The sequence below is a fragment of the Acinetobacter sp. V89_4 genome (assembly GCF_029967875.1).
Lineage (GTDB): Bacteria > Pseudomonadota > Gammaproteobacteria > Pseudomonadales > Moraxellaceae > Acinetobacter > Acinetobacter oleivorans.
Genome location: NZ_JASCAI010000003.1, coordinates 1 through 40,508, shown reverse-complemented (window position 1 = coordinate 40,508; position 40,508 = coordinate 1). Strand labels below are relative to the sequence as shown.

Annotated in this window: 32 protein-coding genes and 4 pseudogenes; 15 read left to right on the top strand and 21 right to left on the bottom strand. The window is 35.1% G+C overall.

From position 1 onward, the window contains the following. The 3 genes and pseudogenes from QLG01_RS02300 to QLG01_RS02290 all read right to left on the bottom strand — a co-directional run. A pseudogene (locus QLG01_RS02300) lies at nucleotides 1–2,632 on the bottom strand (hypothetical protein); the annotation flags it as partial. After that, complete coding sequence (locus QLG01_RS02295) at nucleotides 2,632–3,606, bottom strand: hypothetical protein (RefSeq protein WP_282495743.1); 975 nt, start codon at nucleotides 3,604–3,606, stop codon at nucleotides 2,632–2,634. The gene QLG01_RS02295 and the pseudogene QLG01_RS02300, both read right to left, overlap by 1 nt. Nucleotides 3,607–4,097: 491 nt before the next feature. Next, nucleotides 4,098–5,029 (bottom strand): annotated as a pseudogene (locus QLG01_RS02290) (IS5 family transposase). Between the two features lie 164 nt (nucleotides 5,030–5,193). Here QLG01_RS02290 and QLG01_RS02285 point away from each other — a divergent pair. From QLG01_RS02285 to QLG01_RS02275, 4 genes are read left to right on the top strand one after another with little or no spacing between them, the layout of a single operon-like run. After that, complete coding sequence (locus tag QLG01_RS02285; RefSeq protein WP_282495742.1) at nucleotides 5,194–5,436, top strand: hypothetical protein; 243 nt, start codon at nucleotides 5,194–5,196, stop codon at nucleotides 5,434–5,436. Continuing rightward, on the top strand, nucleotides 5,423–6,010 hold the full coding sequence (locus tag QLG01_RS02280; protein ID WP_282495741.1) for a hypothetical protein: 588 nt from the start codon (nucleotides 5,423–5,425) through the stop codon (nucleotides 6,008–6,010). Before QLG01_RS02285 ends, QLG01_RS02280 begins: the two co-directional genes overlap by 14 nt. Next, a complete protein-coding gene (locus QLG01_RS19040; RefSeq protein ID WP_348994499.1) occupies nucleotides 6,007–6,243 on the top strand; it encodes an ABC-three component system middle component 6 in 237 nt (78 codons plus the stop codon). The genes QLG01_RS02280 and QLG01_RS19040 overlap by 4 nt, the downstream gene beginning before the upstream one ends. Further along, nucleotides 6,234–7,931 (top strand): DUF2326 domain-containing protein, encoded by a 1,698-nt coding sequence (locus QLG01_RS02275; protein ID WP_282495740.1) that lies wholly within the window; start codon nucleotides 6,234–6,236, stop codon nucleotides 7,929–7,931. The genes QLG01_RS19040 and QLG01_RS02275 overlap by 10 nt, the downstream gene beginning before the upstream one ends. 116 nt (nucleotides 7,932–8,047) lie before the next feature. On the opposite strand, the gene QLG01_RS02270 is transcribed toward QLG01_RS02275, so the two are convergent. Genes QLG01_RS02270 through QLG01_RS02260 form a run of 3 tightly spaced genes read right to left on the bottom strand, consistent with a single transcriptional unit; the run spans nucleotide 8,048 to nucleotide 12,797 of the window. Further along, a complete protein-coding gene (locus QLG01_RS02270; protein ID WP_282495739.1) occupies nucleotides 8,048–8,506 on the bottom strand; it encodes a hypothetical protein in 459 nt (152 codons plus the stop codon). Continuing rightward, the gene (locus tag QLG01_RS02265; RefSeq protein ID WP_282495738.1) at nucleotides 8,503–11,424 is read right to left on the bottom strand and encodes a site-specific integrase; all 2,922 of its coding nucleotides are present in this window, start codon (nucleotides 11,422–11,424) and stop codon (nucleotides 8,503–8,505) included. Before QLG01_RS02265 ends, QLG01_RS02270 begins: the two co-directional genes overlap by 4 nt. Before the next feature lie 2 nt (nucleotides 11,425–11,426). Continuing rightward, complete coding sequence (locus QLG01_RS02260; RefSeq protein ID WP_282495737.1) at nucleotides 11,427–12,797, bottom strand: site-specific integrase; 1,371 nt, start codon at nucleotides 12,795–12,797, stop codon at nucleotides 11,427–11,429. A gap of 86 nt (nucleotides 12,798–12,883) precedes the next feature. Between QLG01_RS02260 and QLG01_RS02255 the strand changes: the two are divergent. The 4 genes and pseudogenes from QLG01_RS02255 to accC all read left to right on the top strand — a co-directional run. After that, a pseudogene (locus QLG01_RS02255) lies at nucleotides 12,884–13,747 on the top strand (DUF4113 domain-containing protein); the annotation flags it as partial. A gap of 235 nt (nucleotides 13,748–13,982) precedes the next feature. Beyond that, nucleotides 13,983–14,438, top strand: coding sequence for a type II 3-dehydroquinate dehydratase (aroQ, locus tag QLG01_RS02250; protein ID WP_004791768.1), 456 nt, complete (start codon nucleotides 13,983–13,985; stop codon nucleotides 14,436–14,438). Between the two features lie 17 nt (nucleotides 14,439–14,455). Next, a complete protein-coding gene (locus QLG01_RS02245) occupies nucleotides 14,456–14,875 on the top strand; it encodes a biotin/lipoyl-containing protein (RefSeq protein ID WP_004791766.1) in 420 nt (139 codons plus the stop codon). Nucleotides 14,876–14,892: 17 nt separating this feature from the next. Further along, nucleotides 14,893–16,263 carry an acetyl-CoA carboxylase biotin carboxylase subunit gene (accC, locus tag QLG01_RS02240; RefSeq protein WP_004791764.1) on the top strand — a complete coding sequence of 457 codons (1,371 nt, stop codon included), beginning with the start codon at nucleotides 14,893–14,895 and terminating at the stop codon, nucleotides 16,261–16,263. Between the two features lie 47 nt (nucleotides 16,264–16,310). Here the strand turns inward: accC and QLG01_RS02235 are convergent, their stop codons facing one another. The 7 genes from QLG01_RS02235 to QLG01_RS02205 all read right to left on the bottom strand — a co-directional run bounded on the left by QLG01_RS02235 (nucleotide 16,311) and on the right by QLG01_RS02205 (nucleotide 24,341). Then, a complete protein-coding gene (locus QLG01_RS02235; protein WP_282495736.1) occupies nucleotides 16,311–16,814 on the bottom strand; it encodes a hypothetical protein in 504 nt (167 codons plus the stop codon). Between the two features lie 155 nt (nucleotides 16,815–16,969). Then, nucleotides 16,970–18,136: an MFS transporter gene (locus QLG01_RS02230; RefSeq protein ID WP_282495735.1), complete on the bottom strand. Its 1,167-nt coding sequence runs from the start codon at nucleotides 18,134–18,136 to the stop codon at nucleotides 16,970–16,972. Between the two features lie 465 nt (nucleotides 18,137–18,601). Continuing rightward, nucleotides 18,602–19,597 carry a spore coat U domain-containing protein gene (locus QLG01_RS02225; protein WP_282495745.1) on the bottom strand — a complete coding sequence of 332 codons (996 nt, stop codon included), beginning with the start codon at nucleotides 19,595–19,597 and terminating at the stop codon, nucleotides 18,602–18,604. 23 nt (nucleotides 19,598–19,620) lie between these two features. After that, nucleotides 19,621–22,029, bottom strand: coding sequence for a fimbria/pilus outer membrane usher protein (locus tag QLG01_RS02220; RefSeq protein ID WP_282495744.1), 2,409 nt, complete (start codon nucleotides 22,027–22,029; stop codon nucleotides 19,621–19,623). 40 nt (nucleotides 22,030–22,069) lie between these two features. After that, nucleotides 22,070–22,777 carry a fimbria/pilus periplasmic chaperone gene (locus QLG01_RS02215; protein WP_282495734.1) on the bottom strand — a complete coding sequence of 236 codons (708 nt, stop codon included), beginning with the start codon at nucleotides 22,775–22,777 and terminating at the stop codon, nucleotides 22,070–22,072. An 83-nt stretch (nucleotides 22,778–22,860) separates the two neighbouring features. Further along, the gene (locus tag QLG01_RS02210) at nucleotides 22,861–23,388 is read right to left on the bottom strand and encodes a spore coat U domain-containing protein (protein ID WP_282495733.1); all 528 of its coding nucleotides are present in this window, start codon (nucleotides 23,386–23,388) and stop codon (nucleotides 22,861–22,863) included. Between the two features lie 521 nt (nucleotides 23,389–23,909). Further along, nucleotides 23,910–24,341 carry a hypothetical protein gene (locus tag QLG01_RS02205; RefSeq protein ID WP_282495732.1) on the bottom strand — a complete coding sequence of 144 codons (432 nt, stop codon included), beginning with the start codon at nucleotides 24,339–24,341 and terminating at the stop codon, nucleotides 23,910–23,912. Between the two features lie 466 nt (nucleotides 24,342–24,807). Between QLG01_RS02205 and QLG01_RS02200 the strand changes: the two genes are divergently transcribed. The 3 genes from QLG01_RS02200 to QLG01_RS02190 all read left to right on the top strand — a co-directional run bounded on the left by QLG01_RS02200 (nucleotide 24,808) and on the right by QLG01_RS02190 (nucleotide 28,304). Continuing rightward, nucleotides 24,808–26,481: an FMN-binding glutamate synthase family protein gene (locus tag QLG01_RS02200; RefSeq protein WP_004791750.1), complete on the top strand. Its 1,674-nt coding sequence runs from the start codon at nucleotides 24,808–24,810 to the stop codon at nucleotides 26,479–26,481. A 210-nt stretch (nucleotides 26,482–26,691) separates the two neighbouring features. Beyond that, a complete protein-coding gene (locus QLG01_RS02195; RefSeq protein WP_005306411.1) occupies nucleotides 26,692–27,747 on the top strand; it encodes a linear amide C-N hydrolase in 1,056 nt (351 codons plus the stop codon). A 62-nt stretch (nucleotides 27,748–27,809) separates the two neighbouring features. Continuing rightward, nucleotides 27,810–28,304 (top strand): hypothetical protein, encoded by a 495-nt coding sequence (locus tag QLG01_RS02190; RefSeq protein WP_151989195.1) that lies wholly within the window; start codon nucleotides 27,810–27,812, stop codon nucleotides 28,302–28,304. Between the two features lie 57 nt (nucleotides 28,305–28,361). On the opposite strand, the gene QLG01_RS02185 is transcribed toward QLG01_RS02190, so the two are convergent. From QLG01_RS02185 to QLG01_RS02165, 5 genes are all read right to left on the bottom strand, one after another. Then, the gene (locus QLG01_RS02185; RefSeq protein ID WP_282495731.1) at nucleotides 28,362–29,390 is read right to left on the bottom strand and encodes an alpha/beta hydrolase; all 1,029 of its coding nucleotides are present in this window, start codon (nucleotides 29,388–29,390) and stop codon (nucleotides 28,362–28,364) included. Beyond that, nucleotides 29,390–30,511 (bottom strand): YdcF family protein, encoded by a 1,122-nt coding sequence (locus QLG01_RS02180; RefSeq protein ID WP_282495730.1) that lies wholly within the window; start codon nucleotides 30,509–30,511, stop codon nucleotides 29,390–29,392. The genes QLG01_RS02185 and QLG01_RS02180 overlap by 1 nt, the downstream gene beginning before the upstream one ends. Before the next feature lie 4 nt (nucleotides 30,512–30,515). After that, complete coding sequence (murB, locus tag QLG01_RS02175) at nucleotides 30,516–31,550, bottom strand: UDP-N-acetylmuramate dehydrogenase (protein WP_252059285.1); 1,035 nt, start codon at nucleotides 31,548–31,550, stop codon at nucleotides 30,516–30,518. A 19-nt stretch (nucleotides 31,551–31,569) separates the two neighbouring features. Then, complete coding sequence (locus tag QLG01_RS02170) at nucleotides 31,570–32,073, bottom strand: low molecular weight protein-tyrosine-phosphatase (RefSeq protein ID WP_282495729.1); 504 nt, start codon at nucleotides 32,071–32,073, stop codon at nucleotides 31,570–31,572. Nucleotides 32,074–32,443: 370 nt separating this feature from the next. Continuing rightward, nucleotides 32,444–32,671 carry a tautomerase family protein gene (locus QLG01_RS02165; protein WP_111854160.1) on the bottom strand — a complete coding sequence of 76 codons (228 nt, stop codon included), beginning with the start codon at nucleotides 32,669–32,671 and terminating at the stop codon, nucleotides 32,444–32,446. A 62-nt stretch (nucleotides 32,672–32,733) separates the two neighbouring features. Here QLG01_RS02165 and QLG01_RS02160 point away from each other — a divergent pair, with 62 nt between their 5' ends. Then, nucleotides 32,734–33,204: a helix-turn-helix domain-containing protein gene (locus QLG01_RS02160; RefSeq protein ID WP_282495728.1), complete on the top strand. Its 471-nt coding sequence runs from the start codon at nucleotides 32,734–32,736 to the stop codon at nucleotides 33,202–33,204. 444 nt (nucleotides 33,205–33,648) lie between these two features. Continuing rightward, complete coding sequence (locus QLG01_RS02155) at nucleotides 33,649–34,707, top strand: acyltransferase (RefSeq protein ID WP_282495727.1); 1,059 nt, start codon at nucleotides 33,649–33,651, stop codon at nucleotides 34,705–34,707. 99 nt (nucleotides 34,708–34,806) lie between these two features. Here the strand turns inward: QLG01_RS02155 and QLG01_RS02150 are convergent, their stop codons facing one another. Beyond that, nucleotides 34,807–35,112, bottom strand: a complete 306-nt coding sequence (locus tag QLG01_RS02150) for a YcgJ family protein (protein WP_282495726.1) — start codon at nucleotides 35,110–35,112, stop codon at nucleotides 34,807–34,809. 349 nt (nucleotides 35,113–35,461) lie between these two features. Between QLG01_RS02150 and QLG01_RS02145 the strand changes: the two genes are divergently transcribed. Together QLG01_RS02145 and QLG01_RS02140 are read left to right on the top strand one after the other, a co-directional pair. After that, nucleotides 35,462–36,619 (top strand): iron-containing alcohol dehydrogenase, encoded by a 1,158-nt coding sequence (locus QLG01_RS02145; RefSeq protein WP_282495725.1) that lies wholly within the window; start codon nucleotides 35,462–35,464, stop codon nucleotides 36,617–36,619. Then, nucleotides 36,619–37,053, top strand: a complete 435-nt coding sequence (locus QLG01_RS02140; protein WP_031983137.1) for a thioesterase family protein — start codon at nucleotides 36,619–36,621, stop codon at nucleotides 37,051–37,053. The genes QLG01_RS02145 and QLG01_RS02140 overlap by 1 nt, the downstream gene beginning before the upstream one ends. A gap of 46 nt (nucleotides 37,054–37,099) precedes the next feature. Here the strand turns inward: QLG01_RS02140 and QLG01_RS02135 are convergent, their stop codons facing one another. Together QLG01_RS02135 and QLG01_RS02130 are read right to left on the bottom strand one after the other, a co-directional pair. After that, nucleotides 37,100–39,328, bottom strand: coding sequence for a phospholipase C, phosphocholine-specific (locus tag QLG01_RS02135; RefSeq protein WP_282495724.1), 2,229 nt, complete (start codon nucleotides 39,326–39,328; stop codon nucleotides 37,100–37,102). A 324-nt stretch (nucleotides 39,329–39,652) separates the two neighbouring features. After that, nucleotides 39,653–40,508, bottom strand: a pseudogene (locus tag QLG01_RS02130) (DNA polymerase III subunit gamma/tau); the annotation flags it as partial.

Genomic DNA, 40,508 nt, shown 5'->3' with positions numbered 1-40,508 from the left:
TATCATTGCCAGAATCACCAAAAATCAAATCATTGCCAAGCTGGCCTAAAATAGTATCATTTCCAGCTCCTCCATAGGCAAAGTCAACTCCTGTTCCTAAAGAGATCTGATCGTCACCGCCTTCAGCCATGACAAAGTCATCGCCTTCATGAGTAATAATAATATTGTTTTTGATATTACCTATAGCCACATCTACAGACTTGGTTCCTAAAATATCATCAACATTGAAACGTTCAGTATAAGAAAGTGCATTGCTAGGTGCTGTACCACCAGAGTTACCACCTGAAACAGAATGATCTACCAGATGCATGGTTTTCTTATAGTAATCTTTACCATCACTTGTTTTAGTCATATCACCAGTAATCAGGAAGCGTGTAGCCCATGCTTCCTCAACTGTTCCATATTCATTTTCATAATAAACTTTACCTTGGTAAATTGAACCAACTACTTTAGACAATACAAAGTTCACTGCAGCTGTAACTATTGCTCCTCCTACAGGAGTAATGAATGGACTTACTGCCGCTCCGATATAACTCGAAATAGCAGCAATTGCAGCCTGTACTCCCAACATCGCATACTCAGAACTGTTTAACTTATAGTCTTGTATTAAACTAGTTGCTGTAGAAACAATTGCGGTAATCGCACTAGTACCCGCTGGAGTAAGAATAATTGTTCCATTCGCAGAAATTGTTGTTAAGCCAGGAACTGAATTGGCAACAATTGTATAATTAGCAGCTGTAGAAACCAAAGTACTAGCTGCCAAAGTTGCATATTGTGAAGAGTTATACCCTTTACCATCAACAATTGCTGAAGCAATAAACTGTGACAAGGTCTTAACTAAAACCTGCCCAATACCGCTTGTTATATGAGAACTATTGGTTCCAAATGCTGCATCACTTGTTTTTTGGAGAGCATCACCTGCTTGAGTTTGTGTAAATCTACCAGTGCTGTTTCCAATGAAAGTTTCAAAAGCAAGCCCACCAATTTTATCTTTTGCATAAGTTTCAAAATACTTTTTGACAAAAGAGTAAAGTAGTTCAGATTCAGACTTAGTTCCATTAACTAAATTATTGAAATTTTCAGCAAACCAAGCTTGTACTGCTGAATTAAGTGTATTGACATTAAAAATATTATTAAATAGCTCTTTAGCTCCGTTAAAAATATAATCAGCCCTCAGCTCCCATGACTCTTGTTGATCAATAGCTGTCTGAATAATTTTAGTAGTATTTGTTGCTGAACCAAGAGCTGTATATAAAGCGCTTAAATCCCCATTGGTACTATTTATTAAAGACCCTGTAATACCCATTTTAGTTAATAACTCATTTAACTGTAGGTCGGTTAATAGTACACTTTCATTATCTAAACTATTTGAAGCTGCTGTTAGTTCATATTTACCTGTTATAGAATTTTTTCTTGGAGCAAACTCAATTGAGCCTGAGTTAGTATGAACTACAATAGAGCTATTATGCCAAACAACATTATTATTAGCATCACGTACTCTATTAATATCAGTTGCTATAGTTTCATTTGTAGTAGTAATGGTTTTATATGTACGTGTAATTTCAGTAGTTAAGTTAGTGGTTTTTTCTAAAGTTCTGACACTCGAAATATTATAATTAGAATCAAGTTTTATTTCAATTTGATTACCATTAGCATCTGTATATTGTCTTTCTAATCTTCCATCATTATACATTCTAACAATAGCATCATTTCCATTTACTACTCCTTTAAACTCATATCCTATTCCTACCCCTAATGATGAATAACTTTCTACAACAAAACCACTCCAATCACCTCCAGCTTCGGGTAGAAAATTAGATTGAATAGGATTTCTAGAAATTACATTATTTCCAAACTTTTGTATTCTAAAATTTCTCTCGGTATTTAAAGCTTGCTGTATAGCATTAGGAGCTACCTCTATGGTACTTTTACCCAATGGTGCCACACCATTAATATATGTTCGATACCATTTTTTTGTTACATTATCGTAAGTATAATTATATCCATTATATTTAATTACATTTATATCTCTGTTTGAAAGAACAGATATTGATTCAAAAGCAGCTGCACCTTGCGTTAAAATCCAGTTTAGCCCTTCAGTATTTCCTATGTTTTCCTTATATTCCCAGAGAGTTAATGCTGCAGCCAAAGCAGTTGGTGCGCTTAACACCCTATCCCAGAATGCCTCTGCTCTAGCAGGTCCATTAACTCCTCCATCATTTAAAATATCCTGATAAACCTGCTCAAAAGTCCAAGCTTTAGCTTCTAAATGCATTTGTTCTACGAATACATTTGCATGATAGTCACGAATATCTTTAATTGATAAATCTAATGCATTTAATGCAGGATTTTTAAGATAATCTTGACGTTTAGCCAAATCTGCTTTCATTATAAGTATACCAGTATCCCACTGCTGTTGAGATGTTTGGCTAACTCCCATTTTACTTTTATAATAACTATCAAAATGGTAATTTGCAGATTGTCCTAAGAGGCCTTCATTAGTTACTACAGATAGAGCTAAGGTTGCATATCTATCACCTTTATTAGATAGAAATTTCCAGTAACTATATCTATCACCAGCTATAGCATATTTTTCAAGTTGAGTAATATCAGTAGAAGTTAAAGTTGCCATTAATTATTTTCCTGAAATGTTTTGAACAAATGTGTTATATTTTTTTCAATAGTTTCCCATTGTTGTAAATATAGGTCACTATAGTGAGCTTCTATATCAAGTGATAATTCTGGAATTTCAAAATAATGATCACAATGATATCTTTTAGGGTGAGAATAAGCTTTTAACTTTTCTTCAGTAACCACACTGGTTTCTGAACTACAATGAATATATGTCGTAATATGTCCACTATTATCTTTATTAAAAAAAACTTTATGTCTTTGGCTATCTTCGATGACATCGTCTGGATATTTTTTATCCCATTGTTTATGAACTAAAACCTTATAAAATCCACCAGGAACATTTGGCTTTAGACCCACAACTTCTATAAGCTTTAGATCTGGTCGTGGTTTTATTATCATGTAATTTAATAGCTCTTCATTCCAGAAAATAGTTTTAGTATGAAAAACCTGTTGCAATCCTAGACCTAAGCTACTGATAGGTAGACTATAGCCTTTTCTATCAAGATTCGTAGGTGTAACTCGCCAACTATTTACATTTAATCTTAAATAATGATTTTTATATACTTCTAAGTCTTCAGTACTTTTTGTTTCAAAAATATGTAGGTTTTTTAAATTCCTAGGTTCAAATTTTGGGAGTAAAACTTCAAAAAGCTCTTGGCAAGTATACACATCGCAAATTTTTTCTTTTCCCGCTTTAATCCTCTCTTTTCTTTTCTTTTCTTCTTCTTGTTTTAAAATTGGTTCAAAAATAAAAGTGCTGCCATCTATATAAGTAGCAGGAATATTTAATATCATTCCATTTGGATTAGTAGAAGACGGCCAAACTTGGCGTACATTTGGCGGATGTTCCAAGAACTTTTTTTGCCGTGCTTCTTTTGTTACTTCACCATATACACAATAACTAAGTAAACATACTGGTAAAAGCAGTAATAAGTATCTCTTCTTAAAAGATAATTTATTTTTTTTTTGCATTGAGGATATACTCAATAAAACGTGAATTCCATCACAAATAATACCAAATGTTTTTTTAATATTAAACTATTTTTTATACAGTTAAATTTTTTTAGATAAGTATTTCAAAAGGTTAATATTTATATTCTTTTTGAATAAAGATTTCCAAAGTATGCTATTGATTTATGGTTATCACAAATTACAATACGTGTATCGCTTGATGCCAAAGATATAGTCAAAAATTGGATCTATTCAGTCTCAACCAAAATAGAAGCATCATTTCTAATTAACTATAAAAATCTCTGATTTTATTAATGCAATGGTAGCTTCATAAATATCATGATAAGCGTAATGTTTTGAATATACGTTAGAAAGTTTTTGATAAAGCGCATAATCTTCTTTATGAATAAAGTTCAGTTCATTTTTAAGTTCTAATGATCTAGAAAAATAGATCATAAATGGCTTTGTTGCACAAAGATTTAAAAGTAAAGATTTCTCATATTTACTCAAATTTAAGTGATAACTCGGGTATGTGGTCTACCTAAGTCCGTAAATTTATTTAATACTGCCACACGTGCATGAATCTCATTGACTTGGCTTTGAAAATTTCTCGCACTGAGTTTATCCTCCAACAATTTGATGCAATGCATCTTGGTTTCAACCAAACTTCGCTGATGATAGCCTGACCATTTCTTCCAAATAGTTCTTCCTAAACGCTTAATTGTTCGAAGCAACTCATTGCGTTCTAGCGAGCCCATCTTTTTATCTTTCGATGGCTTCGCATTTTTTCTTGGTGAAATCACTGCTTGTGCTTGCCGATCCACAATGACCTGTCGGCACTGTTTGGTATCATAAGCTCCATCGGTATAGACGAAGTCAACTCTCTCATCTTCTGGAATCTGAGCAAGTAAATGACCAAGCACCTGTGAATCACTCACATTGTTGGTTGTGAGCTGAACTGCCCTTATTTGAAGTGTTTCGGCATCTATACCAATATGAAGTTTACGCCATTGTCGACGATATTCAGGCTGATGTTTCTTTCGTTTCCATTCACCTTCACCTATAAACTTTAAGCCAGTAGAGTCGACAAGTAGATGTAGTCCATCACTACTTTTTTAATAGCTGATCGTAATATCAATACGCTGTTGTCGTTTACAAATTGTAGTGTAGTCTGGCGCTACCCAATTTATCCTACAAAGACGGATGAGACTTTGAACAAAGCCAGTGACCATACGTAAAGACAATCGAAAGAGAGATTTAATCATTAGGCAGCATTGGATAGCTGCGTCGGAGTAAGTTTGATTATGTCCTTGTTTGCCTTTTGATGGGCATACCATTGCGTAGCAGGATCAAACCAAATGGCAATATTTCCACGATTAATGAGTGCTCGGTTATATGAAGCCCAATTGGTTGTACGATAAATTTTAGGTATAGGCTTATTCATTTGAAAATTATATTGTGGAATAAGCCTTTAGAGATAGGTTTGTGCAACAAAGCCCTTTCTATTTAATAACTTTAAAAATCAACATATACTTAATACAAATTAAAATTTATGTTAAGTTATGTATCTATAAAATAGATATATAATGAAACCAAAAGGGGGAACTAATGAGCACTCTTATAAGCTTTTTAAGCAATCCAGCAGTTGGAGGGGTAGCTTCAATATGTACAATCCTTACTACAATATGGGGGATAATACAAACAATACGTGTTAAAGAACTTTCGCAAGAAATTAATGATTTGAAAACAAGCAAACAGACTGATAACGACCAACGCCAAGTTACAACACATGATCGCTCTACATATGTTGAACAGGCAAATGATATAACTATCACTCATGGGCCAGACTGATATGTGTTCTGATCGTTCCACAAATATTGGTACGGCTCAAAGTGTTACCATTAATCAAGTAGCCCCAAATTTTCAAAGACGACCAGCTTTGATCTCTCAAGTTGTTAAGAGACTTTCGTCATTAACGCTTATAGATGAGACACCAAGTAATCAATTAGAAAACACTTACAATATTGAAGCTAAACTCGAATACAACCACGTATTTAAGTATCGTCCTTTAATTGAAGAGTATGGTGATTACGGACATAACGTCATAAAAATATTAAGTACGATTGATCAAGAAAAAATTGGATCAGAAAGAAAAATCTTAAAGTTAATTAATGACTTCTATAAAGAATGTATTGGCAACTTAAGAAGAATTGAGTCCTATTCAGAACAAAAAAGAGAAATTATAGAGGTAATTCGTTCAAACTCAGACCAAATAATAGAAGATGTAATTAATAAAACAATAACAGTTATTAACAACTCATCAAATGGTCAAGATATGGACGAAGAGGACCTGATCTTTGGAGTAAAATATATTGTGGGTCACGCTTTTATAGAGTGTAAAGTTCTGGAACGTCCTCAATTATGATCATTAATGAAGACCATCCAAATTTAAGCATCTATCGGCTTGGAGGAGACTTAATTAGTATATTAACTAACTCTCCATTAGAGAAATTTGATGTTTTATATTTATATGACTCATTTAAAGAAATTACTTCCAATGATATTAGTTTTAGCTACTTCATGTTAACCCTCGATTGGTTATATCTCCTAAACTTAATTGAATTAACAGAGAATGGAGATATCAAAAAATGTTATTAAAAAATCTTAAAATATTTTCTAATGGAATTGAAATTCGTAACATTCCATTTAAATCTGGCCTTAACTTAATTGTAGACAATGAAACTATTATAGGAACTGAATCTGGTAATAGTATTGGAAAAACAACTCTACTTCGCATTGTAGATTACTGTCTCGGATCAGATGGAAAAGATATTTATACTGATCCAGAGTTCAAAACTGAATATAATATTGACGTCTATAATTTCGTTCAAAATAATCAAGTATCAGCGAAACTTGAGCTAACACTTAAAAATGGCAACAGTATCACACTTGAAAGAAACCTTATTATAGAAGGTGATAAATATTATAAGATAAACGATGAAGAAATCAGTTCAATAACAAAGTATCGAGAAAAATTATCTGAATTAATTTTTAAAAATCAAGCATCAAAACCATCTTTAAGACAATTAGTTCCTAAATTTATACGTAGTGATTCTTCAAAAATGTCAAATACAATTATGTATTTGCATAAATCCACTTCTCCTCGTGAATATGAATCAATTTTTTTATTCTTATTTGGATTTCCAGAGCCTACTCTTTTTTCTAATAAAAGCAGCTTATCACGAGAACAAAAAGACTATGAAAAAAGACTATCTGCTTATGAGAAACCTCATTCAAAGAATGTGATTGAGCAAATGCTAAATGTTGTTAATGGAAATATTTTATCCGAAGAAATAAAAATAAATGAATTTCGCCTAAGTGATGCTTATCACCACGAGCTTGAAAATATTAAACAAATCAAATCTAAGATATCTAAACTTTCAACAACTATATCAGAAGTAGATCTACGCATAGACCTAAATCAACAAACGATCGAAGAACTCACTGATTCATCTAATGAAATCGATTCTGATTATATTAAAAATTTCTATGATGATGCAGCTATCTATTTACCAAATTTACAAAAGAAATTTGATGATGTCTTAAATTTTCATTCAAAAATGATTGAAAACAAAGTAAATTTTGTCCAAAAGTATCTCTCAAAATTGAACCTAGAAAGAAATATACTACAAAAAGATCTGGATAAAGCATTATTTGAAGAAAGTAGTTTATTACAAGCTCTAACTAATAGTGGGACATTAAATGATTTAGAAGTTATGCGCCTAGAATTAAACAGACTTCTTGAACAAAAAGGTGGATTAGAAGCCTCTTTACAAAAAATTGATGAAACGACCGAGCAATTACAGAGAATTTCTACAAATCTAGAAGAAATTAATGGAAAAATTGAAAGATATATCACTGATTTTACCGAGAAAGTTACTGTATTCAACACTTTTTTTTCTAAATACTCTAAAAAGCTCTATGAGGAAGAATACATATTTTCATATGAAAAGAAAGATAATGATGAGTTTTATAAGTTTAAAATAGCCAATATCAGTGGAAATGTTGGCGGTGGTAAGAAAAAAGGACAAGTAGCAGCATTTGATTTAGCATATATCTCATTTATAAATGAGGTCGGACTTTCATTTCCTCAATTTGTTCTACATGACAGTATCGAAGATATTCATGCTAACCAAATAGAAACTTTATTCAATCTAGCAAATGAAATTAATGGTCAATATATAGTTGCTGTACTTAAAGATAAAATTAAATTTCTTGGTGATGATTACATTAAAGAAAATACTATTTTGTGTCTAGATCAACATAATAAATTTTTCCTCATCTAACACCCTATAATAAAGTTTTTTATATGAGGCTTAATCTGGCTTTTTAGGTAAATATTTATAACTGTCAGATTAGGCCATAAATATAATAAGATTTTTTCTAACTCAAATATGATTAGTTAAATTTTTATTTGAAAATCCATAAGCTTTTCTCTAAGTTTTTTATTAATAGATAATTCATTTTTATTTTTTCGCTCACTTTCAATTAGTAAAAGTAGTAAATCATTTTTTGTTAATCTAGAAAGCTCTTTAATTTTATTAACTTCATATTTAGTTAAAGGTGGTTCAATTTTTTTAAAGCTATTTTTTCTCTTTTTATTTTTATTCTCTCTAGCACTTTCATATAGTTTTCGGCACTCTTCATTTCTCAGTATTGTCATGTGAGAAATTTTTAAATTAATATCATTAAACTTTTTTGATAACTCTACTGCTATATTTACAATAGCCTGTAAAGTTACTTTTGCATTCCTTTGCTGTAAAGTCTCAATTGATAACTTCACTATTTCTACACTTCGCTGTCTCTTTTTAGTATACAAGGCATCAAGGACAGATTTTTCTTCTACTGAATCTCTTTTCATATTTCACTCCCATCTAGATGCATTAACTTAATTTTTATTGGAGATATCTCTATATTTTCTGTATGTTCTATGCAATCCATCTCATGAAGCATGTCATCACAATTTGAAATCAACTTTGTTGCTTTTCTTTCTTCATGAGGTAAATTGTTAGCCTTTGCACCCTCTAACATTTTAATATAATGATCTTTATATTCTAATATTTGTTCTCTTTTTTGAGGATCAGGTACATTACCAAAACAACCAATACATGCAAAAGCAGCAGGACATGCATTTGCTACAGTACATCTTCCGCCAATAACAGGTGTTACAGCACCAATCGTATCCATAGCATCTTTAAGTTGCTTATTTAAATCCTCACTAGATCGTCGAAATGTTCGTCCAAGATCAATACGATTTTCAAAAATTTTTCTCTGAATATCAAACAACATAGTAGGTGTTGGAGCTGAATAATACTCAGTAACGCTAGTATCATGTTGTTTCATAAGTAACGCTAATACATCTATTGGAGTATTTAAAGACCTCATCTCTGTAGCAAAACTATGACGTAACAAATGCGTTGTTAAATTTACTTTTCCTCCTCGTTTATTTTTAAAATAAACATCAAAAAGTATAAAACTAAGGGATGCATTTATATGCTTAGATTGTAAATGAGAGTTATTAATTTGGAAAAGATAATTTGCTTTACCTACTTTTTGTCGTAGTGGAACTATCGGATTAATTTCCTCAAATTTACTATTGTTTTCAGAACTGTATTTCCACCAAGCATGCAGAGACTTCATACATTTATCATCAATATAATATGGTTCAACAGATATTCTGCCCTTAGGCACAGCATAGAAAACTATTGTCTCTGTATTATTGGGCAGTTTAACTTTTAAAAGATGTTTAGAGTCTAAACGTATCTGAAGTAATTCATTTACTCTTGCCCCTGTCTTAGTTATTATTTGAATAGAAGAATTTCCTATTAGGCAACATGTCATACATAAATCAATAGGAATGAATTCTAAATCTGTTTTATCTCTTAATACTTTAATCCAATTAGATATACTATGGCCTAAGAACTTACGGGGTAAATTATTAAATATCGTTCTACTTACCTCTATACTTTTTAAACCTATATCATTGCTCAAGTATCCAGCTGAAAGAAGTCTAGAAAACCAGTAAAAACTTTTATCTTCTGTATAGCTATTATCATAAGTTAAATAGTATTTATCCATATCATTGGATGGATGATTATCTGTTATATTCTTATAAAAATCAGTTTTTTCAACTTGCTGATGGTATTTTTTTAATGCAACTCCATTCCATAAGAGTAAATTAAAATTAACTACCTTTATCGCAAAGTCCTCCGTCATAATTTCTTCAGTCAACTGAATTTTTATTGGTAACTCTTTACCGTCTTTAGCTGCTTTCACAGCCTCCAAATATGCTAAATATAATCTATTGACCTGATGGTATCTTCTCTCTGTTAACTCTCTTAAATGATAAAATTTTTCATGAATACCACTTACATTACTCTTTCTTTCTGATTTTCTATTATCTTCATTAACTTTTCTTACATTTGATTCTCTCCAGAATAAATCATCAACCTCAATTATTTTAAATTCATCAAAAATTTCTTTCTGTTCAGAAGTTAACTTTTTAAAAAAAATTTTCTGTTTTTTTATTAGTCTAAAGTAAGCTTCGAAAAAATATATTTTATAATTCTCACTGAAATTTGGGAAAATTTCACCTAAAAACATATTCTTATAAAAGTTATGCGGATCAAACTCTTTAAACTCACTAATCCCCATTTCATAAAGATACTTATCTAACCTACTAAAATATGATTTATCATTCACTCTATTACTATCAGAGATAGCTAAGGAAAAAAACGCAATATTTCTCAGAGTATCATTTCTTATATTAACTAATAATCGTAGCTCACTATTATTAAATGATTTTCCAAATGACTCACTTTCAAGAAATGTTAAAGGGATGAATTTTAACTTATCATCAACTTTATTTAAGACCTCTTCAAGAGAAATATCTTCCCATTTTTTCTTGTGAGTAAGTGGAATATTGAGTTTTTCAGACCAATAATCCAAAGTCTTTCGAATTAATTTGTCACCACTGCCACTTAATTTTTGTACTTCAGTATAGTTTGGCTGTCTTCCACTACGATAAATAAAATCAATATGGACCCATACCCATTTACGGAATAGTTCTATACGGAATTTATGATTATTCAATAAAGCTCTTAAACTACGAAAATTTCTGCACCATTCTTCATAAGTTAAATTATCATCAACCTCTTGGGTTAAAAGATGATCAACTATAGAATTAATTGTATCTTTCAAGTATAAAGCAACCAACTGATCTGAGCATTGGATCTGCTCTGCAATTGTACCCAATGTTATAATCTTCTTTTTTTTATAAAGCTGGTTAAAAATTTCTATTACTCTAGGTCGAGCACTACCATAAGGTAATATCTGCTCACGTGGCTGTTTTAGATTTTTATTTCTATACCAAGTGTCTAAAGCTTTTCTAATTAGGAAAGTATGGCTACCTGAAATTGCTCTAACATTAGTGAGAATCGGTAATTTACCAGAGCGATAAATATGATCAATATGAATAGTCACCCATTTGAAAAAAAGCTCATTTCTTTTTGTTGTATTCATCAAAAAAGCTCTTAATGTTAAGAATTCTTTCCTCCAACTTTCATATTCTGAATCATTAGTAACTATTGTCTCCAACAAATTATCGCTAACTTCATTTATATATTGAGCAGTAATACTAGAGATTGATGAACTACAATGTCCACACCTAGCCATAACATCTTTTTTATTAAATGGTTGCCCCTCGGCATGAAGATTTTTTATAGCATTTAGTACTAAAAATCGCTTGGTTTCATTTGTAGTAGGAATTATTCCACTCATAGTCAGTTACTCCATAACATTTCATTAAGCATCATGGTCATCTCCGACTCATTTTCATCCGAGCCTAGCTCTTCCATTTTCTTACTTATTAAATTTTCTATTTTTATTTTGTCTTCTATTGTATTGTGAAGTTGGTTAGCAAAATTAGGTAAATCAGCATACTGTATTGAATGGTCGTAAACAGAAAACATATCACTTTTCCATGACATCAATAATCGTAACATGTGCTTATTCTTTTCTAACTCCTCCTCAGATTTTGATATATCTTTAAGATTTTTGACCGCCATAGTGACGTACCAATGTCTAACCTGATGAATTCTCAGTTTTATTCCTGCTTTTAGTAAAGCAGGAGACCAGAAATGGCTTCGAAAATAATCTTCAGAAAACTTAGTATTAATAGACGTTATAAATAGTGGAGTTTCATATGCTATAGATACCGGCATATTCATTAGATCTTTTAATTTCCAGCTATGTCTGTCAACTAGACATCTTTCTGTATCAACATACTTTCGTAAGATTTTAACTGTTCTATCAGAAAGATATAAAGTTTTTGTTCGAACCCCAAAACTGCCTTTATTTATTGCTTTTATTTCCCGGCCAAAACCAGAATGTTGCCAATCACCTATAGTAATTTCACACGCTTCATGTACTCTACAACCAGTATCAAATAATATATGTACTAAAGCAAATTCACGCATACTCCATCCCCAGCTCTCTCCAGCAGCGAATACCGATTGTTGCAATAAAGGATCACCAATTATTGTTGGCCGCCAATCTGCCCTTCCATTAATTCTAAAATAAGAGGCTGACATTCTTTGATTCTGAAAATTATCTACTCCACTCGCTGCGGGCATAGGAGACCGGCCTAGTACTTTTTTGAAATCACCTATTCTTTTATTTCTCTCTGCCTGAATTAAGGCTTTAGCATTATCACCAATCATGGGATTCTCATACTCGTAAAAATTAGCTTTTTTCATCACTCGATAAAAGGAAGTAAGTGCAGCTAGTAGATGATTCAAGCTTTTTTTGGGAGCTAAAAGAGTGGTTTTAATAGTTTGCACTTCAAAACCTAGTTTATCGTTCCTAATTTGTAGTGAGCATTTGAGTTGTGTTTTTAAAAAGTAGGAGACCAATTCCCTCACTTGTAAGTTATCTCCCATGAAACTCCACCCTTGTCTAATAGCTATCACATCTGTTTCAGCCCAATTAACAAATGCAACTAACTCTCTAATATAAGTTTGTACTGTCTTTGAAGAGTAATTATTTTCTATAGCTTTGAAATAAAACATCAACTCTAAATTAGGTATACCAAACTCATCGACGATGTGAATTTTATATTTTTCGCCACCTTTTATAATTTTATATTTGGACATCATTCCACTCCTTGGTTTAGTAACACATGAGTAAACATCTTTATCTTATATCTAAAAACAAAATTAAGTAATTTCTTACTTACATAGCTAAGTTAGCCAATCACTATGCTAAAAAAATTAAAAGCTTTAAGGGAATTTGTAATTTCACTACTTTAGATCCCCTACTGCTTGAAGACCTCATGCAACAAACTTCTGTCAAAGAAGTGTGGGGAATTGGCTATCAATTGGTCAAACAATTACGAAGCTATGAAATTTATTCATGCCTAGACTTAACTTTTGCCAATGAACACCATCTAGCAAAAGCTTTCTCTGTGGTTATGGCACGTACTATTCGTGAGCTAAAAGGCCAATCCTGTATCCAACTTGATGATCCTGCCATCTTAACAAAACGAATTTTAGCATCACGAAGTTTCGCTCAAGCTTTATCCAGTATTGAGATTATTAAACAAGCGCTTATCTTTCATCTCAACCGTGCTCATCGGCGTTTAATGAAACAGGAACAGCTGTGTGCCTGTATTCAAGTCATGCTTTATGAAAAAACAGATAAACCACCTTATAAAAAAGCATCATCTCAAGCGATAGGTTTAACATATGCAACAGATGATCTATGCATATTAACTAAAGCAGCCATGCAACAAATTGATGTTTTATATAAAGAAAATAAAAAATATATTAAGATTGGAGTCTTATTTTGTGGTTTGCATGCCCGTCAACATCACATTGATGACTTATGGCAACCTCTTGAGTTAATTCAGCAAAGACAACAACTCATGAAAACCCTAAGTACAGTTCGTAATCGATTCGGCAGTCACTATCTACAAGTCGGTTATCATTCCCGTAGTCCATCTTGGCATATGAAACAATGTCACCGTTCAAAAAACTATCTAACTCGATGGAATGAGCTACTTATAATTGGAGAGAATTCGACAGCCGTTACACAAAATACATGAACTGTTTTTGTCAATTCAGTTTAAAATGAGCTTCATTAAATTACTTGAAATTTTGTCATTTTTTAACATTGCTAAATCATCGCAAAATTTACAATATATAAGCCGAATTTGGTATACCCTTTCTGCGACAATTAAAACAAATTATAAAAAAATTGTAGAAACATATGCCATAATAAGCAAACTTTGCAGACATCTTGCAAAGAATATTTGCAACTTTAGAGCTGGAGCAATCTGAATGAGTTCGACCATTTTGGTGATTCATGGACCGAATTTGAATTTGCTGGGAAAACGCGAACCAGAAGTATATGGTCATCTTACCTTAGGTGATATTAACCAACAACTCGTTATCCAAGCTCAAAACGCATCAATTACATTAGACACTTTTCAAAGCAATTGGGAAGGTGCCATTGTTGACCGTATTCATCAGGCACAAACCGAAGGCGTAAAACTTATTATTATTAATCCTGCGGCCCTCACCCATACTTCCGTTGCTCTACGCGATGCCCTACTCGGCGTTGCCATTCCATTTATTGAAGTACATTTGTCGAATGTCCATGCAAGAGAAGCATTTAGACATCATTCATATTTATCCGATAAAGCAATTGGCGTGATCTGTGGTCTTGGTGCAAAAGGTTATAGTTTTGCACTCGATTACGCTATTGAAAAAATTCAACCATCTAACCCAAACTAGTTTAGGAATAGTCGCCCATGGATATCCGCAAAATTAAGAAACTCATCGATTTAATGATTGAGTCTGACTTGCAAGCGATTGAAGTTAAAGAAGGTGATCAATCAATCGCTTTAACTCGCCGTAGTCCAGTCGTTGCTGCGGCTGGTGTAGCACTTCCGGCAGCTCCTGTTGCAGCAGCACCAGTTGCAAAAACACCACGCGGAGCAGTTGAAACTTCTCCAATGGTTGGCGTGTTCTACGCTGCTCCAAGCCCAGGCGAAGCACCATTTGTTAAAGTAGGTCAAACTGTATCTGCTGGTGAAACTTTGGGTATTATTGAAGCAATGAAAATCATGAACCCAATTGAAGCAACTCAAAGTGGCGTGGTTGAAGAAATTTTAGTGAAAAATGGCGATGTAATCCAATTCGGTCAACCTTTATTCCGTTATCGCGCGTAATTACCTCGGGGACGTCTATGTTGCAAAAAGTTTTAATTGCAAACCGTGGTGAAATCGCTTTACGAATTACCCGGGCTTGCAAAACATTAGGAATCAAGACTGTTGGTATCTATTCAGATGCTGATAAAGATTTGATGCATTTACGTTTTGTTGATGAAGCAGTATGTATTGGTCCCGGTGCAAGTAGTGATAGCTATTTAAATATCCCGGCAATTATTACTGCTGCAGAAATTACCGGTGCCGATGCAATTCATCCCGGCTATGGTTTTCTTTCAGAAAATGCTGAATTTGCTGAAATTGTAGAAAGTTCAGGTTTTACTTTTATTGGTCCACGTCCAGAACACATTCGCCTTATGGGGAACAAAGTTTCTGCGATTGTTGCCATGAAAAAAGCTGGTGTACCTACTGTACCTGGTTGTGACCATGCTGTAACCATCCACAATGCCCTTGCAGAAGCTAAAGAAATCGGTTTCCCGCTTATTGTTAAAGCGGCATCTGGTGGCGGTGGACGCGGTATGCGTATTGTTGAGCGTGTAGATACACTACTTGAATCAGTTCAAGCAGCTCAGCGCGATGCAGAAATGTGGTTTGGTGACGATACCGTTTACATGGAACGTTTCTTACAGAAACCTCGCCATGTTGAAGTACAAGTTCTTGGTGATGGTAATGGCCATGCGATCCATTTATATGACCGCGACTGTTCATTACAACGTCGTCACCAAAAAGTGTTAGAAGAAGCACCTGCTCCAAATCTACCAGAGCAAGCTCGAGCTGATATCTTAGAAGCATGTGTTCATGCATGTCAGTTAATGCAATATCGTGGCGCTGGTACGTTTGAATTTCTATTTGAAGATGGTGAATTCTTCTTTATCGAAATGAACACTCGTGTTCAGGTAGAGCACCCTGTTACTGAAATGGTTACTGGTGTTGATATTATTGAACAACAGTTGCGTATTGCAGGCGGCCTAGGACTAGAGCTTCAACAAGAAGACATCAAAGTTAATGGTCATGCAATCGAATGTCGTATCAATGCTGAAGATCCAACAACTTTCTTACCTTCACCAGGTAAAATTGAAAGTTTCTATGCGCCAGGCGGTGCTGGTATTCGTTTAGATTCTCATATCTACCCAGAATATAGCATTCCACCTTACTATGACTCTATGATTGCTAAACTGATTTCTCATGGTAAAGACCGTGAAACATCACTTGCACGTATGCGTCAAGCGCTAGATGAAATGATCCTTACAGGAATTAAAACTAACATTCCTCTGCATAAAGATCTCATTTTGCAAGATAAGAGCTTCTGTTCTCAAGCAATGGACATCCATTACCTTGAAAAGCACTTGTTAAAGCAATTGGAAGAAAAGAAAAAAGCTGAAACTGCATAATAAAAAAAGCCTCTTATACGTAAGAGGCTTTTTTTATATCCATTACTTTATGGTAGGACTCTACGTAAAGTCGCAAAACACTGCTCACCCTTAGCGGTTGAACAGAAGTTGATAGTATGGTCATTTTTCCACTGTACAAAATACTGAGAAACATCACCTGTTTGATCTTGTTTCTGACCTGAACAATCTACTTTATTATTATCAAATTTAATTTGCATTACTAAAGCAGCTAACTGCTCTTTAGGGTCATCAGATGGTTGATATTCATATAAGCCATATGACCATTCTTGACCACTTTTGATCACAACATCATTACTACTACGGAAGTTATAATATTCTACACATTTCTTATTATTTGGAATTTCCATTCCCCATAATCCCATAATTTCAGGACGCGTAACAATACGTATAGCATTAGGATTACTTGCAGTCCGAGCGGGTTGTTCGGCTGGCTGTTGAGTAGCCGTTTCTGCCACAGCTAAACCAGAACAAGCCCACAATAATCCAATAATATAAATATTTTTCATAGATTTATTAATCATTAAACGCATGAAGTTAAGTTAGCATATTTTTTGACAAAATCACTGCTCCATAACCATATAAAAACAATATTTTTCAACTGTAACGTGCTACAACAAGTCATCAAACAATTTTATATTTACTTGCTTTCTTCAATATAAATTCTTTGTTTTATATTATCTCAAGCTTAGGCAGCTGAAGAATTGACTTGTTTCGGAAGCCACATTACAAAGCACAAACCTAACAGTACAACCACGCTGGCACACATAAAAATGAGTTCACCAGAAAGAATTTTCCAGAAATGCCCAGCCAGCACACTACCAAAAGCTACACCCAGCCCCCACATGGTACTGTAAAGAGCTTGTCCACGCCCTTGCTGTCCAGCAGAAAAGTTTTGAAAAATAACTCTCATTGCAATTAAGTGAAATAAACCAAAACTAAAAGCATGCAAACACTGTGCAAAAAGCTGACCAACAAAGTAATGTGAAAATAGTGCAACAAGCATCCAACGTATGCTCGTCACTAGCAGACACACAACGACTAAACTACGCCACGAAAAACGTTGAAAAATCTTTGAGGCAATTGAAAACATAAAAATTTCAGCAAAAACCCCCATTGCCCATAAAAATCCAATTTCAGTCGTACTGAAATTCAAAGATTTCAGAAAGTTACTATAAAAACTATAAAAAGGTGCATGTGAAAAAAGTAAAATAAATTCAATTGTGAAAAATGCAGCTACTGTTGGGCGCTTTAATACAGGAAGTAAAGGCTCTAACTTTTTCTGTGAAGTAGGCGCACCATCCGGTTCTCGAATGGTAAAAGACCAAATAAATGCTAATGAAGCAATAATTAATAATAAAATTGGAAGCAGCGAAATAGGTACTATTTCCAGAAGTGCACCAATAACAAAAACACCGACAATAAATCCAACAGATCCCCACTTACGAATTTTGCCATAAAGTTTAGCTTTTTGATCACCCAACCAAAATAAAGTAACCCCTTCAAATTGAGCTAAAATAGCATTTTGGAAGAAGCTAAAAATAAGCATGAGTAAAGCTATGGATTGAAACGTATTTGGTACTATAAAAATAGCTAACCATATACATGATTCCATCCAAGTGGCCAGCCGCACTAACAGCATTCGCTTACCAGATTTGTCGGCAACCCATCCCCACACTAAAGGCGCAAAAAAACGAGTTACAATCGCAATTGATGATAAAACACCAATTTCTTGATAATTAAACCCTTGATCTTGAAGATATAAATTCCAATAAGGCATGAACGTACCAACAATGGAATAGTAAAAAAAGTAGAATCCGCCGAGTCTGGTTTGGATTGTAAGTGGTTGGAACAAGTTGTAAACCTTAGTAGTTTCAATAGGTTAAAATTCGAGATCATTGTATATTCAAAACATCCCAACCGTGCAATTTTAACACTTTGTTTCCAATACAAATAACTAAATTATTAATAACCAATTTCGCCTCTAAAAGCTTTTTTTATTGATAAGAAAGACTAAATGAATATAAGACAACTGTAATTTAATTTGTACAATCTGTTAACTTGTGTAAAAATACATTTAATATTCATAAGGTATTTATTCATCAGATGTTTTTTCTTATTTTTTTAATTTGCCTTTTTCTATTTTTACTTATTCTAAAACAACATTACCGTTGATCACCTTTTTACGTCTATCTTTTCTTTAAAAGCTTTTACACCATCTTCAAATTAGAACAATTAAAAAATCAAATCTAAATCTCATGACTATTCGCATGAGCAAGCCAATATAAAAACAGACTCAATATCAAATTCCAACAGATTATTAATAGGTTACTGTAACAACTATCGTATCTGAGTAATTACCAGGGGTTGTTGAAATAGCTGTACCCTGCGGAATTTTCCCATAGACATTTGTACTTTGGGCACTGCCTGAGCCTGTTTTAGAAACACCTCCAGAACCTCCAACTGCGGTTACACCACCAGTGGTGTCCCACACCGTACCATAAGTTGATTCCTGATATAGCTGGTAAGGGATATATTGACTACTACCATTTGTCATACGCCTAAAACCGCCAGCAATACGGTTAATTCCATCACCCAAATAAATGCTATACGGCGTTCCATAATTACAGGTCGAATTTATAGCTCCTTGCGCAGTATAATCACGACTCGCCGTACCAATATCATTGATATTACCAAAATCAACATTTGATGTGGAATCTAATTGGCACAAACTCGGTACAACATAATTAGCAGTGATCGTGGTATTGCCTGAGTCCCATCCTCCACCACTATTTCCTTCACAGACAGTACTAGAGCTTGCTTGCATATCCCAAAAAAGCTGAACTGTACCCGTATATGTCCCTTTAGGATAGGCAATAAGAGACCCTGTGCGGGCTGGGACTTTCACATTTACCGAGTAACTAATAATATTATTTGAAGCGACCGTTCTCACTGGACCATACCATACATTTGAGGTTTGGTTGGTGGTAGAAGATCCAGCCCCACCTACAGTTGCAGTGACCGTATAAGGTAATGAAATGCTGTTATTAGTATTTGTGGTTCCCGTAAATACGGTTTTCATACACATATAACCTGAAATTTCAGGAGTAGTACGCCCTCCAAGACAGCTAATTGTGCCAGAGAAGTTAATGTTTGCGTCACTATTAATAGTGGCAGCCGTATAAGTATACGTACTATTAGTTGTTCCTGTTACCGTACAAGCCGCATGTGCAGAGCTAAAAAATGCATATAATATAAAAAACAGAACAGGTGCTAAAATATACTTTATGGCCAATGAAAACTTTTCACTCTTCATCCAAAAACTATGACTCGCAGTAGTTATCGACATACATAAGGCCCCAATTTTTTAGCACTGTATTGCTTATTTTCATACGCAAAATTAACTTGGCATGAGCCATGATCCAAAAGATCGACTTCAAGCTTGTTTTGTTTTAATAGGTTTTGAATAAATACTTCACCATCGTAGCCAACTACACCATTTTGTTGCTCATTAATTCGAACCGTATAACCCGGTAATAAAGGTGAATTGTTGGCATCAACAAGTTTCACTAATCCAGAAATGACCTGATGAGCGCCGAAGTCAATCAAAGCTCCTTGGCGATAACCTACAAATGCTGTTTGGTTAGTGGATTTAACATCCCACTCTAAAGGTAAATATGATGGATCTAGATAGATATGATGAAGCTGATAAGGTCTTAAATTTGCAATTAAGAATCGACCGGTTCCATCAGTTGCTCCTAAATTTACCCCACCATTTAAAATTTGGCTTTGTGGCCCAGCATTGGTTACGACTGCGTAGCCATCTCCAATTTCATTGGCTGCAAAGACTCGTCCTGCTGCTGCAACCAATGATCCTGTCGCTGAAACTGCAACTTGGTCGTTATCCCCAATTCGATTGTATCGACCTGTCAGGTAAGCTGCACGAGCACGGTAAGAGGCATAGACCGATGCATTGTTTTGATTCGCATCCTGATCACGCTCAACATAGCCTCCCCATCCAAATGCACCGATTTGTGGATCGCTAAATCCATTTATTTCTTGTCTATAGGTTGTTTTACCACTTTCATTAGAAATACTTGTAATCGCATTGACTCGGCTAGATGGTGTATAGCGCAGCGCAAAGTAAATACCATAGTCTTTTTGGTTTTCATAATCTTTATAAGCTGATGCATAAAAGCCCCAGTTTTTGTTCAGGCTTCCGCTTAAATTGGCAGACACTAACTTGTAAGAGTTGTCGCTATATTTGATCTGGTTATAACCCAGATAGGCGCTATACCCTTCGTAAAAGTTATAGCTCATTCCTGCCCTAAAAATCTCATCTGCCAGTGCACTGTAGCTCAGGTAGTTCTGCGGCTCAGAAGTCATCTGGTTATCTTTTAAATATCGAACTTGAGACACACGGGCAAGGTCAAAGTAATTATCAAATACCTTACGATAACTGGTATTAAACGAAATATTTTTACTAATACGCCCTTCTAAACCGACTAGAGCAGAATAACCGTTTTCATCTTTATACTGGCTCGCTGCGATGTCAGCATTAATCACCCCAAAGCCAAATAGATTCTTGGCAAAACCCGTGCCGAGATTTGATAAACCATCTGTTGAAGCCTCTGCACCACCACTTAAGGTCAGTGAGTTGCTGTAACCGTATCGAATCGCTCCCGAAGCAAAAGTGGCATTATCATAATCGTTTGAAAACAGTCCGTAGTTATAGCGTGGAACACCCACATCTACTGAGAATTCATTAATGCCTTTTGCCAGAATTTTGGATGAAAAATAGTAAGCCTGTTTTGTAATGCTCTGCTGACCCGTTGCATCGGTAGTCACAAGAGTCACTTCATTGCCTGAAATAAACGGGAGCTGCTTAATGTCAAATGGACCTGAAGGCACAAGCCCTGAATAAATCTTTTGCTGGTTAACGTATAAATCTAGTGTTGACGGAAGTGCTGCTGAACCGGAAAATTGTGGTAGCGCCGAGGTAACAATATCACCTCGTTGAGTATAAGCACTCGACCACTGGAAACCCGCCAGACGTACACTGCTACCCCAGTCAGAACTATTGGAAATAAAATCCCCTAAGGTATATATCCTGATTTTTTCAGGGTCTACGTACTGCCACTTGCTCTCTAAGCGCACCCATTTTTCATGGCTATAGCTATTTTCATTACTACCGTTGTATAAAACGCCCGAAGAAAAGTTACCAATTGCGCTGTTAAAGATTCCTTCTGCCGAACCTGAGAAAACATTCTCGTCATTGGTTATGGTGTTATACAAACTATAGTTCAGAATAGCTGCGTTTAAGGGCTTCATTTTTAGCAAATGAGGGCTAGTAATCTGCTGGCCATTTAAGTCAACTGAATAATCCGTCAACATGTTCGACGGAACTTGTAAATTTAGAGCCTGCTCATTCTCTAGATATTTAAAACGGATTCCTTTTAGTTCATCAATACACACCCATTGGTTATCAGGAGTCTGCTCATCCATTTTCACCCTTAAAACTTTCAAGTCACGAGAACGGATATACAGCTTTCTATCTTGATCTTGGCGCACCGAGATCAAATCTGTTGAAATACTCGAATTAATAGAAATCTTTAAGAAAAGCTGTGTATACGCCTTATCAGAAATGAATACCTGATGAGAAGAGTTTGTAACTTCCGGAATACTTGGTAAAGCAGCATTGGTGCTATCTTGCAATGATTCCGCAAAAGCATGAATCGGCAAGTACATAACACATAAGGCACTTACGAGATATTTCATGTGTGCCTCTTTAAAGAGATGTTTGCTTACCGTTAATATTCAATGAAATATTATATTTATGATCCGTTTGAAATTTAAAATCAGGGCTAATATTAAAATTTCTTGCTTTACCAGCAAGAATATAACCATTCACCGTATTTACTTTAATGGCATAGCTTTTATTCGCTGTTGTATCAACAAGCGTTAAATTGCTTAAAAGTGCATGTCGATTTCCAACATTATTAATTATAAGAGAGGAATTATTTTGCTCTTGTTGTATTGACCAAGTAAGTTTAGTAATTGCATCTTTATTGACTACAAATAAAGGCAATGACGAACGTAGTAGTACATTAATTCCCTGGTCCACTTTACGGTTATCAATCGGTTTTGGTAGTTCATCAATAATAATACGATAGGTTTGCTCACCAGAAACTGGTACTGGATTAATTCTAACTACACGTAAGTTATAAGAATCATTAGGTTGTAATTTTAAAAATGGTGGACTAACCGCGATCTCATCTGTAGGTATTAATTGATCTTGCCCAGCATTTTGGCGCCATTCAAATACACGTACCTGCAAATCACTACTTTCATTTGACTGGTTATATAAACTAATTGAAGAAGCCGATTGATCGCTTAATATTTCAACACTTACAGGCGAAAGACGAATTGATGCAGCATTCAGCATACTAGGCAAAAATAACAATAAACTTGTAGTAACAAAGATATTTTTTCTCATGATTTGCCCAGAACGACTTTTCTCAAATTAGGCTAGCTCTCTAAATCAAGAGCTAGCAATGACACAATAAAACTTATTAAAAATTAGTAAGTCACTGTTACTGTTACTGTGTCAACATAGCTACCAGCACTCGGTAAAGTTGAGCCAGCAGGAATACGACCATAGACGTTAACTGTTTGTGGCGCACCAGTACCAGTACCGCTATAAGCAGTAGTTGCAATACCAATTGCTGTTGCACGGTTAGTGTCAGAGAAAAGGTTGTAAGGAATATATTCGTTGCTAGTTGCACCACCAATCATACGACGTTGAGTCGTTTGAGCATTTTTGCCAGCATCAAAAGCTAAAGTCCATGGCACAGTGTTGTTACATAAAACTTTAATTGCAGTACCACCTGTCGTTGTGGTGTCTGCATCTACGTTGCTCGCAAGAGAACTTAAAGTACCAAAATCTAAAACTGCGTTAGCTGTTGTACCTGTAGCTGAAGTATTCAATACACAGCTATTTGTAATTGTTGCTTTAACAGTCAAAGTACCTGTTGCAGTTGCAGCATTTGCCGCATTGATAGACATTAAACCCAAAGTAATTAATGATAAAATGAGAGACTTTTTCATGGTTAAAACCTTTTTACATTACGCCAATAAAATTAATAGATGTAAAAACTAGCCTTCCCCATCACAATCACTAGCTTTTCTGATTGTTTTTTCAAAGCGTTATTTTTTTACTCTACTTACGGCGCATAATACAAAAAAACAACAAAAACACTAACATAACTTTCATTCTAAATATCAATTAATAATTCAACTTCTGATGAATTTCTCAATTATAAAAATTTTTATGGTTTATCATGCTTTTTATAACGATTTTCGATACTTTTATCTAACTTTTGTTAGTTTTACTAAAAAAAGTATAGATTTTCATTAGTTAAAGTTTACCATCACTTTTAGTATTTTATATTTTTTTAATTTTTGGTAAAAAAAGTATGAACAAAAAGTAAGCTACTGATTGTTCTATATATTTTAAATGAATAAGAAAAGAATATTTTATGAATAAGAAATCTAAGTAACTTATCGATATTTCTAAGATTTTTAAGAAATTACACAGTTTTCCTCTAAAAGAAGAAGGCCCTGTTAGCTTAACTATTTCTAAAAATTAAATGAAAGATCAAGCCAATAAAACCACCTCCCATAGCAAAACCTAACTGTATATAGGCTTTACCATACCAAGCTAACTCCCTAAATTGATAATCTGCACTTTGCGACCCAATTACTAAAATATTTTTAATGTCCCAGCTATGGAATCCTTTAGGTCTTTCTGCAAAGAAATCTAAAATAGGCGTAAACCCAAAAACAAAAGAAATACCCAGTAAGGGATAAACGATAAATCCAGGAAAGATAGGATTATTCTTTCTTTCCATAGAATCGAATATTATAGTTGCAGCAACTAATATACTTTGTACTAGAGCGACTTTTTTGAAAGTATCTAGATCAAAACCTAGATAGAACATTAAAGTTAAGAAAAAAACCTCTGTGAGCAAAACGGAGTAGATTAATAGTTTCCAATTCATTTCAGTCCTTAAATGATTTTTTAGAATCTTATATAGTTGTAGTAATGTGTATTAAAAAAATATTTCAATTTATTTATATTAGCAAAAAATAATTAATTAGGACAACATTAATTAAATCAAAAAATATACAAATAAAAAATTTATTATTAATTAAATCTAAAGTTAAATCCAATTAATCCACATCCCTTTCAATGAAAATACTTAATAGAAATATTCTTTATTACAGCTAAAAATTTATAAAATATATCAATTTAATAATTAAGTATTTGATAATTTATTTAATCTCTTAAACCTCCAAATTAGATATTAATAATCGCTTAAATACTTTTTTTAAAATCTATTTCTAAATTGAGTGAACCACAGCTGTACTGTTTGTTTTCTCTTGAAACTAACAATTCCACACTTGTAGTTTCACTTACTTATTGGCAAGGTATGTACCAGTAAAACATTAGGAATTTGTTCCAATATGGCGAGTCCAGCACAAATCATTCGACATAAATTTCTCAATACATTCTTTTCGCGCCATTCTCTCTGGTTCTTATGTATTTTTACTGCACTGAGCATCACCTGGTTTCGAACCGTATACACCCCTCATAGTATCTATTATTTTATTTCTGATACTCTCCTTAACGGGTTATGGGTGCTTACTGGTGCACTAAGTTTATTAGGCCTTTACGATGTTTTGCAGAATAAACATTCAATTCTAAGAAACTATCCAATTATGGGGCATTTCCGTTTTTTGTTTGAAGATATACGTCCAGAAATTCGCCAATACTTTATTGAAGCGGATCAAGATGCTCTACCTTTTTCTCGTATGCAAAGAAGTCTAGTTTATCAGCGTGCTAAAAATGAAAATGCAGATAAACCATTTGGTTCAATCATTGACGTTTATCAAGAAAATTATCGATTCATTGTCCATTCAATAAGCCCTTGTCCACCAGCAGATCCAAAGAGCTTTCGTATTCAGGTGGGTAATGCTCAATGCCTTCAACCGTATAGTGCATCAATTATGAACATCTCTGCCATGAGCTTTGGTAGTTTAAGTGCCAACGCGATTCGTGCGTTAAATAAAGGTGCGCAGTTAGGCGGGTTCTATCATGATACTGGCGAAGGTAGTTTAAGCCCTTATCATCTGGAAAATGGCGGTGATATTGTTTGGCAAATTGCCAGCGGTTATTTTGGCTGTCGTACTTTAGATGGGAAATTTGACGAGCAAAAGTTTGCCAAGCAATCTCAATTACCACAGATTAAGATGATTGAGCTGAAGCTTTCCCAAGGTGCAAAACCAGGTCATGGTGGAATTTTACCTAAACATAAAATTACCGCAGAAATTGCTCAAATCCGTGGTGTTTCTCGCGATCATGACTGTATTTCTCCTGCAAAGCATTCTAGTTTTTCTACTCCTATTGAAATGATGCATTTCTTACAGAAATTGCGCACATTATCTGGAGGTAAACCAGTTGGTTTTAAACTGTGTATTGGTCAGCCTTGGCAATTCATGAGTATTGTTAAAGCAATGTTAGAAACAAAAATTGTTCCTGACTTTATAGTTGTTGATGGATCTGAAGGTGGTACAGGCGCAGCGCCAATTGAGTTTAGCGACAATATTGGTACTCCATTACGTGAAGGCTTACGTTTTGTTCATAACACCCTTGTGGGTGCAGGACTAAGAGATCAAGTTAAGATTGGTGCGAGTGGTAAAATCATTAGTGCCTTCGATATTGCCAGTACTTTTGCTCTAGGTGCAGATTGGGTTAATTCAGCACGTGGTTTCATGTTTGCTGTTGGATGTATTCAGGCACAAAGCTGTCACACTAACCAGTGTCCTGTAGGTGTTGCAACCCAAGATAAAGACCGTCAAAAAGCAATTGATGTACCAACTAAATCAGAACGAGTATTTAATTTTCATAAAAATACATTGCATGCATTATCAGAAATGATTGCTGCGGCTGGTTTACGTCACCCTTCTGATATTAAAGCTCACCATTTGGCTCAGCGAGTAAACGACCGTGAAATTAAGAACTATGCTCAATTGCATTTTTTCTTAAAAGAAGGCGAACTTTTACAGTCTGAACTTAATAATGACGATGATAATTTTTATTATCGGATGTGGAATATGGCAGATGCTAATCACTTTTAATTTATATTAACTTGATATGTTGAGCATTACATTTAGAGTGTGATGCTCTTCCACATTTGAATTGAATATGTGATTTCCCCTCAAATTTCATTCCCCTTTTAATTTGTCTTTAATAGATTTTTCACTTAATATAAAAGTATAAATAACGTACACAATTTAATTTTATTTAATAAAAATTTTTTAATGCTTATAACAAGAAGGTATCTCATCATGTTGAAAAAAACATTCATCTCTTCTTTTGTCGCACTAGCAGTAGGTTTAAGTAGCTATGCTGTTGCTTGTACACGTGCCGTATATTTAGGCAATAACCAACATATTATTACTGCTCGCTCAATGGACTGGAAAGTTGATACGGGTACAAATTTGTGGATTATGCCAAGCGGGGTTAGTCGTGACGGTAGTGCAGGCTCCAATTCAATAAAATGGACGTCTAAATATGGAAGTGTAATTGCCACAGGCTATGAAGTTTCCACAACAGATGGAATGAATGAAGCTGGCTTGGTTGCTAACATTTTATGGTTAGTGGAGTCTCAATATCCAGATGTGAAAAAAACGAATAAGCCTTTACTTAGTATTGCGGCATGGGCTCAATATGTACTCGATAATTTCGCAACTGTCGATGAAGCCGTTAAAGCATTAGAAAAAGAACCTTACACGATTGTGACCGATAATGTCCCAGGCGAAACACGCCTCACTACCCTACATTTATCTATTTCTGACAAAACAGGTGATAGCGCAATTATTGAATATATTGGTGGAAAACAAGTGATTCACCATAGCCGCAGCTATCAAGTCATGACTAACTCACCTACTTTCGATAAACAACTTGCACTTGCCGAATATTGGAAACAAATTGGTGGAACGATCATGCTCCCCGGTACAAATCGAGCATCCGATCGCTTTGCACGTGCATCTTTTTACATCAATGCAATTCCTAAAAATGATGATAGTAAACAAGCTCAAGCCTCTGTATTTAGTGTCATTCGAAATGCGTCTGTTCCCTATGGACTAAATACTCAAGAAGAACCGAATATCTCTTCAACTCGCTGGCGAACTGTAGCCGATCATAAACAAATGCTTTACTTTTTCGAGTCAGCACTATCACCAAATGTATTTTGGGTTGATTTGAAAAAGATTAATTTTAAAGATGGTAAAACACGTAGACTAGATTTAGGCCCCGATCAAAGCCATATATATGCAGGTGATGCCACTTCTTCTTTTAAAATTGCAAAACCATTTGTATTTTTAAGCCCATCTATGCGTTAATTTATGTCAAAATTTACTACACTTAACATAAATAATATTAAGCATACTCTCTTGGAATTTATATGATGAAGAAATCTCTACTCTTATTGGGTTCATGTCTACTTACAGCGGCTTGTAGCACCACACAGGTTAGTACAACAGCCCCTAAAGAGGTAAAGACAGCGGGTCAGCTAAACTGCTCACCAACTGAACTATGCCCAAGCTTGCTCGTGAAATGGAACGAGAATCAAAAAGATCAGCTTCGTGTAGATGTTCATTTAAGTAGTAGTTATAACTTTTATGATATTAACGAGTTAACATTTGATATTGATGGGAAACGATTTAACTATCAACCTGCTCAATCAACTGAAAAAACGAATGTGAGCCGATTAGTTCCTAAACATTCTACAACGTTCTTTGTTATTCCAAGTAAATTCTTGCAAGAGTTTAAAAGTGCTCAAAATGTAAACGTTTTGATAAAAACGGATAAGGGAACAATCGAACGCAATATGTATAGTCCACAAAAGCAGTCTTCGGTTTATAAAAACTTTATGCAGCTTTATCAAAATTCAAAATAAAGTACAAAAATTAACTCATGCATCTATCCAATTTTTTTTGGATAGATGCATTATTTTTTAATAATAAAAATGTTTTGGCTTCGCATGTAAAAATGCTGGAATCAATCCCGTTAAAGCTGCACGTATATCCGCACGCTCATTAATTAATTGATGAGATCCTTCTTCTAGCATTAATAACGTTTGCAACCTAAATTTGCGACGAATAAATTCAATGTTGTAACGCCAATCAACTGTCTGATCGAGAGCACCTTGTGCAAGCCAGACAGGAATACGACAAGCTGGCCGCTCTTCCATTTCTTGCATCCATTTAGACATTGCCAAAATCCAGTCCATGCCCATCATTCGAGGTTGCAAAGGATCTTTTAAACGAATGAAACGTAAAAATTCAGGATTATGATTATTACGTCTAAAGTGTCTTGGTACTTGGCGCTTAATACGGCGAATAATGCCCAATCCAACTGGGTTATGCCACCATGCTGTTTTTGCAGGACGAATCAAAGGAGAAAGTAACAAGACTCTATCTACAATCGGATCTTGGCGTTTTTCAGCATATTCCAATAAGTGATGCATCCAGATTGCGCCACCCGTACTTTGTCCAATTCCTACCCAAGGTTTTGGTAACTGATCTGCATGTTTTACATATTGATAAACAGCCATCAGAACTTGTTGATAGTGATCAAAATTTTGAATACTTGCTGGTGAGCCATTACTTAAACCATGCCCTGGTAAGTCATAGGTAATGACACTAAAGCCTTGTTCAAGAATTTCACGAATAATGGGCTGATAAATACCACTATGCTCAAGATAGCCATGTAATAAGCAGACAGTACCTTGTACTTTTTCTATTTTAGGCTTGAAAACTTGCACATGTAATCGGAACAAAGGCATTTGAACATAGCCCTGCCAATGATCACAGTCAAGTAAATGCAAACCATACAACTTACGGTAAGCCAGTAAATCTCGAGACGGTTCTTCTAATGTATTTAAATTAAGTGGACTTAAAACCTGTGGCGTAAGATCACGGTTAGGAACCGGCAAATCTAATTGTTTTAATACGGCAGGATTGAGAAATGGGATATCTGACATTAAGGTACCTCTCGACAATCACTTGAGCCAAACAACATGTCGCGAATTGTCGCAAGTAATTCATAATTTGCACGACGGCTATGATCGTAATTTTGCACACTTGGTTGCCAGCGTGTCAGTGGTGTTGGCATTGGAGCCACAACAGGAATGGTTTCTATACCATTTAAAGCAAATAGTCGGCGAGTACGCGGCATATGGTATTCATCTGTAACCAACATGACCGTCGGTGCTCCACCCTTTTTCTGAAGTAGTAGAGAACTAAATCTTGTATTCTCACAAGTATTCATACTACGTTTTTCTAGTAACTTTGCATCAACACCACGCTCTTTTAACCAAGCTTGCATATAAGGCGCTTCAACACCGCTCAGTACAATAGGAAGCTGATTTTGTTTTTCAACTTCTAAAGTTTTTTCTAGTCTCAAGCGTGTATAGCCATTAACTACAATATCTTTTCCATTTTTATCAAGCGTCAAACCACCACCTAAAACAACAATTGCATAAGGTTGTGATAACTTTTTAGCTGGAGCTGGTAAAGGATTTTTACGAACATACTCGATTTTCTGTTCAGGTTCGCTAACAGCTTTTTGATTTTCTGGCACTACAGGTTTTCTTGCTAAAAACTCGGTATATTGCTCTGTAAGGGCCTTATTTTCTGAACTATTAATAAAGAGTGCTTCATCAATTGGGCTACTTGCTTCATCAGCAGCATCAATTTCTGAATTTTTCACTACTAAAGGAACCGTTACAGAAGCGGCTGCCTCTGAATCTTGTTCCTTTTCTTCTAAAAGAATAATTTGCTGCAAAGCCTTATAGTTTTCTTGAAGATAGGTCAGATCTGTTGTCTTTTTTTCACGTAAAGCTTTTTCAGTCAGCTTTAAATACGCTTGACGAGCAATCCATAGATTTGAACCCGGCTCTAAATTATCATGTTCACTTAATGCAGCTTGTCTCTGACTTTCAGCGGCGACTTGATTCACATCGACCGGTACAAAATAATTAAGTCCAGCTACAATTAATTTTGAATAAAACGGCGAATATAAAAAAACCACGAAACAGCCTAATAGTACAAATAGCACGGTGACTACTTGTACTAAACGTACCATTAAGTGTACTTTTGGCATAAAACTATTCCGTATGATTTTCAATTAAACCTAAACTGTTATAAAGCACAGGCTCTGGTTCTAACATAATATGGAAACGCTGATCAACATCATGTTGTACAGCCTGATAAGTTTTCTTTACATCAGTAAGAGATGCATTGGCATAATTCACCAAAACTAATGCCTGTTTATGAAACATCCCTACCATATCGAGTTGCTTCCCTTTCCAACCCGCCTGATCGATTAACCATCCTGCTGCAATTTTAACGTTTCCACTGGCTTGAGGATAATGTGGAATTGTTGAGAATTGTGTGATTAGACGTTCAAAATCTTGAGGATTAACAATCGGATTTTTAAAGAAACTACCTACATTTGGATATTCTTTTGGATCGGGAAGTTTACTTTGGCGAATATGGATCACTTGATTTTGTAAGTTTTCAGCAGTCTGATTGTCTCCAACTGCTTGCTTCAAATCACCATAGTTAAGTTTTAAATTTGGCTGTTTAAGTAATTTAAAAGTGACATGTGTGATGATGTAACGGTTCGGATCATCTTTAAAAATACTATGGCGGTAAGTGAAATGGCAGTCAGCAGCTAAAATTGACTGAGTTTCTTTCAATTTACGGTCATACACTTGTACAGACTCAATAAACTCACCGACCTCTACTCCATAAGCACCAATGTTTTGTACGGGTGAAGCACCTACTAAGCCTGGAATAAGCGCTAAATTCTGCAAACCAAACCAATTTTGCTGAGTGCTATATAAAACGAAATCATGCCAAACCTGCCCTGCACCCACTTTAACCCGAACGAAATCATGATCATTTGATAAAACTTCAATTCCTTGAATATCAAGATGAATCACTAAGGCATTGATCTGCTGCGGCAACAACATGTTACTACCGCCCGATAACACAAGTACATTTAAATGATGCTGCTTAGCAAAATCCAAAGCTTCTTCAATATCCAGAATATTACCGACTTTTGTGTAATGTGAAGCTGTTGCATCTAAACTTAATGTATTGAATGGCTTAAGCTGTACCTGATTTTGAATTTGCATTGTGTTGAAAAACCTATTCTTAAACATTCAATTGTTTTTTTAAAATATTAATCCACGCCAAACTACTAGACTCGCATTGGTCAAGTACGCGCTCGAAGCCATCAGCACCGCCATAATATGGATCAGGTAAGGCTTGTTGCAGATATTGAGGATCATGCTCACTCATTAAAGCTACTTTTGCTCGAATTTGATGGCTACCAAATTGAAAAATAGCGCTTTGTAGCATGTCATGAATATCATCAAAGTTTTGATGATCCATTGCTAAAATCAAATCAAACTCTAAAAAGTCTTGAGTTGAAAGCTGCCTTGCACGTAAAGATGATAAGTCATAACCTCTTTTTTTAGCGTGCAGCTGACTACGCTGATCAGGTGCTTTATTTGGATGATAATTACTCGTTCCAGCTGAATCGACAATGACATTAAGTTGATGTGCATCACAATAATGTCTGAAAACTACTTCAGCCGTGGGAGAACGGCAAATGTTTCCTAAACAGACGCATAACACCTTATATTGTGTTTCCATTAGAAACTACTTCCAAACATTTGAATTAAATAGAAATAAATATGGAGCATGTAAAACCCTGACAAAACTATCAATGATTGTCAGAATCGAATTGACCATTGTGACGTGTTGCATTTTGTCAAAACTCACATGGCTTGAAAAGGAAAATAATGTTTATCAATAGATTAAAAGTTGATAAATCAGTCGATAAAGTAGCTGACCTTCTAATTTTGAATAAAACAATAAAGCCCTCCGAAGAGAGCTTTTACAACAAAGTAGATACTCACATTATTAATAATTATATGAGCTTTAAATCCTAAAAAAGAATAGCAACTACTTAATGTACAACTTATGATTTTCTAATACAGCTTTAGTAAAAGGCCCAAAACAATCATTTAACGTTACTAATTAACTCAATCATTTCCTTCGTTGGCCTTAAGCTACCTAATTGCCACTGTTCAGGTGGATGTTCATCAATTCGAATCCAGACATGCTCTTGAAAAGCTGGATTTCCCTTTCCTTCTATCTCTACAAATAAATCTGTTATTCGTTTAAAAAGCTCGGCTTTACTATCTTTATCTAGTAAACCCTCTATAGTTTGTATATTTATAAATGGCATAATGCTACCTGAATTAAGTCTAGGTCTAAATTATAGACTCATGTTAATTGGAGCTCCCTAGAATGTCAAATATTATTCCAGATCATAGATTTTCAGTAGATGTATGTGGAATCTTCAAAATTGCTGAGATATTGAACGATAGTTGGACGATCCTATTGTTGAGAGAAGCTTTTTACGGCGTAACGAAATTTAATGATTTTCTAGAAAATACAGGTATATCGAAGCAAATTTTATCTAATCGTCTAAAACACCTCATTCAATTAGAAATATTTGAACTATCAATTTATAAAGAAGTGGGTGTACGAGAGCGTAAAGAATACTTACTCACCAAAAAAGGTAAAAGTCTAAATATTGTTTTGCTTGCTATGCTTGAATCTGGTAGTAATTTTATTGAAGCAGATAAAGATGTTGTGAAAGTTTTTAAGAAGAATTCAGATGATCAACTCAAATTAAAGCTTGTTGATTCATCTAATCAAGTCATAGATCTTAATAATCTGGAACTGAAACTCATTCCTCGCAGAAATAAGGAATAACTTTTTATATTTTATTTATTTTTATGTCGAGATCTAATTAGCAATCTATTATTTACGCCTCCTCAAGAGAAAAGCTTGCTATACAGCAACTTATTTAATTTCTCATGTTTTCATTTCGAATTATTAAATCTTGATGAAATAGTAATAAATGGACCTAGGGCTATTCAATGACAAAGGGTTATGAATGATACATCACTAAAATTATATTTTCTCAACTTAATCAATAAGATAAATAAAACCAATTATCTATGAGCTCTACTTTATCACAAACTTCACAAAACAGGTTAAAGTACCATAATCATCTACATACCATTAAAACACTTTAGATGATCGTAAGGTCTACCAATCAATCTTAAAATTTCTTCAACAATATCTTTAAATTTAGTCATTTCTAACATTCTCTCTTGTTGATACAATTCAAAAAATTTTAAATCACTGCCCCCTATGACAGAAAAATCGCTAATTCCCCGAGTCAATAATTTTGATTTAATTAGGCTAGTAGCAGCTTTACAAGTTGTCTTTATGCATGGTTTTTTTCATTTAAAAATTAACAATGAATTTCTAAAAAATTTTTTTGAAAAATTTATTCAATATTTTCCTGGAGTACCTATCTTTTTTACTGTAAGCGGTTTTTTAATTTTTTGGGCTTTTGATAGAAATCCAAATTTGAATAAATATGTTACCAACAGAATATTAAGGCTTTATCCTGCATTATATATTTGCTTATTAATTACTATTCTTTTGTTATTTTTATTTTCTACTAGAAGCTTAATTAACCAAACTAGTTTTTATATTTGGTTAGCAGCACAAATGAGTTTTTTTCAGTTTTACACACCAGAAATACTACGTTTTTGGGGAGTTGGAACACCAAATGGGAGTCTTTGGACTATCGCCGTAGAGGTACAATTCTACATTTTAGTGCCAATAATTTATTTCCTAATGAAAAGAGTAAAAGGATCTTATGTGCTCTTCTTTTTCTTTTTAACTTCGGTATGTGCAAATATATATTTTTCCAACATTAATATTGGTACGCTCTCAAAATTAAGTGGTGTTAGTATATTACCTTACTTATTTAATTTCTTAGTAGGATCTTTTTTCTACTTTTATTGGAATAAATTAAAAATAATAATTGAAAACAAATTTTTAGTATGGATAAGTGCTTATATTATTTACTTTAATATTTTTGGAAATTTTTTAGGCTATCAAATAAACTCATATCATATTATTAATGTTTTCAACTTTATATCAGTAATTTTTCTTAGTATTACCACTTTATCATTTGCATTCTCATTTAACTCTTTAAGTGAAAGATTATTAAAGAGGCAAGACATATCGTATGGAATTTATATTTATCATATGTTAGTAGTCAATACTCTTGTAACTTTAGGATTACAAGGAAATTTATTTTCATTTATTAGCGTATTTACTATTACGATTCTACTTAGTTTATTAAGTTGGAATTTCATAGAGAAAAAAGCTCTAAGCTTGAAATCAAAAAAGTAAAACATATTCCCCAATAGGTTCAGTTCACTTAATGGGGAATAATATTTTTTTCACTGGTCCAGATGAAAAATTTATATTACTCCAAGAATAGAACAGTATTTATTTAAAAAGTTTATCAGTCATAGTTCTATCAATTTTGCTACGATGCCCATTCTCAAAATATCGATCGACATGACATAGTTTTGTCTTGGTATCACAGAACACACCATTTGAGAGTGTAAATGCTGATGTATCAAAATCGCCTTGAGAGAATGCTCTGTTGGCTTTGTGAGTTCCCAAGTATTTGGCTGTAAGTTTTTTAGATACACCCTTCTTGTCAGCACAAATATATTTATCACAAATTACACCCTTTTTTGGTGAATAGACGCTAGAGCTATTTTTAGCCATTACTCCAGAGCTCAGCATGAAGCAAGTGCATCCAATAACACGAAGTAAAGTTTTAGAAATTTTCACTTTTTGAACCGAATAAAATTATAAATTGTTAAGACATTATATGAATTAGCAGCCTTCAGGAAAATCTACAGAACCCTATAAATAACAAAAAGCCCACCTTTCGATGATCTTTTAAATTACTTGCATGATCTCCGTCTATCATCTGAATCTGACCACATGAAAATAGTGCTTATCTCATATAACACTCAACATAATCGCCTCAGAACTACTTTATTTTAAGGTGTCTTATGCTAAGTTATTTGAAGATTGAATCTTATAGAACCGTTCAACAATAATTTTCAAAAATAAGGAAATAATGTATATGAGCCATTTTCAATTTCAAACCGTTCGAAATATCATCTCTGGCTTAGGCTCTATACAAGAATTACAGAATGTTTTGTCTTCAAAAGCTTACCGTAAGTTATTGCTAGTCACAGATGCAGGCATGATCAAAAATCAACTACACCGGCCCATTCTTCAAATTTTAGATACCCTCAATATTGAATATGTCATTTATGCAGATGTTCAGGCTGACCCACCAGAACAAGTTATTTTAGATGCAGCCAATTATGCAAAACAGCAAAATGTAGATGCCATTATTGGTTTTGGTGGTGGCAGTTCTTTAGATGTTGCAAAAGTAATTGCTTTACTCGCCCACCCCAACCAAACTCAAAGTTTGCAAGACATGTATGGCGTAAACCAAATAACAACAGCTCGCCTACCACTTATTTTGATTCCAACGACAGCTGGTACAGGTTCAGAAGTAACGCCTATTTCAATTGTGACTACTGGCGAGACAACAAAAATGGGGATTGTCTCTCCAGTACTATATGCCGATACAGCAATTCTTGATGCTACTTTTACTCAAAACCTTCCAACACATATTACCGCTGCAACAGGTATCGATGCGATGGTGCATGCTATTGAGGCATATACCTCTAAACACAAGAAGAATATATACACCGATATTTTAGCTAAGAATGCTTTGAAGCTACTAAACCATAACTTACCGAAAGTTCTTAAAGATGGTAATGATTTAGAAGCACGTCAGAACATGCTGTTCGGCTCAATGCTCGCAGGTCAAGCGTTTGCAAACTCACCTGTTGCCGCTGTACATGCTTTAGCTTACCCACTGGGCGGTCATTTTCATTTGTCACATGGACATACCAATGCCTTAGTGTTAGTTGAAGTATTAAAATTTAATGCGCCCAATGCAAAAAAATACTATGCAGAGCTTATGCAATGGCTCGATCCATATAGCAATGGGAGCACTGATGGCTTGTGTGATCTGTTTATTGACCATATGCAGAACCACTTGGACCGTAGTGGTTTAACTTTAAAACTTAGAGATTTGGGTATTGATGAGTCGAGCTTACCTCGGCTTGCACAAGATGCCATGTTACAAACTCGCTTGCTACAAAATAACCCACGTGACATGACAGAAGCCGCTGCTTTAGCAATTTATCAGGCGATTCATTAATGACTAAACCCGTTTTAAAAAACCGAGATCAATTTAAGTTCTTTTTAGATATTCAAACGCGTTGGGCAGATAATGACATCTATGGTCATGTGAATAATGTGACTTACTATAGCTACTTCGATACAGCAGCCAATGCATTGCTCATTCAGAAAACAGGTTTTGATATTCATGAAGCAAAGTCAATTGGGTTAGTGGTTGATTCAGCTTGTAGCTTTTTACAAGAGTTATCATTTCCAGAAATTATTCAGGTAGGTGTGGCGATTGGTAAAATTGGTACGACTTCACTACGTTATGAATTGGCAATCTTTAAACAAGGTCAAGATCAAGCCTCAGCTCAAGGGCATTTTGTGCATGTGTTTGTTGATCGCGAAACGCGTAAGACTGTTCCAATTTCTGAGTCAGTTCGTGAAGCTTTAAAAAGTTATTTATTATAAAAAATGGGGCAAAAGAAAATGATCTGTTCTTTTTGCCCACCTAAACTTACATCATTGCAGGATCACTAAAAGAATCTTCACCCGTTTCAACTCGGCCCGCAAAACGTCGGTAATAGTACGGATCACTCTGACTCGTGATTTCAAAATCATACCAATGTCCCACGTCAGCCAAAGTCCAGTGTTGCTTAACAACCTGCCCCGCTTTTACGGTAAATTGTAACGGCGCATCTTGTCGATATGCACAAGGTTTTACCGTCAAAAGTGCGTCCTTGGTTCCTTCATTCATGAGTTCTACGTAAACATCACCGTTAGCAATGTCATAGCACACTCGAATTTCAGGTTTAACGCCACTATCAACAATACGTTGAGTATCGCCTTTAAAATGACGATGGTAGCCATTTGGGCCAAGTACCCATAAGTCGTAACGGCCCAAGTTATCTTTTAAAGCATCCCATTCGTCATCTAGAGTTTTATTCGGCTCGACAATATAACGCTTTGGAATAAGGTCTAGATTAAGTTTGTCATACACATGGAAAACCGCCGCTTGATGACCTGTATTAGAGAAAATCAATTGCACTTTACCATCGGCTTTACAGCGCGCGCTGGTGTGCAGTTCGTAAGGTAGCGCACGCGACAGACGTATGCCACTCTGTTGAATCGGGAACTTAATATCCGTTGGTACAGGAACAGCTGGTAAAGCTTCTTGATTTTTTCTTAGCTCATCGGCCTGCAAACGTGTTTGTTTACCATTCAGCTGCGGTAAAACATCTGCATTTGGTGTTTTAAAGTTAAATGCACTGGTTAAATCACCACACACTGCACGGCGGTATGGACTGATATTCGGCTCTTTTACACCGAAACGTTTTTCTAAAAACATAAGCATAGAAGTATGGTCAAACACTTGCGAGTTCACCCAGCCACCACGGCTCCATGGGGAAATCACATATAACGGAACACGAGGGCCCGGACCATAAACGCGTCCATCAGGTGTAGGCTGAGAATGGCTTCCTTCAGGCGCAGCATGATCAAAATACTCATCCTGCATATCGGCACTGCTTAATGTCGATTTGCCTGCGTACTGGCCATTTTTGAGACGAGATGGCGCTGATGGTGACGGTACGTGGTCAAAGTAACCATCATTTTCATCGAAATTGATAATGAGTGCTGTTTTACTCCAAACCTCTGGCACAGCTGTTAAAGCATCAATAATTTCTTGAATAAACCAAGCGCCTTGGACAGGGCTTGAAGGGTCTGGATGTTCACAATAAATCGATGGCGCATTAATCCAAGACACTTGAGGTAACTTACCTTCACGAATGTCGCGTTTAAAAGCATCGAGATATTCTTCAGGTTTATTGCCCGGCAATGTATTTGCAATGCCTTTATAGAGTGGATTTTTGGCATTATCGGTCGCAGCATCATAGGCTTTGTATGGTAGTTTTTGTCCTGTATCAGCGTACGGTTTGTTTGGTTCACCACCGCTTGCAACAGGATAACCAGATGCAATATTAGCTTTTCTGAACGTACGAAATGCCCCAAGCATGTTATCGCCCCATTCATCTGGCATATTTTGATAACAAATCCAGTTTACCCCTGCTTCTTCTAAACGCTCAGCATAAGTCTTCCACGTGTAACCGCGATCTGCCGTAGCAGGGTTACCATCAATCCAGTCCCACTCATTGTTTACAAATGAACGCTTGGTCGGTGTCGCCCCATTTGTACCCGTTAAATGAAAAGAGCGGTTTGCATCTGTTCCGGTGTGCATAGAGCAATGGTAGGCATCACAAATCGTAAAGGCGTTCGCAAGTGCAAACTGATATGGAATTTCTTTTTCTTTAAAATAACCCATGGATATATCAGTTTTATGGGCTGGCCAATTCGCCATACGCCCATTGTCCCAAGCCAGCTGACTGTCATTCCACGTATGTGGCGTACCATCTGCACGCTGCGCATTATTGGCTGTACCATCTAAGTGAAAAGGCGTTAAAACTTGCCCATTACTTCTAAGCTGCTCCCAGACACGGCGACCACTTGGTAGAGGAATTGTAAAACGGTCAGCAAAACCTCGAACACCTTTTAACGTTCCAAAGTAATGATCAAAAGATCGGTTTTCCTGCATTAAAATAATAACGTGTTCGACATCCTGAATGGTGCCAGTTTTATTGTTTGCAGGAATTGCTAAAGCTTTTTGAATACTAGATGGGAAAGCTGCCAATGCCGCAGCACCAAAACCCATATTTAAAGAATAGTTTAAAAATTTACGACGTGTAATCATGATCAGGTTCTTTTTATTATTTAAGTTTATGGAGCACAGCGCATTACAGGCTTTTTACCTGTTTCTGGTGTATTTGAATTATCATTTGCTGAGTCGTTACAACCACTCAGCAGAATCGCGCCGATTAATAAAAAATATGAATATTTGAAACAATTTATTCCAGTGCATTGCCTTTTCATTGCTATGTTCAATCCATTTAAAATCTAAAATGGCTAACATAGAAAAGTACAATGACAGTGACATGACCCAAATATTTCAATCCAGTGAAAAATATGAAAATTCTATTATTTTCATATTCTGCACCAGATCAAAACTCAGTTAAATTTAAGGCTTTAATTGAATATTTTGTAGTTCGCCATCAAAAGTTTCTATCAAACTCTTAATGACTGGCTGTTGCTGTAATAGCTCAGCGGCTCTGTGAAAGGCTTTTTCTTTACGCGCACTTTGAATGGTATATGGTGTAGATGTATTCAAAGCACCATATTCAACTGTAAATTGAGTATTCGGCCATTGCTCATTTAATGCATCAATAAGGCCTTGCTGCAATTGGGTCAGCATATTTTCATATTCTTGAGGAATATGGAAAATAGTATTGCCGCCAATTTCACCGGTCATTACACCATGTTGCGCAAGTTCTTGGACGGCTGGTGAAAGCTGGCTGTTTCTAAACCAGTATTCCCATTTTTCAAGTGTCCACTCACCTTCTAAAGCTTGAGGAGCCAGCTTCAAGATATCTTGAGGCATCAACTGACCGTTATCAGTTGCACTAGGCTCTTTTACAACGGCAACTGTTTCTGTTTGAATCATTACTTCGGCTTGTACAAATGACTGTTGTTCAATAACAGGTTCAGAAGACAAATCAGGAGTTATAGGCGCATCTTGATCAAGGGAAAATTCAGGGCTAGATGTCTCAAACAAACCTTGAGGCTCAGCAGAAAAAGCTGGTTCTGGTTCAATTTGTTTTGCTTGGGTTTCTGCCTGAACTTGTACTAACTTTTGTTCTGGTACCGGAATGAAATCTTCTTCCAGAACACTAACAGTCTCTTGAACAACTGCTGACTCAAGCCCAATCAGCTCATGATGATTTGGGTCAAATACCATTAAATCCTGATTAGACTGAGGTTCAGGTTCAGGTTCAGGTTCAGGTTCAGGTTCAGGTTCAGGTTCAGGTTCAGGTTCA

Coding starts and splice junctions, on each gene's coding strand:
- QLG01_RS02295 (WP_282495743.1), bottom strand. CDS start 3,606: ATGCAAAAAAAAAATAAATTATCTTTTAAGAAGAGATACTTATTACTG.
- QLG01_RS02285 (WP_282495742.1), top strand. CDS start 5,194: ATGAGCACTCTTATAAGCTTTTTAAGCAATCCAGCAGTTGGAGGGGTA.
- QLG01_RS02280 (WP_282495741.1), top strand. CDS start 5,423: ATGGGCCAGACTGATATGTGTTCTGATCGTTCCACAAATATTGGTACG.
- QLG01_RS19040 (WP_348994499.1), top strand. CDS start 6,007: ATGATCATTAATGAAGACCATCCAAATTTAAGCATCTATCGGCTTGGA.
- QLG01_RS02275 (WP_282495740.1), top strand. CDS start 6,234: ATGTTATTAAAAAATCTTAAAATATTTTCTAATGGAATTGAAATTCGT.
- QLG01_RS02270 (WP_282495739.1), bottom strand. CDS start 8,506: ATGAAAAGAGATTCAGTAGAAGAAAAATCTGTCCTTGATGCCTTGTAT.
- QLG01_RS02265 (WP_282495738.1), bottom strand. CDS start 11,424: ATGAGTGGAATAATTCCTACTACAAATGAAACCAAGCGATTTTTAGTA.
- QLG01_RS02260 (WP_282495737.1), bottom strand. CDS start 12,797: ATGTCCAAATATAAAATTATAAAAGGTGGCGAAAAATATAAAATTCAC.
- aroQ (WP_004791768.1), top strand. CDS start 13,983: ATGAGTTCGACCATTTTGGTGATTCATGGACCGAATTTGAATTTGCTG.
- QLG01_RS02245 (WP_004791766.1), top strand. CDS start 14,456: ATGGATATCCGCAAAATTAAGAAACTCATCGATTTAATGATTGAGTCT.
- accC (WP_004791764.1), top strand. CDS start 14,893: ATGTTGCAAAAAGTTTTAATTGCAAACCGTGGTGAAATCGCTTTACGA.
- QLG01_RS02235 (WP_282495736.1), bottom strand. CDS start 16,814: ATGCGTTTAATGATTAATAAATCTATGAAAAATATTTATATTATTGGA.
- QLG01_RS02225 (WP_282495745.1), bottom strand. CDS start 19,597: ATGAAGAGTGAAAAGTTTTCATTGGCCATAAAGTATATTTTAGCACCT.
- QLG01_RS02220 (WP_282495744.1), bottom strand. CDS start 22,029: ATGTACTTGCCGATTCATGCTTTTGCGGAATCATTGCAAGATAGCACC.
- QLG01_RS02215 (WP_282495734.1), bottom strand. CDS start 22,777: ATGAGAAAAAATATCTTTGTTACTACAAGTTTATTGTTATTTTTGCCT.
- QLG01_RS02210 (WP_282495733.1), bottom strand. CDS start 23,388: ATGAAAAAGTCTCTCATTTTATCATTAATTACTTTGGGTTTAATGTCT.
- QLG01_RS02205 (WP_282495732.1), bottom strand. CDS start 24,341: ATGAATTGGAAACTATTAATCTACTCCGTTTTGCTCACAGAGGTTTTT.
- QLG01_RS02200 (WP_004791750.1), top strand. CDS start 24,808: ATGGCGAGTCCAGCACAAATCATTCGACATAAATTTCTCAATACATTC.
- QLG01_RS02195 (WP_005306411.1), top strand. CDS start 26,692: ATGTTGAAAAAAACATTCATCTCTTCTTTTGTCGCACTAGCAGTAGGT.
- QLG01_RS02190 (WP_151989195.1), top strand. CDS start 27,810: ATGATGAAGAAATCTCTACTCTTATTGGGTTCATGTCTACTTACAGCG.
- QLG01_RS02185 (WP_282495731.1), bottom strand. CDS start 29,390: ATGTCAGATATCCCATTTCTCAATCCTGCCGTATTAAAACAATTAGAT.
- QLG01_RS02180 (WP_282495730.1), bottom strand. CDS start 30,511: ATGCCAAAAGTACACTTAATGGTACGTTTAGTACAAGTAGTCACCGTG.
- murB (WP_252059285.1), bottom strand. CDS start 31,550: ATGCAAATTCAAAATCAGGTACAGCTTAAGCCATTCAATACATTAAGT.
- QLG01_RS02170 (WP_282495729.1), bottom strand. CDS start 32,073: ATGGAAACACAATATAAGGTGTTATGCGTCTGTTTAGGAAACATTTGC.
- QLG01_RS02165 (WP_111854160.1), bottom strand. CDS start 32,671: ATGCCATTTATAAATATACAAACTATAGAGGGTTTACTAGATAAAGAT.
- QLG01_RS02160 (WP_282495728.1), top strand. CDS start 32,734: ATGTCAAATATTATTCCAGATCATAGATTTTCAGTAGATGTATGTGGA.
- QLG01_RS02155 (WP_282495727.1), top strand. CDS start 33,649: ATGACAGAAAAATCGCTAATTCCCCGAGTCAATAATTTTGATTTAATT.
- QLG01_RS02150 (WP_282495726.1), bottom strand. CDS start 35,112: ATGCTGAGCTCTGGAGTAATGGCTAAAAATAGCTCTAGCGTCTATTCA.
- QLG01_RS02145 (WP_282495725.1), top strand. CDS start 35,462: ATGAGCCATTTTCAATTTCAAACCGTTCGAAATATCATCTCTGGCTTA.
- QLG01_RS02140 (WP_031983137.1), top strand. CDS start 36,619: ATGACTAAACCCGTTTTAAAAAACCGAGATCAATTTAAGTTCTTTTTA.
- QLG01_RS02135 (WP_282495724.1), bottom strand. CDS start 39,328: ATGATTACACGTCGTAAATTTTTAAACTATTCTTTAAATATGGGTTTT.